General features: G+C 47.1%; 58 protein-coding genes, 1 other RNA gene and 1 other annotated feature. Of the genes, 53 read left to right on the top strand and 6 right to left on the bottom strand.

What is annotated here, in order from left to right:
• Positions 1 to 15: 15 nt before the first annotated feature.
• The 6 genes from ilvB to aroB all read left to right on the top strand — a co-directional run bounded on the left by ilvB (position 16) and on the right by aroB (position 7,166).
• On the top strand, positions 16 to 1,704 hold the full coding sequence (gene ilvB / locus B5E64_RS09255; RefSeq protein ID WP_087168239.1) for a biosynthetic-type acetolactate synthase large subunit: 1,689 nt from the start codon (positions 16 to 18) through the stop codon (positions 1,702 to 1,704).
• A gap of 55 nt (positions 1,705 to 1,759) precedes the next feature.
• Positions 1,760 to 2,842 (top strand): 3-phosphoserine/phosphohydroxythreonine transaminase, encoded by a 1,083-nt coding sequence (gene serC, locus B5E64_RS09250; RefSeq protein ID WP_087168238.1) that lies wholly within the window; start codon positions 1,760 to 1,762, stop codon positions 2,840 to 2,842.
• Complete coding sequence (locus B5E64_RS09245; protein WP_087168237.1) at positions 2,842 to 4,005, top strand: phosphoglycerate dehydrogenase; 1,164 nt, start codon at positions 2,842 to 2,844, stop codon at positions 4,003 to 4,005. The genes serC and B5E64_RS09245 overlap by 1 nt, the downstream gene beginning before the upstream one ends.
• Before the next feature lie 159 nt (positions 4,006 to 4,164).
• The gene (locus B5E64_RS09240; protein ID WP_140398853.1) at positions 4,165 to 4,644 is read left to right on the top strand and encodes a hypothetical protein; all 480 of its coding nucleotides are present in this window, start codon (positions 4,165 to 4,167) and stop codon (positions 4,642 to 4,644) included.
• A 57-nt stretch (positions 4,645 to 4,701) separates the two neighbouring features.
• Positions 4,702 to 4,949 (top strand) — a binding site (T-box leader).
• 125 nt (positions 4,950 to 5,074) lie between these two features.
• Positions 5,075 to 6,088, top strand: a complete 1,014-nt coding sequence (gene aroF, locus B5E64_RS09235) for a 3-deoxy-7-phosphoheptulonate synthase (protein ID WP_087168235.1) — start codon at positions 5,075 to 5,077, stop codon at positions 6,086 to 6,088.
• A 19-nt stretch (positions 6,089 to 6,107) separates the two neighbouring features.
• Complete coding sequence (gene aroB / locus B5E64_RS09230; RefSeq protein ID WP_087168234.1) at positions 6,108 to 7,166, top strand: 3-dehydroquinate synthase; 1,059 nt, start codon at positions 6,108 to 6,110, stop codon at positions 7,164 to 7,166.
• 68 nt (positions 7,167 to 7,234) lie between these two features.
• On the opposite strand, the gene B5E64_RS09225 is transcribed toward aroB, so the two are convergent.
• Positions 7,235 to 8,404, bottom strand: a complete 1,170-nt coding sequence (locus B5E64_RS09225; RefSeq protein WP_087168233.1) for a ribose-phosphate pyrophosphokinase — start codon at positions 8,402 to 8,404, stop codon at positions 7,235 to 7,237.
• A gap of 175 nt (positions 8,405 to 8,579) precedes the next feature.
• Here B5E64_RS09225 and B5E64_RS09220 point away from each other — a divergent pair, with 175 nt between their 5' ends.
• The 10 genes from B5E64_RS09220 (at position 8,580) to rnpB (ending at position 16,934) form a co-directional block, all read left to right on the top strand.
• Positions 8,580 to 9,917, top strand: a complete 1,338-nt coding sequence (locus tag B5E64_RS09220; RefSeq protein WP_087168232.1) for a DUF512 domain-containing protein — start codon at positions 8,580 to 8,582, stop codon at positions 9,915 to 9,917.
• Positions 9,910 to 11,238, top strand: a complete 1,329-nt coding sequence (der, locus tag B5E64_RS09215) for a ribosome biogenesis GTPase Der (RefSeq protein ID WP_087168231.1) — start codon at positions 9,910 to 9,912, stop codon at positions 11,236 to 11,238. Before B5E64_RS09220 ends, der begins: the two co-directional genes overlap by 8 nt.
• Positions 11,239 to 11,242: 4 nt before the next feature.
• The gene (gene plsY, locus B5E64_RS09210; RefSeq protein ID WP_087168230.1) at positions 11,243 to 11,887 is read left to right on the top strand and encodes a glycerol-3-phosphate 1-O-acyltransferase PlsY; all 645 of its coding nucleotides are present in this window, start codon (positions 11,243 to 11,245) and stop codon (positions 11,885 to 11,887) included.
• 10 nt (positions 11,888 to 11,897) lie between these two features.
• A complete protein-coding gene (locus B5E64_RS09205; protein ID WP_087168229.1) occupies positions 11,898 to 12,929 on the top strand; it encodes an NAD(P)H-dependent glycerol-3-phosphate dehydrogenase in 1,032 nt (343 codons plus the stop codon).
• 62 nt (positions 12,930 to 12,991) lie between these two features.
• Positions 12,992 to 14,464, top strand: coding sequence for a stage IV sporulation protein A (gene spoIVA, locus B5E64_RS09200; protein WP_087168228.1), 1,473 nt, complete (start codon positions 12,992 to 12,994; stop codon positions 14,462 to 14,464).
• Between the two features lie 101 nt (positions 14,465 to 14,565).
• Entirely contained in the window at positions 14,566 to 14,892 is a 327-nt protein-coding gene (locus tag B5E64_RS09195) for a bifunctional adenosylcobinamide kinase/adenosylcobinamide-phosphate guanylyltransferase (RefSeq protein ID WP_087168227.1), read from the top strand.
• On the top strand, positions 14,889 to 15,383 hold the full coding sequence (locus B5E64_RS09190; protein ID WP_162610170.1) for a bifunctional precorrin-2 dehydrogenase/sirohydrochlorin ferrochelatase: 495 nt from the start codon (positions 14,889 to 14,891) through the stop codon (positions 15,381 to 15,383). The genes B5E64_RS09195 and B5E64_RS09190 overlap by 4 nt, the downstream gene beginning before the upstream one ends.
• Complete coding sequence (locus B5E64_RS09185; protein ID WP_087168225.1) at positions 15,380 to 16,078, top strand: MBL fold metallo-hydrolase; 699 nt, start codon at positions 15,380 to 15,382, stop codon at positions 16,076 to 16,078. Before B5E64_RS09190 ends, B5E64_RS09185 begins: the two co-directional genes overlap by 4 nt.
• Positions 16,079 to 16,080: 2 nt before the next feature.
• Positions 16,081 to 16,572: a ribonuclease HI gene (gene rnhA, locus B5E64_RS09180; RefSeq protein ID WP_087168224.1), complete on the top strand. Its 492-nt coding sequence runs from the start codon at positions 16,081 to 16,083 to the stop codon at positions 16,570 to 16,572.
• A 16-nt stretch (positions 16,573 to 16,588) separates the two neighbouring features.
• An RNA gene (gene rnpB / locus B5E64_RS09175) (RNase P RNA component class A) lies at positions 16,589 to 16,934 on the top strand.
• Positions 16,935 to 17,030: 96 nt separating this feature from the next.
• Here the strand turns inward: rnpB and B5E64_RS09170 are convergent.
• From B5E64_RS09170 to pyrB, 3 genes are all read right to left on the bottom strand, one after another.
• Positions 17,031 to 17,369, bottom strand: a complete 339-nt coding sequence (locus B5E64_RS09170) for a sporulation initiation factor Spo0A C-terminal domain-containing protein (RefSeq protein ID WP_087168223.1) — start codon at positions 17,367 to 17,369, stop codon at positions 17,031 to 17,033.
• Positions 17,370 to 17,526: 157 nt separating this feature from the next.
• The gene (locus B5E64_RS09165) at positions 17,527 to 17,967 is read right to left on the bottom strand and encodes an aspartate carbamoyltransferase regulatory subunit (RefSeq protein ID WP_087168222.1); all 441 of its coding nucleotides are present in this window, start codon (positions 17,965 to 17,967) and stop codon (positions 17,527 to 17,529) included.
• Positions 17,968 to 17,993: 26 nt separating this feature from the next.
• Complete coding sequence (pyrB, locus tag B5E64_RS09160) at positions 17,994 to 18,914, bottom strand: aspartate carbamoyltransferase (protein WP_087168221.1); 921 nt, start codon at positions 18,912 to 18,914, stop codon at positions 17,994 to 17,996.
• Positions 18,915 to 19,058: 144 nt separating this feature from the next.
• On the opposite strand from pyrB, the gene pheA reads away from it, so the two are divergent.
• The 8 genes from pheA to thiI all read left to right on the top strand — a co-directional run bounded on the left by pheA (position 19,059) and on the right by thiI (position 27,687).
• The gene (gene pheA / locus B5E64_RS09155; RefSeq protein WP_087168220.1) at positions 19,059 to 20,189 is read left to right on the top strand and encodes a prephenate dehydratase; all 1,131 of its coding nucleotides are present in this window, start codon (positions 19,059 to 19,061) and stop codon (positions 20,187 to 20,189) included.
• Positions 20,190 to 20,213: 24 nt separating this feature from the next.
• Positions 20,214 to 21,506: an ATP-binding protein gene (locus B5E64_RS09150; RefSeq protein WP_087168219.1), complete on the top strand. Its 1,293-nt coding sequence runs from the start codon at positions 20,214 to 20,216 to the stop codon at positions 21,504 to 21,506.
• A gap of 26 nt (positions 21,507 to 21,532) precedes the next feature.
• Positions 21,533 to 22,819: an L-serine ammonia-lyase, iron-sulfur-dependent, subunit alpha gene (locus tag B5E64_RS09145; protein WP_087168218.1), complete on the top strand. Its 1,287-nt coding sequence runs from the start codon at positions 21,533 to 21,535 to the stop codon at positions 22,817 to 22,819.
• Positions 22,820 to 22,837: 18 nt separating this feature from the next.
• Complete coding sequence (locus B5E64_RS09140; protein WP_087168217.1) at positions 22,838 to 23,557, top strand: NUDIX hydrolase; 720 nt, start codon at positions 22,838 to 22,840, stop codon at positions 23,555 to 23,557.
• On the top strand, positions 23,554 to 24,525 hold the full coding sequence (prmA, locus tag B5E64_RS09135) for a 50S ribosomal protein L11 methyltransferase (RefSeq protein ID WP_087168216.1): 972 nt from the start codon (positions 23,554 to 23,556) through the stop codon (positions 24,523 to 24,525). Before B5E64_RS09140 ends, prmA begins: the two co-directional genes overlap by 4 nt.
• Positions 24,526 to 24,530: 5 nt before the next feature.
• The gene (locus B5E64_RS09130; protein WP_087168215.1) at positions 24,531 to 25,271 is read left to right on the top strand and encodes a 16S rRNA (uracil(1498)-N(3))-methyltransferase; all 741 of its coding nucleotides are present in this window, start codon (positions 24,531 to 24,533) and stop codon (positions 25,269 to 25,271) included.
• Between the two features lie 62 nt (positions 25,272 to 25,333).
• Positions 25,334 to 26,491: a cysteine desulfurase family protein gene (locus B5E64_RS09125; RefSeq protein WP_087168214.1), complete on the top strand. Its 1,158-nt coding sequence runs from the start codon at positions 25,334 to 25,336 to the stop codon at positions 26,489 to 26,491.
• 11 nt (positions 26,492 to 26,502) lie between these two features.
• Positions 26,503 to 27,687: a tRNA uracil 4-sulfurtransferase ThiI gene (gene thiI, locus B5E64_RS09120; RefSeq protein ID WP_087168213.1), complete on the top strand. Its 1,185-nt coding sequence runs from the start codon at positions 26,503 to 26,505 to the stop codon at positions 27,685 to 27,687.
• A gap of 97 nt (positions 27,688 to 27,784) precedes the next feature.
• Here the strand turns inward: thiI and B5E64_RS09115 are convergent, their stop codons facing one another.
• Positions 27,785 to 28,015, bottom strand: a complete 231-nt coding sequence (locus B5E64_RS09115; RefSeq protein ID WP_087168212.1) for an HPr family phosphocarrier protein — start codon at positions 28,013 to 28,015, stop codon at positions 27,785 to 27,787.
• Positions 28,016 to 28,152: 137 nt separating this feature from the next.
• On the opposite strand from B5E64_RS09115, the gene mtaB reads away from it, so the two are divergent.
• From mtaB to B5E64_RS09080, 7 genes are all read left to right on the top strand, one after another.
• Complete coding sequence (gene mtaB / locus B5E64_RS09110) at positions 28,153 to 29,484, top strand: tRNA (N(6)-L-threonylcarbamoyladenosine(37)-C(2))-methylthiotransferase MtaB (protein WP_087168211.1); 1,332 nt, start codon at positions 28,153 to 28,155, stop codon at positions 29,482 to 29,484.
• 52 nt (positions 29,485 to 29,536) lie between these two features.
• Positions 29,537 to 29,800, top strand: coding sequence for an IreB family regulatory phosphoprotein (locus tag B5E64_RS09105; RefSeq protein WP_087168210.1), 264 nt, complete (start codon positions 29,537 to 29,539; stop codon positions 29,798 to 29,800).
• Positions 29,801 to 29,802: 2 nt separating this feature from the next.
• Positions 29,803 to 30,234: a Holliday junction resolvase RuvX gene (gene ruvX / locus B5E64_RS09100; protein ID WP_087168209.1), complete on the top strand. Its 432-nt coding sequence runs from the start codon at positions 29,803 to 29,805 to the stop codon at positions 30,232 to 30,234.
• Between the two features lies 1 nt (position 30,235).
• On the top strand, positions 30,236 to 30,496 hold the full coding sequence (locus tag B5E64_RS09095; protein ID WP_087168208.1) for a DUF1292 domain-containing protein: 261 nt from the start codon (positions 30,236 to 30,238) through the stop codon (positions 30,494 to 30,496).
• 67 nt (positions 30,497 to 30,563) lie between these two features.
• Positions 30,564 to 32,234, top strand: coding sequence for a ribonuclease J (locus B5E64_RS09090; RefSeq protein ID WP_087168207.1), 1,671 nt, complete (start codon positions 30,564 to 30,566; stop codon positions 32,232 to 32,234).
• Between the two features lie 20 nt (positions 32,235 to 32,254).
• Positions 32,255 to 32,899: an O-methyltransferase gene (locus tag B5E64_RS09085; RefSeq protein ID WP_087168206.1), complete on the top strand. Its 645-nt coding sequence runs from the start codon at positions 32,255 to 32,257 to the stop codon at positions 32,897 to 32,899.
• A 6-nt stretch (positions 32,900 to 32,905) separates the two neighbouring features.
• Positions 32,906 to 34,129: a U32 family peptidase gene (locus B5E64_RS09080; protein ID WP_087168205.1), complete on the top strand. Its 1,224-nt coding sequence runs from the start codon at positions 32,906 to 32,908 to the stop codon at positions 34,127 to 34,129.
• A gap of 44 nt (positions 34,130 to 34,173) precedes the next feature.
• Here B5E64_RS09080 and sigK read toward each other — a convergent pair whose 3' ends face one another.
• Positions 34,174 to 34,797: an RNA polymerase sporulation sigma factor SigK gene (sigK, locus tag B5E64_RS09075; RefSeq protein ID WP_087168204.1), complete on the bottom strand. Its 624-nt coding sequence runs from the start codon at positions 34,795 to 34,797 to the stop codon at positions 34,174 to 34,176.
• A gap of 195 nt (positions 34,798 to 34,992) precedes the next feature.
• On the opposite strand from sigK, the gene B5E64_RS09070 reads away from it, so the two are divergent.
• The 22 genes from B5E64_RS09070 to B5E64_RS08965 all read left to right on the top strand — a co-directional run bounded on the left by B5E64_RS09070 (position 34,993) and on the right by B5E64_RS08965 (position 57,498).
• A complete protein-coding gene (locus B5E64_RS09070; RefSeq protein ID WP_087168203.1) occupies positions 34,993 to 36,531 on the top strand; it encodes a YifB family Mg chelatase-like AAA ATPase in 1,539 nt (512 codons plus the stop codon).
• Positions 36,528 to 37,655 (top strand): DNA-processing protein DprA, encoded by a 1,128-nt coding sequence (dprA, locus tag B5E64_RS09065; protein WP_242960136.1) that lies wholly within the window; start codon positions 36,528 to 36,530, stop codon positions 37,653 to 37,655. Before B5E64_RS09070 ends, dprA begins: the two co-directional genes overlap by 4 nt.
• Before the next feature lie 30 nt (positions 37,656 to 37,685).
• Complete coding sequence (topA, locus tag B5E64_RS09060) at positions 37,686 to 39,758, top strand: type I DNA topoisomerase (protein WP_087168201.1); 2,073 nt, start codon at positions 37,686 to 37,688, stop codon at positions 39,756 to 39,758.
• 121 nt (positions 39,759 to 39,879) lie between these two features.
• A complete protein-coding gene (gene codY / locus B5E64_RS09055) occupies positions 39,880 to 40,662 on the top strand; it encodes a GTP-sensing pleiotropic transcriptional regulator CodY (RefSeq protein WP_087168200.1) in 783 nt (260 codons plus the stop codon).
• Between the two features lie 81 nt (positions 40,663 to 40,743).
• Entirely contained in the window at positions 40,744 to 41,040 is a 297-nt protein-coding gene (locus tag B5E64_RS09050; protein WP_087168199.1) for a hypothetical protein, read from the top strand.
• 144 nt (positions 41,041 to 41,184) lie between these two features.
• On the top strand, positions 41,185 to 41,472 hold the full coding sequence (locus B5E64_RS09045; RefSeq protein ID WP_087168198.1) for a co-chaperone GroES: 288 nt from the start codon (positions 41,185 to 41,187) through the stop codon (positions 41,470 to 41,472).
• Between the two features lie 55 nt (positions 41,473 to 41,527).
• Positions 41,528 to 43,147, top strand: a complete 1,620-nt coding sequence (gene groL / locus B5E64_RS09040; protein ID WP_087168197.1) for a chaperonin GroEL — start codon at positions 41,528 to 41,530, stop codon at positions 43,145 to 43,147.
• Between the two features lie 94 nt (positions 43,148 to 43,241).
• Positions 43,242 to 43,730, top strand: coding sequence for a DUF6106 family protein (locus B5E64_RS09035; protein WP_087168196.1), 489 nt, complete (start codon positions 43,242 to 43,244; stop codon positions 43,728 to 43,730).
• An 88-nt stretch (positions 43,731 to 43,818) separates the two neighbouring features.
• Positions 43,819 to 45,273: an IMP dehydrogenase gene (guaB, locus tag B5E64_RS09030; protein ID WP_087168195.1), complete on the top strand. Its 1,455-nt coding sequence runs from the start codon at positions 43,819 to 43,821 to the stop codon at positions 45,271 to 45,273.
• A 378-nt stretch (positions 45,274 to 45,651) separates the two neighbouring features.
• Complete coding sequence (locus tag B5E64_RS09025) at positions 45,652 to 46,260, top strand: peptidoglycan recognition family protein (RefSeq protein ID WP_087168283.1); 609 nt, start codon at positions 45,652 to 45,654, stop codon at positions 46,258 to 46,260.
• A 61-nt stretch (positions 46,261 to 46,321) separates the two neighbouring features.
• On the top strand, positions 46,322 to 47,299 hold the full coding sequence (locus B5E64_RS09020) for a PfkB family carbohydrate kinase (RefSeq protein ID WP_087168194.1): 978 nt from the start codon (positions 46,322 to 46,324) through the stop codon (positions 47,297 to 47,299).
• Complete coding sequence (locus B5E64_RS09015) at positions 47,293 to 47,799, top strand: YqeG family HAD IIIA-type phosphatase (RefSeq protein ID WP_087168193.1); 507 nt, start codon at positions 47,293 to 47,295, stop codon at positions 47,797 to 47,799. Before B5E64_RS09020 ends, B5E64_RS09015 begins: the two co-directional genes overlap by 7 nt.
• 84 nt (positions 47,800 to 47,883) lie before the next feature.
• The gene (locus tag B5E64_RS09010; RefSeq protein WP_087168192.1) at positions 47,884 to 48,237 is read left to right on the top strand and encodes a hypothetical protein; all 354 of its coding nucleotides are present in this window, start codon (positions 47,884 to 47,886) and stop codon (positions 48,235 to 48,237) included.
• Between the two features lie 17 nt (positions 48,238 to 48,254).
• A complete protein-coding gene (aroD, locus tag B5E64_RS09005) occupies positions 48,255 to 49,007 on the top strand; it encodes a type I 3-dehydroquinate dehydratase (protein WP_087168191.1) in 753 nt (250 codons plus the stop codon).
• 147 nt (positions 49,008 to 49,154) lie between these two features.
• Positions 49,155 to 49,712, top strand: a complete 558-nt coding sequence (efp, locus tag B5E64_RS09000; protein WP_087168190.1) for an elongation factor P — start codon at positions 49,155 to 49,157, stop codon at positions 49,710 to 49,712.
• 209 nt (positions 49,713 to 49,921) lie between these two features.
• A complete protein-coding gene (locus B5E64_RS08995; protein WP_087168189.1) occupies positions 49,922 to 50,809 on the top strand; it encodes a DUF5688 family protein in 888 nt (295 codons plus the stop codon).
• Positions 50,810 to 50,889: 80 nt separating this feature from the next.
• Positions 50,890 to 51,636 carry an FAD binding domain-containing protein gene (locus B5E64_RS08990; protein WP_330677411.1) on the top strand — a complete coding sequence of 249 codons (747 nt, stop codon included), beginning with the start codon at positions 50,890 to 50,892 and terminating at the stop codon, positions 51,634 to 51,636.
• Entirely contained in the window at positions 51,637 to 52,104 is a 468-nt protein-coding gene (locus B5E64_RS08985) for a 2Fe-2S iron-sulfur cluster-binding protein (protein ID WP_087168187.1), read from the top strand.
• 4 nt (positions 52,105 to 52,108) lie between these two features.
• A complete protein-coding gene (locus B5E64_RS08980) occupies positions 52,109 to 54,388 on the top strand; it encodes a molybdopterin cofactor-binding domain-containing protein (protein ID WP_087168186.1) in 2,280 nt (759 codons plus the stop codon).
• Positions 54,385 to 55,752: a selenium-dependent molybdenum cofactor biosynthesis protein YqeB gene (yqeB, locus tag B5E64_RS18745; RefSeq protein WP_087168185.1), complete on the top strand. Its 1,368-nt coding sequence runs from the start codon at positions 54,385 to 54,387 to the stop codon at positions 55,750 to 55,752. The genes B5E64_RS08980 and yqeB overlap by 4 nt, the downstream gene beginning before the upstream one ends.
• On the top strand, positions 55,725 to 56,480 hold the full coding sequence (yqeC, locus tag B5E64_RS08970; protein ID WP_087168184.1) for a selenium cofactor biosynthesis protein YqeC: 756 nt from the start codon (positions 55,725 to 55,727) through the stop codon (positions 56,478 to 56,480). The genes yqeB and yqeC overlap by 28 nt, the downstream gene beginning before the upstream one ends.
• Positions 56,434 to 57,498 (top strand): XdhC/CoxI family protein, encoded by a 1,065-nt coding sequence (locus B5E64_RS08965; protein WP_087168183.1) that lies wholly within the window; start codon positions 56,434 to 56,436, stop codon positions 57,496 to 57,498. The genes yqeC and B5E64_RS08965 overlap by 47 nt, the downstream gene beginning before the upstream one ends.
• Positions 57,499 to 57,671 lie beyond the last annotated feature (173 nt).

Below are 57,671 nucleotides of genomic sequence, written 5' to 3'. Positions count from 1 at the left end.
AAAGGAAGAAGAGCAATGAAGCTTACAGGAGCAGAAATTGTAATAGAATGTTTAAAAGAGCAGGGTGTGGATACCGTATTCGGATATCCGGGCGGTGCGATTCTGAATGTATATGATGCGCTGTATAAGCACCAGAACGAGATCCGTCACATCCTGACTTCCCATGAGCAGGGGGCGGCGCATGCGGCGGACGGTTATGCCAGGGCAACGGGAAAAGTCGGTGTATGTCTGGCCACAAGCGGACCGGGGGCGACAAATCTTGTAACAGGTATTGCGACTGCCTATATGGATTCTATTCCTGTTGTGGCAATCACCTGCAACGTCGGAGTATCCCTTCTTGGAAAGGACAGTTTCCAGGAAATCGATATTGCGGGAGTCACCATGCCGATTACGAAACATAATTATATTGTAAAAGATGTCAATAAACTGGCTGATACGATCCGGAAAGCGTTCCGGATTGCACGTAAGGGCCGTCCGGGTCCCGTACTGATTGACATTCCAAAGGATGTAACGTCCAATCTTGCCGAATATGAGCCGAAAAAAATCACACCTCAAAAGAGAAACGAAGAGGTCAATGAAGAAGATCTTCAGACGGCAGTAGAGATGATCCAGAACTCGAAAAAGCCATATATTTTCGTGGGTGGAGGCGCAGTGCTCTCCGATGCGGACGAAGAACTGTTTGAATTTGTCAAAAAGGTGGATGCGCCGGTTGCGGACACTCTGATGGGAAAAGGTGCGTTTCCTGGAACAGATCCATATTACACAGGAATGCTTGGCATGCATGGAACAAAAACATCGAATCACGGAGTCAGTGAGTGCGACCTTCTTGTTGTAGTGGGGGCACGATTCAGTGACCGTGTCACGGGAAATGCGGAGAAATTTGCGCCAAAGGCGAAAATTCTGCAGATTGACATCGATCCGGCAGAAATGAATAAGAATGTAGTTATCACGCATGGAATTACCGGGGATGTCAAGGTGGTACTTTCAAAGCTGAATCAGATGCTGGAGCAGCAGAATCACAGTGAATGGATTCAGACGATCGAAGCATACAAGGCAAAATATCCGATGACCTATCATCCGGACGTGTTAAGCGGACCGTTTGTCGTAGAGGAAATTTACCGGCAGACGAAAGGAGATGCTGTTATTGTAACAGAGGTCGGACAGAATCAGATGTGGGCCGCACAGTATTATAAATATCCAAAGCCGAGAACACTTCTGACATCCGGCGGTCTCGGAACGATGGGATACGGACTTGGGGCGTCCATCGGTGCGAAATGTGCGAGACCGGAAAAATGTGTGGTTAATATTGCAGGTGACGGATGTTTCCGGATGAACATGAATGAGATTGCAACAGCAGCACGTTATCAGATTCCGATTATCGAAGTCATTCTGAATAACCACGTACTTGGAATGGTGAGGCAGTGGCAGGATCTGTTCTATGGAAAACGGTATTCTGCTACCATCCTCAATGACAATGTGGACTTTGTCAAACTTGCCGAGGCGATGGGAGCGAAAGCATACCGCGCCACAACAAGGGAAGAATTTGTCCGGATCTTTGAGGAGGCAAGAAACGCAGACGGACCGGTTCTGATTGACTGTCAGATAGACTGCGATGAGAAGGTATGGCCGATGGTTGCTCCGGGAGAAGCGATCGATCAGGTATTTGATGAGGGAGATCTGAAAGAAAAAGCAAAACAGAATTAAAAATCGACCTGCCGGGCGAAGGGGAATGTTTGGCCGGGAAACAGGGAGGAATCGTATGAGCAGAGTATATAATTTTTCGGCGGGACCGGCTGTTCTGCCAGAGGAAGTATTACAGGAAGCCGCAAAGGAGATGCTGGATTACAGGGGGACCGGAATGTCCGTTATGGAGATGAGCCACCGGTCTGCGGCGTTTGAAACGATCATACAGGATGCCGAGAAGGACATCCGGACACTTTTAAACATACCGGAAGACTATGAGGTACTGTTTCTGCAGGGAGGGGCATCGCTGCAGTTTGCAATGATTCCGATGAATCTCATGAAACACAAAAAGGCAGACTATATTCTGACCGGGCAGTGGGCAAAGAAAGCCTGGAAGGAAGCGCAGAAGTACGGAGAGGCAAAAGCAGCAGCCTCCTCTGAGGAGCAGAATTTTTCCTGCATCCCGGATCTGAGTGAGCTGTCTGCTTCCGGGGATGCGGATTATGTGTACATCTGTGAGAACAATACGATCTACGGAACGAAGTTTCATACCCTTCCGGATACGAAGGGCATCCCTCTTGTAGCGGATGTTTCCTCCTGCTTTCTGTCTGAGCCTGTGGACATTACAAAGTACGGCATCATGTACGGCGGTGTGCAGAAGAATATCGGACCGGCGGGTGTGACGATTGTGATTATACGGAAGGATCTGATCCGGGAAGAGGTGCTTCCGGGAACTCCGACCATGATGCAGTACCATGTCCACGCCAAGGCAGGTTCTCTTTACAATACGCCGCCTGCATACGGAATTTATATCTGCGGGAAAGTGTTCCGGTGGCTTCTGGATCAGGGAGGACTTCCGGGAATTCAGAAGAAGAACCAGAAAAAGGCGGCACTTTTGTACGAATATCTGGATGACAGCCGCCTGTTTTCCGGCACAGTAGCGAAGAAAGACCGTTCTTTGATGAATGTTCCATTTGTGACAGGCGACAAAGATCTGGATGCCAGATTTACGGCAGCGGCTGCAGAACATGGTCTGGTCAATCTGAAAGGACACCGGAGCGTTGGAGGCATGCGGGCCAGCCTCTATAATGCCATGCCATATGAAGGCGTGGAGGCACTTGTATCATTTATGGAAAAATTTGAAAAGGAGAATCGGTAATGTATCAGTATCAATGTTTGAACGCCATTTCGGAAGCAGGGCTTTCCCTCTTTTCGGAAGACTACCAGAGAACAGAAGAGATGGCCGGGGCGGATGCGGTTCTCCTGAGAAGTGCATCCTTGCATGAAACGGTTTTTCCAGAGAAATTAAAAGCAATCGCAAGGGCAGGAGCAGGAGTGAATAATATTCCGCTGGAAGACTGTGCGGAAAAAGGAATTGTAGTCTTTAATACGCCGGGAGCGAACGCAAACGGGGTGAAAGAGCTGGTGATTGCGGGGATGCTTCTGGCGTCCCGCGATATCATCGGAGGCATCGAGTGGGTGAAGGCCCATGCCGGAGAAGAGAATATCGCAAAGACAGCGGAGAAGCAGAAAAAGATGTTTGCCGGACAGGAGATTGAAGGAAAGAAGCTTGGCGTGATCGGTCTTGGAGCCATTGGCGTGCTGGTGGCGAATGCGGCGCTTCATCTTGGTATGGAAGTATATGGATACGATCCGTATATGTCGGTGGATTCCGCGTGGAATCTGTCGCGCCACATTCATCATGTGAAAAATCTGGAGACGATTTATCAGGAATGTGATTATATTACGCTTCATGTCCCGGCACTGGATGACACGAAAGGAATGATTGACCGGGAGGCTGCAGGGCAGATGAAAGACGGTGTAATTCTCCTGAACTTTGCAAGAGACCTTCTTGTTAAGGAAGAAGATCTGATCGAGGCACTGGAAACCGGGCACATACGGAAATATGTCACAGACTTTCCGACAGCGGGGCTGGCAGGAAGAGATCATGTCATCGTTATTCCCCATCTGGGTGCTTCCACGGAAGAGTCTGAGGACAACTGCGCCAGAATGGCTGTCCGGGAGATCCGGGAGTATCTGGAAAACGGAAATATCATGAATTCCGTAAACTTTCCGAACTGCGATATGGGAAAGAAAGGGAAAAATCCAAGAATTACCGTACTTCATCACAATGTGCCGAACATGATCGGCCAGTTTACGGCTCTTCTTGCAAAGAGAGGAATCAACATCGCGGATTTGACGAACAAAAGCCGCGGACGCTTTGCTTATACGATGATCGATATTGAAGATACGGATTCTTCCGGAATTGCGGAAGAACTTTCCAAAATCGAGAATGTCCTGAAAGTGCGTATCATTCTGTAAAAGAAAGAAAATATAAGGGAAATTTCATTCTTATTTAAGAACTCTTTCATTGTATCCGGGAAAGAAGTGCGCTATAATCGTAACGGATAACATAGGAATCGAGGTCAGATACGAATGAAGAGAAACATTCTTTCTGTTGGAAAAAAGACGAAAAAAAATTTGTTTCATACAAAAAGAATACGAAATAAATGGAACGTACCGGCCGCTTTTGCAGCCGGTGTCGTTTTTTGTCTGCTGATTTTCCTTTTGGTGAAAGTTATGCCGCAGTTCAACCGGAACGAAGAAACGCTGATTGTACTGACTGCACGGTCTGAAACAATTTACCAGGGAGAAAATCTGCCGGAATTATCAGCCGGAGCAGAGTTCGCAGACGGAACGGGAACGAAAGAAAAGGAAGCATGGCTGAGCAAAGAGGCGGGATACCGTGTTCAGGATCTGCTGGATGATCTGAACGAAGGCGGTGATTACGAGGTAGAATGCGATGCGGACGGCAGTGAGGCTGGAGAATTTCCGATCCGGATCAGACTTTCCGGAGAACTGGAAAGTTCCCTTGAGAGTGAATGGAAAGGAAAAGTCCGGATCGAGGTGAAGGACGGTACTCTGACGGTGAAGAAGGATTCTTCGGAGGCAGGAAAATAAGTATTGACAAACCTGCAGATGTGAAGTAATATGGAAACAACTTCATAGATCTGCTTTGAAAATACGAAGAAAAGAAGTAGTAAGTATCATGGAATGTTACAGAGAGTCCCGCGTGGTGGAATGGGATACAGAAAGTGTTACTGAATTCCTCTTGGAGTAGAGTGCTGAATGTACAGACTAGTAGGCATTTCCGGCAGCAGCCGTTATCTGCAAGGGTATATCTGGAGACAGCGTACCTGATGAGGCAGTCATCGTGAGATGGCTGTAAAGTGAGGTGGAACCACGATGACAGTATCGTCCTCTGAGTAAATCAGAGGACTTTTTTTATTCTATAGAAAAGATCTTTGGACTCCCTATAGAATCAGGACACTTCCTTTGCAAGGTGATTTTCAAAGTCAGGAAAAGTGTGAGAAAGCAGGAGGAGAAGCATATGATTATTGTACTGAAACCAAGAACAACAGAAGAAAATTTGAACCGGGTAATAAAAATGGTAGAGGCAAAAGGTCTGGAGGCTCATGTCGTCCGGGGAGAAGAGATGACGATTATCGGATGTATCGGTGATACCGTCAGAATTGATCCGCGCCTGTTTGAGGTGGATAAAAGTGTAGATAAAGTCATGCACGTGCAGGAGCCTTATAAACTTGCAAACCGTGCATTCCACCCGGAGGACACCATTGTGGATGTATCCGGTGTCCAGGTGGGAGGCGGAAACATGGCGATGATTGCCGGACCGTGTTCAGTGGAAAGCGAGGAACAGGTGATTGAAGTGGCAAAGGCAGTCAAAGCTGCAGGCGCCAATTTGTTAAGAGGCGGGGCATTCAAGCCGCGTACAAGCCCGTATTCCTTCCAGGGACTTGGACTGGAAGGACTGGAGATGCTCTGTAAGGCGAAGGAAGTAACGGGGCTTCCGATTGTGACAGAGCTGATGTCCGCAGAATACCTTGATATTTTCGATGAGAAGGTGGATCTGATTCAGATCGGGGCGAGAAACATGCAGAATTTTGACCTACTGAAACAGCTCGGGAAGACCAGACGTCCGATCCTTTTGAAACGCGGATTAAATGCTACCTATGAGGAATGGATTATGTCTGCGGAATATATTATGGCGTCCGGAAATGAAAATGTCATTCTCTGTGAACGGGGCGTCAGGACTTTTGAGACTTATACAAGAAACACACTGGATCTTCAGGCGATTCCGGTACTGAAAAAGATGACCCATCTTCCGGTTGTTGTGGATCCAAGCCATGCCGGGGGCAAATGGTGGCTGGTAGATACGATGGCAAAGGCGGCGGTAGCAGCAGGCACAGACGGGCTGATGATTGAAGTACATAATAATCCGGACTGCGCGCTGTGCGACGGAGGTCAGTCCTTAAAGCCGGAGAAGTATGCGGAACTTTTAAAACAGCTTCGAAAGATTGCACCGATTGTAGAAAAAACTTGGTAGAAGAAGGCAGGCGGAAGAAATGGAATTGAATGTTAATCTGGGAAAAGACAGTTACCGTATTTTGATTGAAAGAGGACTATTAAAAAGAGCGGCCAAAGAAATCCGGGAGATTTATCAGGGGAAGAAAATCGCGGTGATCTCTGACGACAGTGTTTACGCATTTTACGGAGAGAGCCTTCTGGAACAGCTGAAAGAATACTGGGAGTGCAGTGCAGTCATTCTTCCACATGGGGAGGCGTCCAAAAGTATTGATGTCCTTCCGGGAGTGTATGCACAACTGTTAGAAGCGGGAATTTCCAGAAGCGACCTGATCGTTGCCCTCGGAGGAGGTGTTGTCGGAGACCTGGCCGGATTTGCGGCGGCAACGTATCTGAGGGGAATTCCATTCGTACAGATTCCGACTTCCCTGCTGGCTCAGGTGGATTCCTCTGTCGGAGGAAAAGTAGCAGTTGACCTGAAAGAAGGCAAAAATCTTGTAGGGGCATTCTATCAGCCAAAGAAAGTCCTGATTGATCCGGATGTGCTGAAAACACTTCCGGAGCGTTACATCCATGACGGAATGGGAGAAGTCATCAAGTATGGCTGCATCAAGGATGCAGAGCTTTTTGCGCTGCTCAGGCGGGCCGGAAGTTTTGACGGACTTGCGGATTATCTGACGGAAGTAATTACAAGATGTGTGGATATCAAACGTCAGGTGGTGGAGGAAGACCAGTTTGATACCGGAGAGAGGATGCTGCTTAATTTCGGTCATACGCTGGCACATGCAGTAGAGCAGAGGTTCGCATATGAAAGAGAAAGTCATGGGGAAGCGGTTGCGATCGGCATGTATCAGATCACACGGATCTCGGAAGAACTGGGACTGACCCGGGAAGGAACGGCCGGGGAGATCCGAAAGATTCTGGAAAGCTACGGACTTCCGGTTTCCTGCGGCGTGCACCTCTCAGAACTGAAAGAAGCCATGAAGCGGGATAAGAAAAACTTTAAAAACAGTCTGAGGCTTATCCTTCTGAAAGAAATCGGAGAGAGCATCATTTATCCGTCGGATTTGTCATTTTTTGAAGATGAACGTATGGTATAAAAATACAGCAGGGAAGAAGTCTCTTTCCTGCTGTGTTTTTAAGAATTTTGTCTTTCGGTTCCGGAACCCTAAGCATTCCGGCCTGCGATCAGTGCATGAATCTTGTCTGTCGGATTCAGTACAGAACTGATGGCGATATCATGATTCATGGAATCGATGATGATTGCCAGGAATTTGCTCATGTCTGCTTCGATGAAGTATGGACGTTCATAGATCTCCGGCGGCAGATAGGTCAGATTCGTTGTAATCAGACGATCTATATAGCCTGTCCGGTAATAGTCGTCAAATTTCTCAAGCCCGTCGGTAAAGAGTCCGAATGTAGTGCAGACAAATACACGGGAAGCGCCCCGATCTTTGATCTGTTTTGCAACATCCAGCATACTTTCTCCGGAAGAGATCATGTCATCTACGATGATGGCAGTCTTGCCCTTTACGTCATCACCGAGAAATTCGTGGGCAACGATCGGATTTTTTCCATTTACGATTGTGGAGTAATCTCTTCTTTTATAGAACATTCCCATATCCACGCCAAGAACATTGGAAAAATACACTGCACGATGCATCGCACCCTCGTCCGGGCTGATGATCATGAGATGATCCTTGTCAAGCTTCAGGTCAGGCTCCGTTTTCAGAAGCGCTTTGATAAACTGATAAGGCGGATTGAAGTTGTCAAAGCCTTTCAGAGGAATCGCGTTCTGCACACGCGGGTCATGGGCATCAAAGGTGATAATGTTGGATACTCCCATGTCAACCAGTTCCTCCAGTGCCTGGGCACAGTCCAGAGATTCGCGTTTGGTACGTTTGTGCTGGCGGCTTTCGTAAAGAAACGGCATGATGACATTTAATCTGTGAGCTTTGCCGTTTGCTGCGGATATGATACGTTTCAGATCCTGATAATGATCGTCCGGCGACATGTGGTTCAGATGACCGTTCACTGTATAGGTCAGACTGTAGTTGCAGACATCGACCATGACAAAAAGATCTTTTCCGCGGACCGATTCGCCCAGAACGCCTTTTGCCTCACCAGAACCGAAACGCGGGCAACTGTGCTCTATGAGATAATTTTCGCATTTATAGGATGCGAAAAGTGCGGAATCTACATATTTTTTAAGGGATTCCTTGCGAAATCCGACAATATGGTCGTTGACCTTCTTCCCAAGAGTTTCGCAGCTCTTGAGCGCGGCGATTTTAAGCGGAGCTGTCGGAAGCACCTGCTCTAACATTTTTATATTTGTCATAAACCCTCCTATGTAAGAAAACATGGAATTAAGACGCGGCATCAGCCGTAATCTCAATCCATTTATAACATTTTTTTATAGGTATGGCAAGAAAGGAATAGAAAAAATTGCATTTTGGGAAGGAATTTAGTATTATGAAAAAGGCAGGAAAATGAAGAGGAAAAGGAGACGAGATATGGAAAAACAGCGGAAAAGACATGAACATCTGGTTTCGGCTGTAGAAGAGGGAAGTATTGCATGGGAGATGGGCATCGAACCGGGGGACAGGCTTCTTTTGATAAACGGTCAGGAAATCGAGGATGTTTTTGATTACCATTACTATGTCAATGATGAGAATCTTCTCGTTCTGATTGAGAAGCCGGACGGCGAGCAGTGGGAACTTGAGATAGAAAAAGAATATGAGGAGGATCTGGGTCTGACCTTTGAGCAGGGTCTGATGGATGAGTACCGGTCCTGCAGAAACAAGTGCGTTTTCTGTTTTATTGATCAGATGCCAAAGGGGATGCGTGAAACACTGTATTTCAAAGATGACGATTCAAGACTGTCTTTTCTGCAGGGAAATTATGTGACGCTGACAAATATGAGCGACCATGATATTGACCGGATCACCCGTTATCATCTGGAGCCGATCAATATTTCCTTCCATACGACAAATCCTGAACTTCGATGCAAAATGCTTCATAACCGGTTTGCGGGAGAAGCATTGAAGAAGGTGGACCGCCTTTATGAGGCGGGAATTACGATGAATGGACAGATTGTACTCTGTAAGGGATTAAATGACGGTCAGGAACTGGAACGGACAATACAGGATCTGACAGCATATCTTCCGAAGCTGCAGAGTGTATCGGTCGTGCCGGTAGGGCTGAGCAAGTACCGCGACGGACTTTACCCGCTGGAGCCGTTTACGAGAGAAGATGCAAGAAAAGTGCTGGATACGATCCACCGGTGGCAGGAAAAAGTATATCAGGAATACGGATATCATTTCATCCATGCCGGAGATGAATGGTACATCCTGGCAGGATACGAAATGCCGGAGGAGAGCAGGTACGATGGATATCTGCAGCTGGAAAACGGGGTCGGCATGATCCGGCTTCTTCAGAATGAATTTGAAGAAGGCTTTCAGAAAATCCGTCCGACAGACCGGAAGATGTCCCTGTCGATTGCAACCGGAGCGCTTGCCTATGATTATCTGAATGAGTTCATCGGGCGGATGAAAGAAAAATGTCCGAATCTGGATGTTCATCTATATAAGATCCGCAATGAGTTTTTCGGAGAAAGCATTACCGTGTCCGGCCTGATTACCGGACAGGATCTGATCAAACAGCTGAAAGGGCAGGAACTTGGGGACAGGCTTCTGCTTCCGTGCAATATGTTAAGAAGCGGAGAGGATGTTTTCCTGGACGATGTGACAGTTTCGGAGTTAGAAGAAACTTTACAAGTGAAGATAGATATTGTAAAATCAAGCGGACAGGATTTTATCGATGCAGTTTTAAAGGAGAGGTACGATGAGTAAACCAGTAGTTGCGATCGTAGGACGCCCGAATGTCGGGAAGTCTACGTTATTTAATGTTCTGGCCGGGGAGATGATCTCGATTGTCAAAGACACACCGGGAGTGACAAGAGACCGTATTTATGCGGATGTATCCTGGCTGGACAGAGACTTTACATTGATTGATACAGGAGGAATCGAGCCGGACAGCTCGGATATTATCCTTTCACAGATGCGGGAGCAGGCGCAGATTGCGATAGATACGGCAGATGTGATTATTTTTATTACAGATGTGAGACAGGGGCTTGTAGATGCAGACTCCAAGGTTGCAGATATGCTGCGCCGCGCGAAAAAGCCTGTGATTCTTGCAGTGAATAAGGTAGATAATTTTGACAAATTTATGCCGGACGTCTACGAATTTTATAATCTTGGAATCGGAGACCCGAATCCGGTATCTGCATCCTCCAGGCTTGGAATCGGAGACCTTCTGGACGCAGTTGTCGCGTATTTCCCGGAAAAAGACAAAGAAGAGGAGGAGGACGAAAGACCGCGGGTTGCCATTGTCGGAAAACCAAATGTCGGAAAATCCTCCATCATCAATAAACTTCTCGGGGAGAACCGTGTCATTGTATCGGATATTGCAGGGACAACACGGGATGCTATTGATACGGAGATTGTTCATAACGGAAAAGAGTATGTATTCATTGATACAGCAGGTCTTCGCAGAAAGAGCAAGATCAAGGAAGAGCTGGAACGGTACAGTATTATCCGGACCGTAACCGCGGTAGAAAGAGCAGATGTTGTTTTGATGGTGATTGACGCAGTGGAAGGTGTAACCGAGCAGGATGCCAAAATCGCCGGAATCGCGCATGAGCGCGGCAAGGGAATCATTATTGTAGTCAATAAATGGGACGCGATCGAGAAAAACGACCGGACCATGCGTGAATATGAAGGAAAGATCAGGAATGTACTGTCCTATATGCCGTATGCGGAGATCATGTATATTTCGGCAAAGACAGGGCAGAGGATTCAGAAGCTCTTTGATATGATTGATATGGTGATTGAAAATCAGTCCCTGCGGATTGCGACAGGCGTGCTGAATGAGATCATGACAGAGGCAGTTGCCATGCAGCAGCCGCCTTCTGATAAAGGAAAACGCCTGAAACTTTACTATATTACACAGGTATCTGTCAAACCGCCTACTTTTGTGATTTTTGTCAACGATAAGGAACTGATGCATTTTTCTTATACAAGATATCTGGAGAACAAGATCAGGGAGGCATTCGGTTTCCGGGGAACTTCACTGAAATTCTTTATCAGAGAAAGAAAGGAAAAGGAGAAGTAAGGTCATGGAACGGATCGTGTGTATTTTGATCGGGTATGTTTTCGGGCTTTTCCAGACAGGATATATTTACGGGAGACTGCAGCATGTGGATATCCGGAAAATGGGGAGCGGAAATGCCGGTTCTACAAATGCGCTGAGAACACTCGGGGTCAAAGCGGGAGCGTGTACGTTTTTGGGGGATTCCTTTAAGTGTATTTTTGCCGTTCTGGCAGTACGGCTGATTTTTGGAGAAACACATGGAGACATTCTTCCACTTCTTTCTATTTATGCCGGAATGGGAGCAGTGCTTGGACATAATTTCCCGTTCTATCTGAAATTCAAAGGAGGAAAAGGAATTGCGGCCATGGCAGGACTTCTGGCCGCCCTTACGAATGTCTGGATCTGCTTGATTGCGATCGTGGTATTTGTTACAATAGTAGCAGTAACAAAATATGTTTCCGTTGGTTCGATTGCGGTCGTTCTGATTTTCTTTGCAGGTGTCGTATTCCGCGGACAGACAGGAAGCTACGGGATGGCTGCGCCATATCTCCATGAGATGTATGTGGTGGCAGCATTTCTTGCAGTTCTTGCAATCTGGAAGCACAGAGCGAATATTCAGAGACTGTTAAGCGGCACAGAAAATAAAATCAGCATCGGAAAGAAAAAATAGGAGGCACAGTATGGCAAAAGTTGGAATTATGGGAGCCGGCAGCTGGGGAACGGCGATTTCATGGCTTCTGACAAACAATGGACATGAGGTGACTGTCTGGTCTATCGACGCGAAAGAGGTGGAGATGCTTGACAGAGAGCGGGAACACAAGTCCAAACTTCCGGGGGTGAAGCTTCAGGACGGTATCCGTTTCACAAATGAGATCCGGGAAGGCATTGAAGGAAAGGACTTTGTAGTGCTTGCCGTTCCGTCACCATTTACGAGATCGACGGCTCAGAGGATGTGTCCTTATGTGAAAGAGGGACAGATCCTTGTCAATGTGGCAAAGGGGATCGAGGAAAAGACGTTGATGACATTGAGCGAGCAGATTGAGGAAGAAGTGCCTCAGGCGGATGTGGCGGTTCTTTCGGGACCAAGCCATGCGGAAGAAGTAGGAAAGGGTCTGCCTACCACATGTGTAGTCGGTGCAAAAACAAGAGAGACGGCAGAGTACCTTCAGAAAGCATTTATGAGCGAAGTGTTCCGTGTGTATACAAGTCCGGATATCAAAGGCATCGAACTGGGAGGATCTTTGAAAAATGTCATTGCTCTTGCCGCCGGTATTGCGGATGGCCTTGGATACGGCGACAATACAAAAGCCGCTCTGATCACAAGGGGGATTGCTGAGATTGCACGTCTGGGAGTAAAGATGGGCGGAAAGATCGAAACCTTTACCGGGCTGACAGGAATCGGTGATCTGATTGTGACCTGTGCAAGTGTCCACAGCCGGAACCGGAAGGCAGGATATCTGATAGGACAGGGAAGGACGATGCAGGAAGCCATGGATGAGGTCAAAATGGTAGTTGAAGGCGTCTACTCTGCAAAAGCGGCAAAGCAGCTTGCCGGGCAGTACCGGATTTCCATGCCGATTGTAGAACAGGTCAATCAGGTGCTCTTTGAAGGAAAGAGTCCGGCCGAGGCGGTCAAAGAGCTGATGCTTCGTGACCGGAAAGAAGAACACAGTGCCCTTCCTTGGGGAGAAGAAGATACAGATACAAAATAAAACAGGTCTAAATACCTCCTTGCAGGCATACATTGGTATCAGCATTGCAAGGGGGTATTTTCATGGAGAATTTTCAGCTTTATCATGATATGCAGGTCAGAACAAACGGGGAAATCTATTTCGGGGTTGTAGGTCCGGTAAGGACCGGAAAGTCCACGTTTATCAAACGGTTTATGGATCTTCTGGTTCTCCCGCATATGAATGATGAAAATCAGCGGGCGAGGACAATGGATGAACTGCCACAGTCCTCTTCCGGAAAAACCATTATGACAACAGAACCTAAATTTATTCCAAAAGAGGCGGCGGAGATTACACTTTCAGATGATGTCCGGGTCCGGGTCCGGCTGATCGACTGTGTCGGATATATGACAGAAGGGGCAAGAGGGCATATCGAAGACGGGGAGGAACGCAAAGTTAAAACGCCGTGGTTTGACTATGAGATTCCGTTTACAAAAGCAGCCGGAATCGGAACAAGGAAGGTGATTCATGATCATGCCACTATCGGAATTGTAGTGACAACGGATGGAACGATCGGAGAGATCCCAAGAGAAGCGTACCGGGACCCGGAAGGAAAGACCATCCGGGAACTGAAAGATATCGGGAAACCCTTTCTCGTTCTGGTAAATTCAGCAAGGCCTTACGGGAAGGAAGCGTCAGAGACCGTAAAAGAGATCCAGGAGTCCTATCAGGTGGCGGCGATGCCGGTCAATTGTGAGCAGCTGAAAGAGGAGGATATCCATCGGATGATGGAGGAGATCCTGTTTGAATTCCCGGTTTCCGAAATGGAATTTTATATACCAAAATGGGTGGAAATGCTGCCGCGAAGCCATAGAATCAAGGAAGAAATGGTATCCTATATCAGAGACTTGATGGAGGAAAAGACGGAAATCCGGGATTTTATCGGAGGAATCGAACAGCCGGATGATACATATATCGAAAGTGTCCGTGTGGATCATATTGCGATGGATACCGGATGTATCCGGATGGAAATCCGTGTTTACGAGAAATACTATTATGAAATGCTCAGTGAGATGACAAACATGAAGATACAGAATGAGTACGAACTCCTTAGGGCCATGAAGGAAATGTCCGCCCTTCAGGAGGAGTATGCCAATGTCAAAGATGCTATGGACAGTGTCAGGGCAAAGGGGTATGGAGTGGTGAGTCCGAAGAAAGAGGAGATTTCCCTTACAGATCCGGAGATCATCAAGCAGGGCAGCAAGTACGGGGTGAAGATCCATTCGGAGGCACCGTCGATTCACATGATACGAGCCAATATTGAAACGGAGATCGCGCCGATTGTGGGCAACGAGCAGCAGGCTCAGGATATCCTGCGGTACATCAAAGATGCGAAAGAGCAGGAAGGAGGAGTCTGGGAAACCAACATTTTTGGAAAAACAATCGAGGAACTTGTGATGGACGGAATGCGGCATAAGATTACGATGATCAATGACGAATGTCAGGGAAAACTTCAGGATACGATGCAGAAAATTGTAAACGACAGCAATGGAGGGATTGTCTGTATCATTATCTAAACCGGATAAATGGGCCTGTACGCAAAAAGTTGAAAAACTTGATGAACGTACAGGCCTCTTTGTGGTATACTTGATCTGTTAGAGAAAGAAGGAGAGCGGATATGATAATGATTACGGGCGGAAGCTTTCAGGGAAAGACAGAGTATGCCAGAGCACAGTACCCGGACCGGGAGATCATCGTACATTTTGAAGAACAGATTTTACAGTGCATCCGGGAGAACAGGGATCCAGCAGCGTACACCGGGCAGTTTATTGAGAGTCATCCGGATGCAGTTGTTCTGATGGATGAAATCGGAAACGGGATTGTTCCGGTGGACCGGGAGGAGCGAGCATGGAGAGAGGCTGCAGGACGTGCCGGATGCCGGCTGGCAAAAGAGGCCGGGGAGGTCTACCGTGTCATGGCAGGGATCGGGATCAGGATCAAATGAGCAGGGAAAAATATCCGCGGTTTCCGCTCTTTTTGAGTCTGTGCGGCAGAGAGATCCTGATTGTCGGCGCCGGGAATATCGCGGTCCGGAGAGCCGGCATCCTTCTTCCTTTTGGCTGCAGCATCCGGATGTGCGCTCCGGAAAGAGAGGATGAGCTGAAAGAGCCTCTCAGAGGATGGATTCTGGACGGAAAGGTCCGGTACGAGAGCAGGCGGTTTGAAAAGGATGTGCTGACCGGCCGGGAGTTTCTTGTGTTTGCGGCGACGGATGAAAGCGAAACAAACGCAGAGATTGTTCAGATATGCAGGGGAAAAGGGATTCTGGTGAATAACGCATCGGACGCTTCCGTGTGTGATTTCTTCTTCCCGTCTGTACTGCGGGATGAGGAGATTGTAATCGGAATTGCAGGGGACGGAAGCGACCACAGAAAGGTAAAACAGATACGAAAAAAGATACAGGACATGCTGAAAGGAGAGAAAAGACCCAAATGAAAGTCACTTATCTGTATCACAGTGGATTTACAGTAGAAGATGAACGTGCAATGTATGTTTTTGATTACTATAAGGGGAAGCTGCCTGAGACAGAGGCCGATAAACAGATGTATGTTTTTGTGAGCCACCGCCACAGCGACCACTTCAATCCGGTAATTTTTGAGTGGGAGAAAGAGCATCCGAAGATCCAGTACATTCTGTCGGATGACGTGGAGGCGGATCCTGCTCCCAACCGGATTTTTCTGCCTCCGGATAAAAAAATAAAGATCGGAACGCTGAAAATAGAGACGCTTCGTTCTACGGATGAAGGCGTTGCTTTTCTCGTTGCCTTCCGTGACAAGAGAATTTATCATGCAGGTGATCTGAACTGGTGGCACTGGGAAGGCGAGAGTATTGACTATAACCGCAGTATGCGTAAAAATTACCAGAAGGAAATCAAAAAGCTTGCACGAAAGAAGATCGATCTGGCGTTTGTCGTTCTGGATCCAAGACAGGGCGGAGCGGCATTTTCCGGCATTGATTATTTCATGAGAAATGTGAGGGCAGAGCATGTCTTCCCGATGCACATGTGGAAGGATTATGGGCTGACAGACCGTCTGCTGACTTCGGAAATTTCCTCGGGCTACCGGAACCGGATTCACCGCGTATGGGAGGAAGGACAGACTGTGGAGATCAAGGAACGGAAGGGAGAATAACAATGCTTGTAAAAATCTATACGGACGGTGCGGCAAGAGGAAATCCGGACGGACCGGGAGGATATGGAACGATTCTCTCCTATACCGATCCGAAAGGACAGACCCATATACGGGAGCTTTCCCAGGGGTATGAAAAGACGACCAACAACCGGATGGAGCTGATGGCAGTCATTGCCGGACTGGAAGCGCTGAACAGGCCCTGCGAAGTGGAAATCTATTCGGATTCCAAATATGTAGTGGATGCGTTTAACCAGCACTGGATTGACAACTGGATCCGGAAGGGCTGGAAGCGCGGGAAAAATGAGCCGGTCAAAAACATCGATCTCTGGAAAAGGCTTTTGGAGGCGGCAAAGCCGCACAAGATGACATTGATCTGGGTAAAAGGGCATGACGGCCACCCGCAGAATGAACGATGTGACGAACTTGCGACAACGGCAGCGGACGGTGAGGACCGGATCGTTGATGAAGGGCTTGCAAGTGAAGGCCAAGTGTGATATTGTATTACAGGTGCAGGTAAGATAAACAGTCGCGGCTGCGAATCCCGAAAGGGTGCAGACGAGGAAAGTCCGGGCTTCACAGGGCAGGATGCCGGATAACGTCCGGTGGAGGCGACTCCAAGGATAGTGCAACAGAAATAAACCGCCGCTTATGCGGTAAGGGTGGAAAGGCAGTGTAAGAGACTACCGCTTTTCTGGTAACAGAAGAGGCACATGTAAACCCCATCCGAAGAAAGACCGAATGAAAACGATACGGCGGCCCGTCGTGTTTTAGGTGGGTTGATGGACTCCCGCGGCGACGCAGGAGCTAGATAGATGACTGTTCAAGACATAACCCGGCTTATCGTCTTGCCTGCCGCTTATACAGAAAGCAAAAAAGGGTGCGGTGCTTAAACCGCACCCTTTTTATAAGCTTTCCGGCAGAATGATAGATTCCGTTTATGCGACAGCAGTTTTTATTGATAGCGCAGATAATCAGCTGCCATTTCAATCAGTTCTTTTGGGTAAAGAGTACCGTGAGAAAGAAATCCGGGAAAGAAGGCCCGGAGCTGCGCTTCGTTGGCGGCCGCTATCTGGCAGACAGTGCGGATCGCCCTCGCGATACTTGGGACAGAGACGTGATACATTTCGGCAATCGGCCGGTAGATTTCCTTTTGGATGTTACACAGACAATGCTCGTCTTCCATTACAAGAAAGACGGCCTCCTTCAGATAGTAAAAGCCTTTGTATCTCCCTGAAATTCCGATGCTTTTCAGAAAGATACTTAATTTTTCTTCCATATTTGATGTTGTCATCTTTGTTTCCTCCTTGGTTGGCCGGAAGCTTACATAACCTTTATATAAAAAGGGAGGAAAAAAGAAAGTCAAGATATGCAACAAAACGTGGCATTTTAACACGCACACCTAAAATATGGATAAAAAGAACCGGGAGGGCATCAGCCCTCCCGGCAGTTTATTTTCTATGATACTTTTCTTCGCAGTATTTGCAGCGGTATTCTTCACGTTCCGGATCCGTCAGAATAAACACATGATCCAGCTCCTGCTCGATGGAAGTGATGCATCTCGGGTTTTTGCAGCGGATCACATTGGTGATTTTTTTTGGAAGTTTCAGAGACATTTTATCTACAATTTTTTCATTCTCAATGATGTTTACCGTAATATTGTGATCGATGAAACCAAGGATGTCCAGATCGATCATCTCCAGCGGACACTCAATCTTGATGATGTCCTTCTTCCCCATCTTGTTGCTTTTTGCGTTCTTGATAATCGCGACACAGCAGTCCAGCTTGTCGAGACGCAGATATTTGTAAATATCCATACTTTTTCCTGCCTGGATATGATCCAGTACAAAGCCTTCGGAGATTCTTCCGATATTCAATGTATTTTTAACCATAATTAGCTCCTTTCCAGATTTGCAGATCAGTCGACATGGATGTCGAGAAGAGTAAGAATCAGTGCCATCCGTACATAAACACCGTATTTGGCCTGCTTGAAATAAACGGCGCGTGGATCGTCATCCACTTCCACGGAGATTTCATTTACTCTCGGGAGCGGGTGGAGCACAAGCATATCCTTGCTGGCAAGTTCCATCTTTTTCTTGTCCAGAATGTAGAAGTCTTTCATACGGACATAGTCTTCCTCGTTGAAGAAACGTTCTTTCTGAACACGGGTCATGTAAAGGATGTCCAGATCCGGAAGTGCTTCTTCCATGCGGACAACCTCTTTGTATGGAACATTGTTGCGTCTCAGTACATCGTGGCGGATGTAGGTTGGAAGACGCAGCTCCTCAGGGGAGATCAGTACAAAGTTCAGATTGTCATAACGGACAAGTGCCTGAATCAGAGAATGGACAGTACGCCCGAACTTCAGATCTCCGCAAAGACCGATTGTCAGGTTGTTAAGACGCCCTTTTAAAGAACGGATCGTCAGAAGGTCCGTCAGCGTCTGGGTCGGATGCTGGTGTCCCCCGTCACCGGCATTGATAATCGGAATAGAAGAATGGGCAGCGGCTACCATCGGAGCGCCTTCCTTTGGATGACGCATCGCAACGATGTCAGCATAGCATGCCACAGTCCGAATCGTGTCCGATACACTTTCCCCCTTTGCAGCGGAACTCGAATCGGCAGAAGAAAAGCCAAGAACACTTCCGCCCAGGTTTAACATGGCAGCTTCATGACTTAAACGGGTACGGGTACTTGGCTCATAAAACAATGTTGCTAATTTTTTTCCTGCACAGGCATGTGCATATTTCGCTGGATTATTTTCAATATCATTGGCAAGATCTAAAAGCTTGTCCAGTTCTTCCACGGAAAAGTCCAGCGGACTCATTAAGTGTCTCATATAACATCCTCCTCTTGCTACCTAGCTCTCCTAATAATATATAATAAATTGATCTTGTTTTCAACAGCCAATTCAAATATGAACGTAGATTTTGCAGAAGAAATGTATTATAATATGGAAGAGTTTAAGCGAAGGAGGAAGCAGATGGCATCGTTAGAGGAACTGCGCGGTGAGCTGGATTGTCTTGATGAGCAGATCATCGCTTTATTTGAAAAACGGATGGAAGTCTGTTCTTTAGTTGCAGACTATAAGATTGAAAATGGAAGAAAAGTCTATGACCGGGCAAGGGAGCAGGAGAAGCTGCTAAAAGCAGCATCCCGGGTGGAGCATGCGTACAACAAGAAAGGAGTACAGGAGCTGTTTACCCTTCTGATGTCGGTCAGCAGGAAACTTCAATATCAGAAACTTTCCGCCTGCGGGACAACGGGGAGACTTCCGTTTATAGAAGTAAAAGAGCTGGATGTAAAGAATTCACGGATTGTATTCCAGGGAGTGGAGGGAGCCTACAGTGAGGCGGCGCTGAAGCAGTATTTCGGAGATGAAGTCAACAGTTATCATGTACGTACCTGGAAAGATGCGATGGACGCCATCGAGGACGGGGCGGCGGATTTTGCCGTGCTCCCGATTGAGAATTCTTCAGCAGGCGCAGTGAATGAGGTATACGATCTGCTTGTAGAATATGAAAATTATATCGTGGGAGAGACCGTGCTTCCGGTCAGCCATGTACTTGCGGGACTGAAGGGGAGCAAAGAGGATGAGATCACAAGAGTCTATTCCCATCCGCAGGGGCTGATGCAGTGTGAGAAATATCTGTATGACCATCCTGCAATGGAGAAGATCAGCGTACCGAATACTGCGGTTGCGGCACGCAAGATTGTGGAGGAGCAGGATGTGCACCATGCGGCAATCTGCAGCGCCTACGCGGCTTCTTTGTACGGACTGGAAATTCTGCGGGAGCAGGTCAACGACAACCGTCATAATTCCACCCGCTTTATTATTGTGACCAACCAGAAGATTTTTCTGGAGCATGCGGACAAGATCAGTATCTGTTTTGAACTTCCGCACGAGAGCGGCTCGCTTTATCAGATACTGTCCCACTTTATCTACAACGATCTCAATATGACAAAGATCGAATCACGGCCGATCGAGGACAGGCCTTGGGAATACCGCTTTTTCGTGGACTTTGAGGGGAATCTGGCAGACGGAGGCGTGAAAAACGCGATCCGGGGACTGCGTGAAGAGACGAAGAGCATGAAAATACTGGGGAACTACTAGAAAACAGAAAAGAAGGAAGAGAAGATGCATACAAACGAACTGATGATTTACAGAAATATGGAATATGGTCGGATTCTCCAGGATATGACTTTTCTGATGGAGCATGCGGGAAGTGATTATTATAATCCGGAGGATCTGAAAAATCTGTTCTTTGAATGTGTCAATAAGATCCTTGAGCTTTCGGAACAGCATGGTCTGGAGGGAAATCTGTGGCATACCTATCTGACATTTCTGCTCGTTAACGACGAAAATGCCTACAGCACAGCCTGCGAGATCCGGGGAGCGATTGAGGGAAGTGTCAATGACGTGGCGCTGCATGATTTCGCGATTATGAAGGAGCTGTTTGACTATGATGTAAAGGGGCTCGGTGAGAAACTAGGCACGAAAGCTCACAGGATTTTATTTGACTATCAGGGAACGAGGCAGGAAGGACATGTCTACAACCGTAGGGTAAGAGACCGGATCTGCACGTTGGCTGTCCACCTTGCAGGGACTTCTTCTCCGGAAGAATTTAAAACAGTCATGACCCAGTTTTACAAGGAGTTCGGGGTAGGGAAATTCGGGCTTCACAAGGCTTTTCGGGTCGAACATACTGAAGAGGGTGCCAGGATTGTTCCGATTACCAAGATTGCCCATGTCAGACTGGATGATCTGGTAGGATATGAGATCCCAAAGAAGAAGCTGATTGAAAATACAGAGGCTTTTGTACGGGGAAGAAAGGCGAATAACTGCCTGCTGTTTGGGGACGCGGGAACCGGAAAGTCCACTTCCATCAAGGCAATTCTGAATCAGTACTATGAAGAAGGACTGCGTATGATCGAAGTGTACAAGCACCAGTTCCAGGATCTCAATGATATCATTGCCCAGATCAAAAACAGGAATTACAAGTTTATCATTTACATGGATGATCTTTCTTTCGAAGAATTTGAGATTGAATATAAATATCTGAAAGCGGTGATTGAAGGCGGTCTGGAGCGTAAGCCGGATAACGTTCTGATCTATGCCACATCCAACAGAAGACATCTGGTACGGGAACAGTGGAGCGATAAAAATGACAGAAGAGATGATGATCTTCACACATCGGATACGGTACAGGAGAAGCTGTCCCTTGTGGCGAGATTTGGGGTATCGATCTTTTTTGTCGGTCCGGATAAAAAAGAGTTCCAGAATATCGTTCTCGAACTTGCAAAACGGAACGGCATTCAGATGGAGGAAAACGAACTTCTGCTGCAGGCAAATCAGTGGGAGATGACCCATGGCGGCAGATCCGGAAGAACAGCGCAGCAGTTTATTGACTACCTGCTGGGGAAAGCATAAAACATAAGAAAAGAGAGGATGAGACGATGAAAAAAGAGAATGTAAAGTATGGAGCGTATGTGCAGATTTTAAAGGAAGAGCTGGTACCGGCAATGGGATGTACGGAGCCGATCGCACTGGCTTATGCGGCAGCGAAGGCAAGAGAAGTCCTTGGGGAAAAACCGGATACAGTGAAGATCGGCGCAAGCGGAAGTATTATTAAAAATGTAAAATCGGTAATTGTACCGAATACGGATCATCTTAAAGGAATACCGGCGGCAGCGGCAGCCGGAATCATTGCAGGAAAACCGGAAAAAGAACTGGAAGTCATCGCAGAAGTATCACAAGAACAGATTGAGGAGATGAAGGACTTCCTTCAAAATGCAGATATTTCCGTAGAATACGTAGACAACGGCATCACTTTCGACATCATTGTAACAGAGACAAAAGGGGAATCCAGCGCGACAGTACGGATCGCGAACTATCATACAAACATTGTCCTGATCGAAAAGAACGGACAGGTGCTTTTTGAAGAAAAGGTAGAAGGAGAAAAAGAAGAGGGACTGACGGACCGTTCCCTTCTGAATATGAAAGACATCCTGGATTTTGCAGAAACCGTGGATATTGACGATGTCAGAGAAGTGATCGGACGCCAGATCCGGTATAATACGGCGATTGCAGAGGAAGGGTTAAAAGGAAACTATGGCGCAAATATCGGAAGCGTCCTCCTCGAAATGGAAGGAGACAATATCCGTGTCCGGGCAAAAGCGATGGCGGCAGCAGGATCCGATGCGAGAATGAATGGATGTGAGCTTCCTGTCATTATCAATTCCGGAAGCGGAAATCAGGGAATGACCTGCTCTCTTCCTGTGATTGAATATGCCAAAGAACTGAACTCCGGCGAAGAAAAGCTGTATCGGGCATTAACGTTGTCAAACCTTGTGGCAATCCACCAGAAAACCGGAATCGGAAGGCTGTCCGCATACTGCGGAGCGGTCTGTGCAGGTGCAGCGGCCGGAGCCGGAATCGCCTATCTGCATGGAGGCGGATATGAAGAAATTGCGCATACGGTAGTCAACGCACTTGCAATCGTATCCGGAATTGTCTGTGACGGAGCAAAGGCATCCTGCGCGGCAAAGATTGCTTCCTCCGTGGAGGCGGGAATTCTTGGATATAATATGTACAAATGCGGACAGCAGTTCTATGCAGGCGATGGTATCGTGACGAAAGGCGTTGATGAGACGATCAAGAATATCGGACGTCTTGGAAAAGAAGGCATGAGGGAGACCAATGTCGAAATTATCGATATCATGGTAGGAGAAGGATGTAAATAAACGAAAGTAGGTGAACAGATGCCGGCTTTTTTTGAAGACATCGAAGCATTCCGCGGAGATGGAAGCAGAAACGAAAAGGGAGAATCACTGGAAGCGTTTCTGGAAAAGTATGATCCTTACAAATACAAAAATCCATGCTGTACGGTGGACATGGCAGTATTCGGGTATTCCGGAACAGAACCGGATCGGGCAGAGGACCTGAAAGTCCTCCTGATCCGGAGAAAGAATCATCCGAGTATCGGAGACTGGGCACTGCCTGGCGGGTTTATAGATCTTTATGAAGATCTGGAAGAATCCGCAAAACGGGAACTTTATGAAGAGACACATATTGAAGGAGTCGAGACAGAGCAGATTCGGGCCTTCGGGGATGTCAGAAGAGATCCGAGAGCGAGAGTGATCACTACTGCATTTATGGCTCTTGTCCGGCTGGAAGATGTGAAAGCACAGGCAGGCGATGATGCAAAGGATGCGGCCTGGTTTACAATTGATGTCAGCGAAAAAGAGACAGAAGAAGGGAGCTTCTATGCGATGGAGCTTTCCAATCCGGAACGGAAGCTTCTGTTGAAACCTTTGGTCTGTCTTCGGGAAACCGGGGAATTGATCCGAAAAGAAGAGACTGTCATCCGGGACCGCGGCCATGTGGCATCTGATCATGCGGCCATTCTGCTTCTTGCCTGGCTGAAACTGAAACGCAGGATGGAAAACGCAAGAGCAAAAAAGGAGACAAAAATCAAATGAAATGGAATAAATTCAGACTACAGACGACAACTCAGGCGGAGGATGTTGTCAGCAGTATTCTTACGGACCTCGGAATCGAGGGCGTGGAGATCGAGGACAAGGTTCCGCTTACACAGAAAGAAAAGGAGCAGATGTTTGTCGACATTCTGCCGGAGACCGCACTGGATGACGGCGTGGCGTATTTAAGTTTTTATCTGGAAGAGAGCGAGGACAAAGAAGCAGTTCTTGAGAAAGTCAGAAAAGAACTGGACGAAATGAGAGAATTCATGGATCTGGGACCTTGCACGATCGAGGAATCCCAGACCGAGGATGTGGACTGGGTCAATAACTGGAAACAGTATTTCCATCAGTTTTACGTGGATGATATCCTGATTATTCCGTCCTGGGAAGACGTAAAGCCGGAAGATGAAGGAAAGATGATTATCCATATCGATCCGGGAACCGCGTTTGGAACCGGGATGCATGAGACAACACAGCTGTGCATCCGGCAGATTAAAAAGTATGTGACAGATACCACACGAATTCTGGATGTAGGATGCGGAAGCGGAATTCTCGGCATGCTGGCACTGAAATTTGGCGCAGACTATTCCGTAGGAACGGATCTGGATCCGTGCGCGATTGACGCCACCCACGAAAACATGAAAGAAAACGGGGTGTCAAAAGATCGCTATGAGGTCATGATCGGAAATATCATCGATGATAAAGAAATTCAGGACCGTGTCGGATATGAAAAATACGATATTGTTGCGGCAAATATTCTTGCGGATGTCCTTGTCGCCCTGACTCCGGTGATTGTAAACCAGCTGAAACCGGGCGGAATTTATATTACAAGCGGCATTATTGATGACAAGGAAGAAGTTGTAAAGCAGGCGGTAAGTGATGCGGGACTGGAACTTCTTGATGTAACCTGTCAAGGAGAATGGGTCTGCGTCACAGCGAGAAAACCGCTGGAAAAGGCGGGAGAGTAATCAACATGCAGCATTTTTTTGTGACACCGGAACAGGTGGAGGAAGAAGAGATTACGATTACCGGAAGCGATGTGAACCATATCCGGAATGTGCTGCGCATGAAGAAGGGCGAACAGCTTGAAATCAGCGACGGCAATAATAAAAAATATTTGTGTGAGATCCGGGAAATGACTGCGGATACCGTTCAGGCCGGGATCCTGGAGGTTTATCAGACAGATACGGAGCCGGCCTGCCGGACTGTCCTGTTTCAGGGGCTGCCAAAAAGCGACAAGATGGACTGGATTGTGCAGAAGGCTGTGGAGCTTGGTGTATCCGAGATTGTTCCGATGGCTACCCGCAGGGCGGTCGTAAAGCTTGACGCGAAGAAAGCAAAAAAGAAGACGGACCGCTGGCAGGCAATCGCCGAGAGCGCCGCAAAACAGGCGGGACGCGGAGTGATACCGGAGGTTCACGATGTAATGAGCTTTTCGGAGGCGCTTGCCTTTGGCAGGACACTGGATCATGTATTCATACCGTATGAGCTTGCCGAAGGAATGGAAGAGACGAGAAAACAGCTTCAGTCACTGAAAAAGGGAGAATCTGCAGGGATTTTTATCGGACCGGAAGGCGGATTTGAAGTGGAAGAAGTAGAAAAAGCCGCAGCGGAGGCCGGGGCGGCTCCGATTACACTTGGTAAACGGATCCTGCGTACCGAGACGGCGGGACTATTTGTACTTTCTGTTCTCTCGTATCTGATGGAAGAATAAAACCGGTGTCAAGATCCGGAAGAAATCATATGGTAATAAAAAAGGCGGAAAGGTAAGATCTGATGGAAGTATATTTGGACAATTCGGCAACAACAAAAGCATTTGACGAGGTCGGCGATCTGGTCCGGAAAGTGATGTGTGAGGACTATGGAAACCCGTCATCCCTGCACCGGAAAGGGATGGAAGCAGAGCAGTATGTCCGCAGCGCGAGGGAGACTTTCGCGAAAATCCTGAAAGTCCAGGAAAAGGAGATTTTCTTCACTTCTGGAGGGACAGAAAGCGATAATCTTGCGCTGATCGGGACGGCACGGGCATACAAAAGACGCGGTAACCACCTGATTACAACGGCGATTGAACACCCGGCCATTTTAAATACGATGCGGTATCTGGAAGACGAGGAAGGATTCCGGGTCACCTACCTGCCGGTGGACCAGTACGGCAGAGTGAAGCTCTCCGCGCTCCGGGAAGCACTCTGCAAGGAGACGATTCTTGTTTCCATCATGTATGTAAACAATGAGGTCGGATCTGTTCAGCCGGTCAAGGAGGCGGCCGGCATTGTGAAGGCATACAACAGGGAGATTATTTTCCACTCGGATGCCGTACAGGGATTTGGAAAGTACAGAATTTTTCCAAAAAGAGAAGGAATCGACCTCCTGACAGTCAGCAGCCACAAGATTCACGGACCGAAAGGAATGGGAGCGCTTTATATCAGCGACAAGGTGAAAATCCGTCCGATTGTGTTCGGAGGAGAACAGCAGAAAAATATCCGGTCCGGAACGGAAAATGTGCCGGGAATCGCGGGATTTGCTCTGGCTGCAAAAATGGTTTATTCGGATCTGGAAGAAAAGACGGCGCGGATGCGGAAACTGAAAGAGCGTTTCATAGAAGGAATCAGGCAGGTGGACCATGTGTCTGTACACGGACTGCCGGATGAAACAAGCGCTCCGCATATTGTCAGTGTCGGAATTGCCGGAATCCGGAGTGAAGTACTGCTTCATACACTGGAAGAAAAAGGAATCTATGTATCGTCAGGCTCGGCCTGTTCTTCAAATCATCCTGGTATCAGCGGGGTGTTAAAGGGAATCGGTGTGGAGCGTGAATATCTGGATGCGACACTGAGGTTCAGTCTTTCGGAATTTACAACAGAAGAAGAAATTGACTATACGCTGAAAACATTATATAATTGTATACCGATGCTCAGAAGATACAGACGGAGATAAAGGAGAAAGAAATGACATTTCAGACGTTTTTGATAAAATACGGAGAGATTGCGATCAAAGGGAAGAACCGTTACATGTTTGAAGACGCACTGGTGCGTCAGATCCGCTTTGCTCTTCGCAACACAGAAGGAACATTCCGTGTGCATAAATGTCAGGGGCGCATTTATGTGGACTGCGACGGATATTATGACTATGATGAGACCGTTGAGAGCCTGAAAAAGGTATTCGGGATTGTCGGCATCTGCCCGGTTGTCCGGACAGAGGTCAAAGAGTTTGAAGAATTGAAAAAAGATGTAGTGGCATACATGGACGAAGCATATCCGGACAAAAATCTGACATTTAAAGTGGAGTCGAGGCGCGCAAAGAAGACCTACCCGGTCAACTCCATGGAGATGAACTGTGATCTGGGAGAGGCGATCCTGGATGCGTTTCCGGAGATGCGGGTGGACGTTCACAATCCGGATGTGCTCCTGAACGTGGAGGTACGGGAAGAGGTTTATATTTATTCCCACATCATACCGGGGCCTGGCGGAATGCCGATCGGAACAAACGGCAGTGCCATGCTGCTCCTCTCGGGAGGAATTGACAGCCCGGTTGCAGGTTATATGGTAGCAAAAAGAGGCGTCGGTCTTGAGGCGGTTTATTTCCATGCACCTCCGTACACAAGCGAGCGGGCAAAACAGAAGGTAGTGGATCTTGCAAAGAAGGTGGCGGCTTACACCGGACCGATCCGGCTCCATGTTGTCAACTTTACAGATATTCAGCTTTACATCTATGATAAATGTCCTCATGATGAGCTGACGATCATTATGAGAAGATATATGATGCGGATTGCCGAGACGATTGCAAAGGAAAATGGCTGTCTGGGACTGATCACAGGGGAAAGTATCGGACAGGTTGCAAGTCAGACGATGCAAAGTCTTCTTGTGACAAATGAAGTATGTACCCTTCCGGTATACCGCCCATTGATCGGATTTGACAAGCAGGAAATCGTAGAGATTTCAGAAAAGATTGATACTTATGAGACTTCGATTCTTCCGTACGAAGACTGCTGTACGATCTTTGTCGCAAAGCATCCGGTGACCAGGCCGAAATTGGATGTGATCAAGCGTTCTGAGACAAGGCTGTCGGAAGATATTGACCGTCTCGTACAGGAAGCGCTTGACACAACAGAAGTCATCGATGTGGAAGCATAGGAGAATTGGAAAAGTTTCCAGAGTGAATGAGGGTCCTTTTGACTCTCTTATGGAATAAAAAAATCCCCCGCGCTCAACGTGGGGGATTCGATTTCATCTAAACAAGATAAGGTTTTAAAACTTCTAAAACTTCATCAACGCCAGCATCAGCGTGAATGTTTAAATCAATCGGTTTAGATAAATCCAGGCTGAAGATACCCATAATGGACTTTGCGTCGATTACGTATCTGCCGGATACTAAATCGAAATCGTAATCAAATTTTGTAATGTCGTTTACAAATGATTTTACTTTGTCAATCGAGTTTAATGAAATCTTTACTGTTTTCATTGGAAACACACTCCTCTCTCTTTGTTTATATCAATATCTTATGATAGTACAATTAAAAAGTCAAGAAACAACTTGCCAAAGAAATGGAAGAAATTTCGTCATATTTTATAAAATTTTAGAAAAGGACTGAGGAAAAAATGAAAAAAGCGGCACTTCATAATCTCGGATGCAAAGTAAACGGATATGAGACAGAGGCCATGCAGAAACTTCTTGAAGAAGATGGATATGAGATTGTCCCTTTTCATGAGAAGGCGGATGTTTATGTAATCAATACCTGCACAGTGACAAATATTGCTGACAGAAAATCCAGACAGATGCTCCACCGTGCAAGAAAGCTGAATCCGGAGGCGGTGATAGTGGCGGCAGGATGCTACGTCCAGGCACAGGAAGAAGCGGGACAGGCGATTGAGGGAATCGACATTCTGATCGGGAACAATCAGAAAAAGAATCTGATCAGCCTTCTACATGCACATGAACAGCATGAGGATATAAAGGCGGTGATTGATATCAATCATACCGGCGAGTTTGAAGAACTCTACGTGGATTCAGCCGGAGACCATACGAGAGCCTACATCAAGATTCAGGACGGATGCAACCAGTTCTGCACGTACTGTATTATCCCGTATGTGCGGGGCAGGATCCGCAGCAGACAACCGGAGGAAATCGTAAAAGAAGTGGAACGGCTTGCGGATGCCGGCTATCAGGAAGTAGTTCTGACCGGAATTCATGCAAGTTCCTACGGGGTGGATTTTGTGAATCCGAAGATGGATCTGGATTCCTGGGTGACTATGGAGGGAGAAAAAAAAGATCTTCTCTACCTGATTCAGCAGATCCATAAAGTAGAAGGAATCAGGAGAATACGCTTAAGCTCGATCGAGCCGAGAATTATTACAGAAAAATTCGCAAAAGAACTTGCAAAGCTTCCAAAGGTCTGCCCGCATTTTCATCTGTCCATGCAGAGCGGCTGCGATGCAACGCTGAAGAGAATGAACAGACACTATACGAGCAGAGAATACTATGAAAAATGCGGTATTTTAAGAACGTATTTTGAGCATCCGGCGATTACAACGGATGTTATTGTAGGCTTCCCGGGAGAGACGCAGGAGGAGTTCGAGACGACCAGGGCGTTTATTGAAAAAGTCGGATTTTATGAGACTCATGTGTTTAAGTACTCCAGAAGAAACGGTACAAAGGCGGCGTCCATGCCGGACCAGGTGCCGGAACAGAAAAAGGCGGAAAGAAGCCAGATCCTGCTTGATCTCTGTAAAAAGAAAAAGAAAGAGTTTGAAGATCAGATGATCGGAAAGCAGGTAGAAGTCCTTCTGGAGGAAACCTTTGAAAAAGACGGGGTCCTTTACCGGACGGGCCTTACAAAAGAATATGTAAAAGTTGCGGTAAAGGCTGATAATACGAGGGAAAATCAGATTCTGGAAATGACCATTGAGAATCATTCTCAAATTATGGATTGAATTTTAGATGGGATTATATTAGAATAGAGTAGTAGTATTGGAGGTCGCAACGATGAAAGATTTATCAAACACACAGTTTTTCCAGGTGGGCCAGGGCCCGCAGATTCAGGCAAAGGATATTCTTGAGATCGTTTATAAGGCTTTGCGTGAGAAAGGATACAATCCGGTCAACCAGATGGTTGGTTATATCATGTCCGGAGACCCGACTTATATCACAAGCCATAACGGTGCAAGAAGTCTTGTCATGAAGATGGAACGAGATGAACTGGTCGAAGAGATGCTCAAAGCATATATTGAGCACAATGGCTGGGAGTAACGATGAGAGTAATGGGATTGGACTTTGGCGCGAAGACCGTAGGAGTCGCTGTGAGCGATCCTTTAGGTCTGACTGCCCAGGGGGTCGAAACAATTACTAGGACGCAGGAGAACAAGCTGAGAAAGACACTGGCGAGGATCGAGACACTTGCCGGAGATTTTAAGGTGGAAAAAATTGTGCTTGGATTCCCGAAACACATGAATAATGATATCGGAGAGCGTGCCGAGAAGACACTCGCGTTTAAGGAAATGCTTGAGAGACGGACCGGGCTTGAGGTGGAATTATGGGATGAGAGGCTCACGACAGTCTCTGCTGAGAAAGTACTGATGGAAAGCGGCGTGCGCCGGGAAAACAGGAAACTCTATATAGATAAAATTGCAGCAGTTTTCATACTGCAGGGATATCTGGATTCCGTTGGTATGAGAGGAGTTTAGAATGGAGAAAATTATGTTTATGCCGGAAGGTTCGGATCAGCCGGCAGCATTCTATGTTTTGGAACAGACAAAAATCAGGGGAATTTCCTATATTCTTGTGACGGATAAAGAAGAGGGAGATGCGGAATGTCTGATTTTAAAAGATAAAAGCAATAGCGAAGGGGAGGACTCCCTGTATGAGATCGTAGAAGACGAAGTGGAACTTCAGGCAGTATCGAAAGTGTTTGAAGAACTTCTGGAAGATGTGGGGATCGAACTGTAGCTTTTTGCGGATCTTATTACCAGTCAGAGAATGAATGGACGGAAAATAAAATCATGGAGGTGTAGATTTGAAAAAAACGAACAATTCAAAATTGCGTATCATTCCGATAGGCGGACTGGAGCAGATCGGAATGAACATTACTGCCTTCGAATATGAAGACAGTATTATTGTGGTAGACTGCGGTCTTGCATTCCCGGAGGACGACATGCTGGGAATTGATCTTGTGATACCGGATGTCACCTATTTAAGAGATAATATTTCAAAAGTGAAAGGGTTTGTGATTACCCACGGACATGAAGACCATATCGGAGCGCTGCCGTATGTATTGAAAGAACTTAATCTTCCAATTTACACGACAAAACTTACGATGGGCATTATCGAAAACAAGTTAAAAGAACACAATCTGATGAGGAGTACGAAGCGGAAAGTCGTACGCCACGGCCAGTCTATTAATCTCGGGAAATTCCGAATTGAATTTATCAAAACAAACCACAGCATTCAGGATGCGTCTGCGCTTGCCATTTACTCACCGGCGGGGATTGTTGTTCATACGGGAGACTTTAAGGTGGATTACACGCCGGTATTCGGTGACGCGATTGATCTGCAGCGCTTTGCCGAGATTGGAAAGAAAGGCGTACTGGCGCTGATGTCGGACAGCACCAATGCGGAGCGGCCGGGATTTACCCAGTCTGAACGTACGGTCGGACGGACATTTGACCATATTTTTGCGGAGCACACTAATACGAGAATTATTATCGCGACGTTTGCATCGAACGTGGACCGTGTGCAGCAGATTATCAACTCTGCTTACAAATATGGCAGAAAAGTTGTCGTGGAAGGACGGAGCATGGTCAATATCATCTCTACCGCCGCGGAACTGGGATATCTGGACATTCCAAAGAATACACTGATCGAGATTGACAAGCTGAAAAACTATCCTCCGGAGAAGACGGTTCTGATTACGACAGGAAGCCAGGGAGAGTCCATGGCGGCACTTTCCCGCATGGCAGCGGATATTCATAAAAAAGTGACCATTATGCCGGGAGATACGGTTATTTTCAGTTCCAACCCGATCCCGGGAAATGAGAAGTCTGTATCGAGAGTGATCAATGAGCTCTCTTCAAAAGGGGCAAATGTGATCTTCCAGGATGCCCATGTATCCGGACATGCCTGCCAGGAAGAACTGAAACTGATCTATTCTCTTGTGAAGCCGAAATATGCGATTCCGGTACATGGAGAGTACCGCCATATGAAAGCAAATGCGGGGATTGCGGAGCAGCTTGGAATTCCGAAGGAAAACATTTTCATTCTCCATGCCGGAGACGTGCTGGAGCTGGATGACAAGGGTGCAAAGATTGCTGACCATGTGCAGACGGGAGCGATCCTTGTCGATGGACTTGGCGTCGGCGATGTGGGAAATATTGTGTTAAGAGACCGCCAGCATCTGGCAGAGGACGGAATCCTGATCGTTGTTCTGACCCTTGCAAAAGGAACAAACCAGCTGCTGGCCGGACCGGATATTGTGTCCCGCGGATTTGTCTATGTACGGGAATCCGAAGGGCTGATGGAAGAGGCGAAAGAGGTGCTTGGTGTCGCTCTGGAGGGATGCTTAAGCAGCCGTAACGCAGACTGGAGCAAAATCAAACTTGTAATCCGTGATACCATGAATGAGTTTATCTGGAAGAGAACAAAGAGAAGACCGATGATTCTTCCGATCATTATGGACGTCAATGTATAGGCGGGAAAGGGACAAAACGGATGATAGTGGATGAGAGGATCGTAGATTACATCCGTTCACTGGAAACACGAAACAGCGAAATACTGGAAATGATTGAGCAGGAAGCACTTAAAGAGCGGGTTCCGATTATCAGAAAGGAAATGCAGAGCTTTTTAAAAGTGCTTCTGCTTTTGAAAAGGCCAGAACGGATTCTGGAGATCGGTGCCGCGGTCGGGTTTTCGGCACTGCTCATGAGCGAGTATGCTGGAAACGGATGCAGAATCGATACGATCGAAAATTATGAAAAGCGGATTCAGAAAGCTGAAGAAAATATCAAAAGAGCCGGAAAAGAAGAGCAGATTCATCTTCTGAAAGGGGATGCGATGGAGATCTTAAAGACACTGGAAGAACCGTATGACATGATCTTTGTCGACGCAGCGAAGGCACAGTATATTGCCTATTTTCCGGAAGTGATGCGGCTTTTAAACAAGGACGGGATGCTGATCTCGGACAATGTCCTTCAGGACGGCGGAATTATGGAATCCCGGTTTGCTGTGGAGCGGCGTGACCGGACGATCCACAGTAGAATGAGAGAGTATCTCTATCTTTTAAAACATGACGAAAGACTGGAGACAGCTGTCGTGCCAATCGGGGACGGGGCGTCTGTCAGTGTAAAGAAGGAGTGAACAAAAATGCGTCATCCGGAATTATTAGTGCCGGCGAGCAGCCTGGAAGTGCTGAAAACCGCAGTGATTTTCGGGGCAGATGCCGTATATATCGGTGGAGAGGCCTTTGGCCTTCGTGCGAAAGCGAAAAATTTTTCCATGGAAGACATGAAAGAAGGAATTGCCTTTGCGCATGAACATCAGGTGAAAGTCTATGTGACAGCCAATATTCTTGCGCACAATGCAGACCTTGAGGGCGTACGGGCATATTTTCAGGAATTAAAGGAAATTGGACCGGATGCACTGATCATTGCAGATCCGGGAGTGTTTGAGATCGCAAAGGAGGTCTGTCCTGAGATTCCGCGCCATATCAGTACACAGGCGAACAATACAAACTATGGTACCTACCTCTTCTGGCATCACCAGGGAGCGGAGAGGGTTGTGACGGCAAGAGAGTTGTCTTTGGATGAAATCCGGGAGATCCGTGAGCACATTCCGGATGACCTTGAGATCGAAACATTTATTCACGGGGCAATGTGTATTTCCTATTCCGGCCGCTGCCTTCTGAGCAATTATTTTACCGGCCGGGACGCGAATCAGGGGGCATGCACCCATCCGTGCAGATGGAAATATTCCATCATGGAAGAGACAAGACCGGGCGAATACATGCCGGTTTATGAAAATGAACGTGGAACCTACATTTTTAATTCCAAGGATCTGTGCATGATTGAGCACATTCCGGAATTGATGGAAGCCGGGATCGACAGTTTCAAAATCGAGGGAAGAATGAAGACGGCTCTCTATGTAGCCACTGTGGCACGGACCTACCGGAAAGCGATCGATGACTATCAGGAGAGCCCGGAGCTTTACGAGGAACATATGGACTGGTACAAAGAGCAGATCGCAAACTGTACCTACCGCAAATTTACAACAGGCTTCTTCTTCGGAAAGCCGAATGAAGAGGCGCAGATTTACGATAACAATACCTATCTGAAAAATTATACGTATCTTGGTATTGTAGACGAGATAAAGGACGGTCTCATCCGGCTGGAACAGAAAAATAAATTCTCTGTAGGTGAGGAGATTGAGATCATGAAGCCGGATGGAAGCGATGTGAAGACGAAAGTCCTTGCAATCTATGACAGCGAAATGCAAAGTCAGGAATCTGCCCCGCACGCCAGACAGCTTTTGTGGGTGAAGCTTGACAGGGAAGCATCCAGATACGACCTTCTGAGGAAAAAAGAAGAATAAAGAAGACATAGTATGTAAAACACGGCAGAAAACGCCGTGTTTTTTTAATCCTCAAAGAAGAGACGGAGTTTTTCAATAGCGCTCTTTTCAATCCGGGAGACGTAGGATCTGGAGATGCCAAGCCTTTTCGCGATTTCACGCTGTGTCAGGATTTCCTCGTTGTAGAGACCGTAACGAAGTTTCAGCACCAGACGTTCTCTCTGAGAAAGTTCGGATTCTACTTTTTGATATAGTTTTCCAATATCATCCTGGAGTGTGATCTGCTCATCCACTTCCCGTGCCTCGGATTCCATAATGTCAAAAAGACGGATTTCGTTTCCCTCCTTGTCAGTTCCGATGGGTTCGTAGAGGGAAACCTCCCCGGATACTTTTTTCCGGGAGCGCATCAGCATCAAAAGTTCATTTTCAATACAGCGGGCGGCATAGGTGGCAAGACGTACGCCTTTGTCCGGATTGAATGTCATGACAGCTTTGATCAGTCCGATGGTTCCGATGGAGATCAGGTCCTCGGTATCTTCGGAAAGATGCTGGTATTTTTTGACCACATGTGCTACAAGGCGCAGATTATGTTCAATCAGGATGTATTTTGCTTCCAGATCTCCCTCTGTATACTTCTGCATATAATACTGTTCTTCGTCGGCAGTGAGGGGCTGTGGAAATGATTTCAAGGGAATACGCACCTCTTAACATGTTTGCTATCAGTTTATGAGAATGTAGGATTTTTTGTGCTTTTCCAAAATAAGAATTGACATTTAGGGACGAAGGGACTACCATGAAAGCAAAGATCTGAAAATTCACATGCCGGTTCCGGCAGAAACAGGGATTCACCTGGGTATTTCAACGGGAAAATCAGAAAAAGAAATATGGGATTTGCAATGGTAAAATCAGCAGTGATGGATGGACTGACGGTGAGAGAAGTCTGCGTGGAGGCTGATACAGGGAGCGGCCTTCCGGTTTTTCACATGGTAGGGTATCTTTCGTCCGAAGTAAAAGAGGCTGGAGAACGTGTCCGGACAGCGATCCGCCATACAAGGGCGCGTCTGCAGCCCCAGAGGATGGTGGTCAACCTGTCGCCGGCAGACATTCGAAAGACAGGTGCCTCATTTGATCTTCCGATTGCGGTGGCCCTTGCTTTGTCGGCGGGGAGTATTATGGACCGGTGTGAAAAGAGGGTCCTTTTCATTGGCGAACTGAGCCTGGATGCCAGAATACGGAAGGTAAGAGGTATCCTGCCGATTGTTTCTTATGCCAGAGAAAATGGATACGAGATCTGTGTCGTACCGTGGGAAAATGAGACAGAAGGGAAGCTGGTTTCGGGAATCGAGGTGGTTGGAGCCGCCACGCTTTCCGAAGTATGGAATTTTCTTGAAACAGGGGAACGGCCGGTCAGAAAGCAGCAGGCGGCAAAAGTGCGTGACAGAGACAAAAGTGAGCTTGACTTTGCGGATATAAAGGGTCAAAGTGGTCTGAAACGAGCTTCGGAAGTGGCTGCCGCAGGAGGTCATAACATTTTATATCTTGGCCCGCCGGGTTCGGGAAAAACCATGGCGGCACAGCGGCTTCAGACCATTTTGCCGGATCTGGACGCCAGGACCGGGATGGAGGTAACGACGATCTACAGTGCAGCAGGACTTTTAGATGAAGCGCAGCCGCTGCTTATCCGGCCGCCGTACCGGGAAGTCCACCATACGGTAACAAAAGCAGCACTTCTTGGAGGCGGCAGATATCCGACACCGGGAGAATTAAGCCTTGCCCATGGGGGAATTCTTTTTCTGGATGAGCTTTCCGAGTATCAGAGAACGGTGCTGGATGCGCTGAGAGAGCCTCTGGAGACAAAGCAGGTACGGATAACAAGAAAAAAAGGCACTTACATCTTTCCGGCGGATGTACTGGTTGCTGCAGCTATGAACCCGTGTCCGTGCGGAAACTATCCGGATCTGGAGCGCTGCCGCTGTACACCCGGCGAGATTCACCGGTATCTTGGCAAGGTCAGTCAGCCGTTTTTGGACAGGATGGATATTTGTATCGAGACGCCGAAAATTTCCTACGGGGAGCTGACATGCGAAAAGCAGGAAGAATCTTCCGGAACAATCCGGGAAAGAGTGCTTCGGGCCAGGAAAATCCAGAAGAAAAGGTATCGGGAAAGGGAGATGTTGACAAACAGCAGAATGGGACGGAAGGAAATCGAGGAATTCTGCTGTTTAGAAGAAAAAGAGAAGCAGATGATTGAACGCGCGTTTGAACGCCTGAATCTGACAGCCCGCACCTACTACAAGACACTGAAAGTAGCGCGGACCATTGCGGATCTGGAAGGAAGCGGACAGATCCGTACGAATCATCTTGCGGAAGCAATCAGTTACCGGATGGTAGACCAGACAATATGGGGGAATCAGAAAAGATGAGTAAAGAAGAGGAGTTTGTATTCTGGCTGGCATGTATCCAGGGAATTTCATCTTCCAAAAAAAGACTCCTGCAGGAGACATTCGGCTGTGCGAAAGCAGTCTATTATATAGAAGAAACAGGACGGAAATCATGCTGGTTTTTAACGGAAAAGGAGAAAGCAGCTCTCAAAGAGCATCAGAAGGAGGCAGTTCTGGATGAACGGAAAAGAGTCTGGGAAAAGGCCAGGAAAAAGGGGATCAAGCTTACATACTGGACAGACAGTGCCTATCCGGAAAAGCTTTCCCGGATCGCGCAGCCACCCTATGCACTGTTCGGAGCCGGGAAGGAATGTTTTGCCTTTGAGGGTGTGACTGCGGCGATTGTAGGAGCAAGAGAGGCAAGCGCATACGGCAGGCAGATGACATATGAGTATGGGAGAGAACTGGCAAAAGCCGGAATGAACATCATCAGCGGCATGGCAAGAGGAATCGATGCTGCAGGACTGGAAGGAGCGCTGCTGGAAGGGAAAGGGCATTGTGCAGTGCTTGGTTCCGGAGTGGATGTCTGTTACCCGAAAGACAATCAAAGGCTTTATCAGAGACTTTGGGAAGACGGAAGGATCCTCTCGGAATATCCGCCTGGAACACCGCCGCTTGCCCGTAATTTTCCTCCAAGGAACAGGATCATCAGCGGGCTTGCCGATGTGGTTCTTGTAATGGAGGCAAGAAAAAGGAGCGGCTCTTTAATCACGGCTGACTTTGCGCTGGAACAGGGAAAAGACGTATATGCCCTTCCGGGGCCTGTGACCAGTGACTTGAGCCGGGGGTGCCACCAGCTGATCCGGCAGGGCGCTGGTATTTTGGTTTCACCGGAGGAATTCCTTTGTGATTTGCCGTATAAATTGCAGAAATCACTCATAGAATTCTGTAAAAATCCGGTTAAAAATTCAAACGAAAATGAAATAATGCTTGAAAGTCCTGAAAAATTGTTGTATAGTGTTCTGAGTTTGGAGCCTAAAAATATACAGGAAATCGAGGATCAGTTATCGCTTCCGAGAGGTGAAATCATGGAAGCGCTGTTAAATCTGGAGATGAATGGATGGATCCAGGAAGTTTCAAAAAATGATTATATCCGATTGAAGTAAGATTTGAAGTTGGATGGAGGAATAGGTATTATGGCACGTTATCTGGTGATTGTGGAGTCACCTGCGAAAGTAAAAACGATCAAAAAATTTCTGGGAAGCAATTATGTGGTGATGGCATCCCAGGGACATGTGCGCGATCTGCCGAAAAGCCAGCTCGGTATTGATGTAGAGCACGATTTTGAACCAAAGTATATTACTATTCGCGGAAAAGGAGAGATCCTTGCGCAGCTTCGCAAAGAGGTCAAAAAGGCGGACAAGATTTATCTTGCGACTGACCCTGACCGTGAAGGAGAAGCAATTTCATGGCATCTGACCAAGGCGCTGAAACTGGAAGGGAAAAAGGTTTACCGTATCAGTTTTAACGAGATCACAAAGAACGCAGTCAAGGAGTCCATCAAGAACGCCCGGGAAATCGATATGAATCTGGTTGACGCACAGCAGGCGAGAAGGGCGCTTGACAGGATTGTAGGATATAAAATCAGCCCTTTGCTCTGGAAGAAGGTAAAACGCGGCTTAAGTGCAGGCCGGGTACAGTCTGTGGCGCTTCGGATTATTGCGGATAGAGAGGCGGAGATTGATGCGTTTATACCGGAAGAGTACTGGACGCTGGACGCGGTTTTAAAGGTACAGGGAGAGAAAAAGCCTCTGCGTGCCAAATTCTATGGGACGAAAACAGAAAAAATGGTGATTCGTTCTGCCGAAGAAGAACAGAAGATAGAAAAAGAACTTGAGAATGCCGATTTTCATGTTGCAGAGGTCAGAAAAGGAGAGCGCACCCAGAAGTCTCCGCTTCCGTTTACTACCAGTACCCTGCAGCAGGAAGCATCCAAGGTACTGAATTTTGCGACACAGAAGACAATGCGGATTGCCCAGCAGCTATATGAAGGAATTGATATCAAGGGTCAGGGAACGGTTGGTATCATTACCTATCTCCGTACGGATTCCACCCGTGTTTCCGAGGAAGCGGAGCGTCTTGCGAGAGAATATATCTCCTCTGTTTACGGTGCAGAATATGTAGCGGACACAGAAAAGAAAAAGGACGGGGGAAAAAATATTCAGGACGCCCACGAGGCAATCCGTCCTACGGATATTTCCAGAACACCGGCTTCTCTCAAAGAGTCTCTTTCGAGAGACCAGTTCCGCCTGTATCAGCTGATCTGGAAACGCTTTGCGGCGAGCCAGATGCAGCCGGCGAGATTTGAGACGACTTCCGTCAAGATTGACGCGGGCAATTACCGGTTTACCGTTGCAGCATCCAAAATCGCATTTGACGGATTCCGTTCCGTTTATGTACAGCCGGATGAAGAAAAGGCAGAGAACAATGTCCTGCTCAAAGGACTGGATGAACAGTCCGTCCTGACAAAAGAGGATTTTGAAAAGAAGCAGCACTTTACGCAGCCGCCGGCACACTACACAGAGGCGTCTCTTGTAAAGGCACTGGAGGAACTGGGAATCGGACGGCCTAGTACGTATGCTCCGACAATTTCCACGATTATTGCAAGACGTTACGTTGCAAAGGAAAATAAAAATCTTTATCTGACCGAGCTGGGCGAAGTAGTCAACAATATGATGCTGAAATCTTTCCCAAGTATTGTGGATGTGAATTTTACAGCCAATATGGAAGGACTTCTGGACCGGGTTGCCGAAGGCAAAGTGCAGTGGAAATCGGTAATCAGCAATTTCTATCCGGATCTGGAGGAAGCAGTGGAAATAGCGGAAAAAGAGCTTGAGGAAGTCAAAATCGAAGATGAGGTGACCGATGTTATCTGTGAAGAATGCGGACGGAATATGGTCATCAAATACGGACCTCACGGGAAATTTCTGGCATGTCCGGGATTTCCGGAATGCCGCAATACGAAGCCGTATCTGGAAAAGGCGGGTGTATCCTGCCCGAAATGCGGAAAGGATGTGGTAATCCGGAAGACCAAAAAAGGAAGACGCTACTACGGATGCGAAAATAATCCGGAATGCGATTTTATGTCCTGGCAGAAGCCGTCTGACAGGAAATGCCCGAAATGCGGCAGTTATATGGTGGAAAAAGGGAACAAACTTGTATGCTCTGATACCTCCTGCGGGTATGTTGAAAAAAAAGAAAAAAAATAATTTCCGAAATTTATTGATAACATGGAAATTGTATGATAATATTAAAATATGAGCCGCATATTCTATAATTTGTTCGTACAATTACATGGAACAACGTCATGAATTTGAATGGAGGAAAATTATGAGTGTACAATTATTGGATAAGACGAGGAAAATAAACAAATTGCTTCACAATAATAATTCCAGTAAAGTTGTTTTCAATGATATATGTGAAGTGCTTACGGAAATTCTGAATTCAAATATCCTTGTGGTAAGTAGGAAAGGGAAAGTTCTGGGAATCAGTAAAAAAGAGGAGATCCGCCCGCTGACAGAACTGATTAATGGAGAAGTTGGCGGACATATTGATTCCATGCTGAACGAACGTCTGTTGAGCGTTCTATCAACGAAGGAAAATGTCAACCTCCAGACACTGGGATTCGATGCCGAAACAGCGAAAGGCTACCAGGCGATTGTATCTCCGATTGAGATCGCGGGAGAACGGCTTGGAACTCTGTTTATTTATAAACAGGATGAAGAATATGAAATTGACGATATTATTCTCAGCGAGTATGGTACAACAGTAGTCGGACTTGAGATGCTCCGTTCTGTCAATGAAGAGAATGCAGAGGAGACGAGAAAAGAACATATTGTTCAGTCGGCGATCAGCACGCTTTCGTTTTCAGAGCTGGAAGCGATTATCCATATTTTTGACGAGCTTGACGGTATGGAGGGAATTCTTGTCGCAAGCAAGATCGCGGACAGAGTAGGAATCACAAGATCTGTCATTGTAAATGCGCTTCGTAAATTCGAAAGCGCAGGCGTGATTGAGTCCAGATCCTCCGGAATGAAAGGAACCTATATTAAGGTGGTGAACGACTACGTATTCACGGAGCTGGAAAAGATAAAAAAAGAAAAGCAAAAATAGAAAGGCATTGAACAGTAGGATATGCAAATAGAAGGGAGCGTCAGTATTCTGAGGCTCCCTTTTAGGAAAGGAGAAATAAAAATGTACGAGGACGGAGCTGCTGTTTTACAAATGAAAAAGGTATTTTTGAAAGATGAGAAATATAACCGGAAAAAATATATGACACGCATAAAAAACTATGATCCGCAGCAAGAAGAGATGACGCTTTACACAAGCCGGGGCGATGTGGACGAGTTTTCCCTGGATGCTGTATATGAATGTATTTTTGAAGTGAAAGAAGGCCGGTTCGGATGCGAAGGAGTCATTCGGAAACGTTTCCGCAGCCAGGAGAAGGATCAGGTTGTATTCCGGATTCAGAACGGGTTTTATAAAGTTTAAACGGACAGAATTATAAACGAATTATAAAGAATGAGAATGGATGTTGACAAATAAAATAGAGAGTGCTATTTTATTACTAGAGTGTTTTAGCACTCTAGTTCAATGAGTGCTGATAAACTGATAGGCAATGAAGGAGGAACAATCATGAAATTAGTACCATTAAGTGACAGAGTTGTATTAAAACAGATGGAAGCAGAAGAAACAACCAAATCCGGGATCGTGCTTCCGGGACAGAATAAAGAAAAGCCGCAGCAGGCAGAAGTCATCGCGGTAGGACCGGGAGGACTGGTCGATGGGAAAGAAGTGGAAATGAAAGTTTCTGTTGGAGATAAAGTCATTTATTCAAAATATGCAGGTACAGAAGTAGAGCTTGACGATGTAGAATATATCATCGTAAGACAGAGCGATATCCTCGCAGTGATCGAAGCTTAAATTCAGAGTGACAGATAATAATATTTAAAATAAACAGATTATGGAGGGATTTGAAATGGCTAAGGAAATCAAATATGGAGCAGAAGCCAGAAAAGCGCTTGAAGCAGGCGTAAATAAACTTGCTGACACAGTCAGAGTTACACTTGGACCAAAAGGAAGAAACGTCGTACTTGACAAATCATTCGGCGCACCGCTGATCACAAACGATGGTGTGACAATCGCAAAAGAGATCGAGCTGGAAGACGCATTTGAAAATATGGGAGCTCAGCTGATTCGTGAAGTTGCGTCCAAGACAAACGATGTAGCTGGAGATGGTACAACAACCGCAACCGTACTTGCCCAGGCAATGGTTCATGAAGGTATGAGAAACCTTGCAGCAGGCGCAAATCCGATTGTTCTTAGAAAAGGTATGAAAAAGGCAACTGACCTCGCAGTGGAAGAGATCGCAAAAATGAGCAGCAAAGTAAAAGACAAGGCTCAGATCGCAAGAGTTGCCGCTGTATCTTCCAGTGATGATGAAGTAGGAAACATGGTTGCGGACGCAATGGAAAAAGTTTCCAACGATGGTGTTATCACAATCGAAGAATCCAAGACAATGAAGACAGAGCTTGACCTGGTAGAAGGTATGCAGTTTGACCGTGGATATATTTCCGCATACATGGCAACGGACATGGATAAGATGGAAGCAAATCTGGAAGATCCGTATATTCTGATTACAGATAAGAAGATCTCCAATATTCAGGAGCTGCTTCCTCTTCTGGAACAGGTTGTTCAGGCGGGTGCAAGACTTCTTATCATTGCAGAAGATGTAGAAGGAGAAGCACTGACGACTCTGATCGTAAACAAACTGCGTGGTACTTTCAATGTTGTTGCTGTGAAAGCTCCGGGATACGGCGACAGAAGAAAAGAAATGCTTCGCGATATCGCAATTTTGACAGGCGGAGAAGTAATCTCTGAAGAACTGGGACTGGATCTGAAAGAGACAACTCTGGATCAGCTTGGCCGTGCAAAATCTGTAAAAGTTCAGAAAGAAAATACAACTATCGTTGACGGTATGGGAGAGAAATCTGAAATTGAAGCACGGATCGCGCAGATCAAGGCTCAGATTGAAGAGACAACATCTGATTTCGATAAAGAGAAACTTCAGGAAAGACTTGCAAAACTTGCAGGCGGTGTAGCAGTCATCCGGGTTGGAGCAGCTACAGAGACAGAGATGAAAGAAGCAAAACTTCGTATGGAAGATGCTCTTGCTGCAACAAGAGCAGCTGTAGAAGAAGGAATTATCGCCGGAGGCGGATCTGCATATGTACATGCGACAAAAGCTCTGGAAAAACTTGTTTCCGAAATGGAAGGGGATGAAAAAACCGGTGCTCAGATTATCATGAAAGCACTGGAAGCTCCTCTTTACAGAATTGCGGCAAACGCCGGACTGGAAGGTTCCGTAATTATCAACAAAGTGAAAGAATCAGAGCCGGGCATTGGATTTGACGCATACAAAGAAGAGTATGTAGACATGGTTGCAGAAGGAATTCTTGACCCTGCAAAGGTTACAAGAAGTGCCCTTCAGAATGCGACGAGTGTTGCCTCCACACTTCTGACAACAGAGTCTGTCGTTGCCAACATCAAAGAAGAAACACCGGCAGCAGCAGGAAATCCGGGCATGGGTATGATGTAAATATAAAAAATTCGAAAACTCCTCGCAAGAGGAGTTTTCTTTTTGTATCAGAAATGATATACTGATTAGGAATAAACAGATGGAGGAAACGTGTATGAGCGATTATTACACAGAACAATTAGTCAAAAAGAAACCGGAAGGGAAAGACATTATCATTAAGATTCTGCTGGTGTTTTGTACGGTCCTTTCCTTTTTCTTTGTTTTGTTGTTGCCGTTTTTGCTGATTCTTCCGGTGCTGATGATTGTACTGGACTACTTTATGTTCCGGAGACTGGATCTGGAATATGAGTATTTGTATGTGAACGGAGATCTGGATATCGACAAGATCATGGGAAAACAGAAGAGAAAAAGAGTATTTTCCATGAATGTCAATGACATGGATCTGCTTGCGCCGCTTGGAGCAGGAGAGCTCAACCAGTACAGAACCGGCAAGGTACTCGACTTCAGCTCCCATATGCCGAATGTGAGATGTTATGTAATGGTGATTACCAAAGACGGACATCAGACAAAAGTGATTTTTGAACCGGAGCAGGTTATTCTTGACGGAATGAGGATGCTGGCACCAAGAAAAGTCAATTTATAGAGAAAAAGAAAGAGTTGACAGCAGATATTTTTTTCGGTATTATATCATTTAATACAAAAACAGTCAGAGAAAGAGAGGAAAAGAAGTCATGGGTAAGATTATTGGAGAAGGTATTACGTTTGATGATGTATTACTGGTACCGGCTTATTCGGAGGTTGTTCCGAATCAGGTCGATCTGTCTACACACTTGACAAAGAAGATTCAGTTAAATATTCCGATGATGAGTGCCGGGATGGATACGGTAACGGAACATCGTATGGCCATTGCTATGGCACGCCAGGGTGGTATCGGAATCATCCATAAGAATATGTCGATTGAGGCTCAGGCTGAAGAGGTGGACAAGGTAAAACGTTCTGAGAACGGTGTTATTACAGATCCATTTTATCTGTCGCCGGAGCACACACTGGAAGACGCCAACAATCTGATGGCAAAATTCAGAATTTCCGGTGTGCCGATCACAGAAAACGGAAAACTGGTTGGTATTATCACGAACCGGGATCTGAAATTTGAGACAGATTTTTCAAAGAAGATCAAAGAGTCCATGACTTCAGAAGGACTGATCACGGCTCAGGAGGGCATCACTCTGGAGGAGGCAAAGAATATCCTTGCCAAAGCCAGAAAGGAAAAACTCCCGATTGTAGATAAGGATTTTAATCTCAAAGGACTGATTACAATAAAGGATATCGAAAAGCAGATCAAATATCCGCTTTCCGCAAAGGACGAGCAGGGACGTCTTCTCTGCGGTGCAGCAGTCGGCATCACAGCCAACTGTCTGGAGAGAGTAGAGGCACTGGTCAATGCAAAAGTTGACGTGATCGTTCTCGACTCCGCGCACGGACACTCGGCAAACGTGCTCCGCTGTGTACGCATGATCAAGGAGAAATTCCCGGATCTGCAGGTAATTGCAGGAAACGTTGCAACAGCGGAAGCGACAAAAGCGCTGATCGAGGCCGGAGCAGACGCTGTCAAAGTCGGAATCGGACCTGGATCCATCTGTACGACACGTGTCGTTGCAGGAATCGGTGTTCCTCAGGTGACAGCAGTCATGAACTGCTATGAAGCGGCAAAAGAGTACGGTATCCCGATTATCGCAGACGGCGGTATCAAGTACTCCGGAGATATGACGAAAGCGATTGCTGCCGGAGCCAATGTATGTATGATGGGAAGTATCTTTGCAGGATGTGACGAGAGTCCGGGAACATTTGAACTGTTCCAGGGAAGAAAATACAAGGTTTACCGTGGAATGGGCTCGATCGCTGCGATGGAAAACGGAAGCAAGGACCGTTATTTCCAGACGGATGCCAAGAAACTGGTACCGGAAGGTGTGGAAGGACGTGTTGCATATAAAGGTACCGTGGAGGATACGGTATTCCAGCTTATGGGCGGACTTCGTTCCGGTATGGGATATTGTGGAACAAAGACAGTGGAAGAGCTGAAAGAAAACGGAAGATTTGTTAAGATTACAGCTGCTTCCTTGAAAGAAAGCCATCCGCATGATATCCATATTACAAAAGAAGCACCGAACTACAGTGTTGATGAGTAAAGGCATGCGATAAATTAAATAACAGACCTCCTGACTTCCTTTCTATGGGAAGCGGGAGGTTTTTTGATTTAACAGGAAACTTCGTTCCCTGCTAAACAAAAACGCTCTGCGGGATCGCGCGCGCAAAGCAGAAATTTGTCGTTAAAGCGACTGTGCCCGGCGCGAGAGTTCCTCGAGAGGAATCCTTTGCTTTTTTCGGTATGAGAACAAGATAAGAAAAGCTTAAGAAATTCGAATCAAAATTTTTAAAAACGCCGGAACCTTTTTGTTTATAATAGAAAGAGGGAAAAAGAAAAGGGGAATAGTATCGTGCGAAAGAGAAGACAAAGAAGAAAAAGAAAAAGCAGAGGGTCGGACAGACTGCTGAAGGCAGGTCTTATGATTTTAATCCTCCTGGCGGTTGTGCTGGGGGGAATGAAACTTACCGGGGCAGGACCGATTTTTAATGGATACAGAGAGCTGGAAGGAGAGGCTGTGGATGCCTATCGTCCGGATATGGAGGTGGAGCTTCTGACACCGAATCCGTATTCCAGACCGGAGACCGGAACATCGAGAATCCGGAATATTGTCATTCATTATACTGCCAATCCGGGAGCTACGGCGCAGCAGAACCGGGATTATTTTGAGGGTCTCAAAGACACACATCTGACACAGGCAAGCAGCCATTTTATTGTAGGGCTGGAAGGTGAGATCGTCCAGTGCATCCCGACCTGGGAGGTGGCGTATGCGTCCAACAGCAGAAACGGAGATACCGTTTCCATCGAGTGCTGTCATCCGGATGAAACGGGAGCATTTAATCAGGCGACATATGACTCCATGGTAGAACTTTCTGCATGGCTCTGTCTGAAGTTCGGACTTACAGAAAATGATCTGATCCGCCACTATGATATTACCGGAAAGATATGTCCGAAGTATTTTGTAGACTATCCTGAAAAATGGGATGAGTTTTGCGGCGATGTCGGGAAAATGCTTGAAAAAATGCAGTAAACTGGTTATGATAGAAAAAGCGAAAAGGGAACAAAAGAAGTGGATGGAGGTAGCTTGATTTATGGAAAAAGAATTTGATGTAATCGCGCTGGGTGAACTGTTAATTGATTTTACAATGAACGGAATGAGCAGCCAGGGGAACCAGATGTTTGAGGCATGTCCGGGAGGCGCGCCGTGTAATGTGCTTGCCATGCTGAACAAGCTTGGAAAAAGAACAGCTTTTATCGGAAAAGTAGGAAAGGACCAGTTTGGTTTACGGCTGAAAGAGACACTGGAACAGGCCGGCATCAATACGGAGCATCTGTATATGGATTCCGAAGTGCATACAACGCTGGCGCTGGTTCACACACTGGAAAACGGAGACAGAGATTTTTCCTTTTACCGGAATCCGGGAGCGGATATGATGCTGACGGAAGATGAAGTGGATACCGAATTTTTGAAGAAAGGAAAAGTGTTCCATTTCGGGACTCTTTCCATGACACACGAAGGAGTACGCAAGGCGACAAAAAAGGCTCTGAAAGCGGCGAAGGAGGCAGGAATGCTGATCTCCTTTGATCCGAATTTAAGACCGCCTCTCTGGGACAGCATGGAAAATGCAAAGGAGCAGATCCGGTACGGCCTTGGATTCTGCGACATTCTGAAAATTTCGGATAATGAGATTCAGTTTATTACCGGTAAAGAAGATTATGATGAGGGCGTGCGTCAGCTGACAGAGGAGTACCACATTCCGCTTGTACTTCTGACCATGGGAGCCGATGGAAGCCGGGCTTATTATCGGGGAATGAGGGTGGAATGCCCGGGATTTTCCTGTGATACGATCGAGACAACCGGAGCAGGAGATACTTTCTGCGGAAGTGCACTGAATTATCTTGTAGATCATGGACTTGAAGAGCTTACCGAAAGTGATCTGAAAGAAATGCTGACATTTGCCAACGCGGCAGCGGCTATTATTACAACGAGAAAAGGGGCGATCCGTTCCATGCCGGAACGCGGGGAAGTGGAAGCGTTGATCCACAGTATGGAGGAGAGAGAATGTTAGAACGGTTTTTCCCGGATGAATATATGGCATCTACCTATGTCATTCCTTTTGAAAAACTGTATAAAGAAGGATACAGGGGAATTATTTTTGATATCGATAATACGCTCGTTCCCCACGGGGCGCCTGCGGACGAGAGGTCCAAAAAGCTGTTCCATGAGCTGAAGAGCATGGGATATTCCTGCTGTCTGCTCTCGAACAATCAGGAGCCTCGGGTAAAGATGTTCAACGAAGAGATCGGTGTCCATTATATCTGCAACGCCCATAAGCCGGCGGTGAAAAACTACCGGAAAGCCATGAGTCTGATGGGAACAAACCGTGAGACCACACTGTTTGTAGGAGACCAGCTGTTTACAGATGTATGGGGAGCGAAAAGGACTGGAATCCGAAATATTCTCGTGCGTCCGATTCATCCAAAGGAAGAAATCCAGATCGTGTTGAAACGTTATCTGGAAAAAATCGTACTTCATTTTTATATAAAAGAAAAGAAGAAACACGTGTAAAATTGACCTGCCCGGGCCAGCTTATCTGAAAACTTTCCCTTCTGAAAAGACTTGACGAAAATTTTTCGGGGGGGGGGGAGTATAATGGAAAGAGAATTTACAAAAGAGGGCAGAATGATGAGTATACTGGAGTTTATAAAAAAGCAGTTAAAATACAGGTATGAGATTACAGAGATTCAGTGTCTGGATGAGATTCATGGAGAACCGGAACTGGTAGTCGTACCGTTCGACAGGCATTGCTCCATGGACAAGGTAATCGGAAAGATCCGGAAAAGCGGAGGGCATTACAGTTCGGTTATCCTTTTGGAAGAGGACCAGAAACAGATGGACCTTGTTGTCGGAAATTTCCAGAAGAACGGACTGGATCTGATTTACATACGGGAAGATACATGCGGTACGCAGTCTTTTACAAGGCTGGATTTTGAAAGACTCTGGTAAAAGAAATGGAGAATGCGATGAAAACGGTCACAATCAGAAATCTTGTAATTGGCGGGGGAAAGCCGAAAGTATGTGTTCCGATGATGGGTGACGAGGAGGCTGTGCTCCGGACAGCGGAGGGTATAAAGAAAAGCCGTGCAGATCTGGCGGAATGGCGCATCGATACAGATCCGGACTGGAATAATGAAAGCCATATTCTTCAGACAGCGGAAAAACTGCGGAGTGTTCTGGGGGATATGCCGTTGCTTTTTACATTCCGGACAAGGGAAGAGGGAGGTAGTGCGGCGATTTCTGAAGAGCGCTACCGGGAACTGAATAGAACAATGATCCGGTACGGCCTGATTGACCTGGTGGATGTCGAGTTTTTCAAGACGGAAGAGACTGTAAAGAGCCTGATCCGGGAGGCAGAAGCACATGGAGTCAGGACGGTGCTTTCCAACCACGATTTTGAGAAAACTCCACAGGAAGAAGAAATTGTCCGAAGACTGTGCGCCATGCAGGAAGCAGGTGCTGATCTGGCAAAAATTGCAGTTATGCCGAAGGAAGAGCAGGATGTTATCGAACTGTTGAACGCGACATGGACTATGAAAAAATTCCATCCGGATACTCCGGTGATTACAATGTCCATGGGGCAAAGAGGAATGATCAGCCGGCTCTGCGGGGAGCTTTACGGTTCGGCTGTGACATTTGCAGCCTATGAAAAAGCATCCGCGCCGGGGCAGATGCAGGTGGAAGAGGTACGTGAAATTATTGAAAAACTGCATGTCTGATACGGGAAAACGAGAGAAATTTGTAAGATGACGGTATTTTTCGTAACTTTCAGTTGAAAAAAGGACAGGAATCATATAAAATAAGACTTAATGAAAGTTTAGAATTAGAAAAGAATACGTTCGTATTCGTTTAAGGAGGATTTAAAGATGATTTCAGCAGGCGAATTTAGAAACGGTTTAACCGTCGAAATTGACGGAAACGTATACCAGATTCTGGAATTCCAGCATGTAAAACCAGGAAAAGGAGCAGCGTTTGTCAGAACCAAATTAAAAAATGTTATAAGTGGTGGTGTGGTTGAAAAGACTTTCAGACCAACTGAAAAATTCCCGAAAGCTCACATCGAGAGAAAAACCATGCAGTATCTGTACTCAGATGGTGATCTCTACCACTTCATGGACGGCGAGACTTATGACCAGATCGCACTGAATGAGGAGACCATCGGAGATGCTCTGAAATTTGTAAAAGAGAATGAAGAAGTGAAGATCTGCTCCTATCAGGGAGAAGTATTCGCGGTAGAACCGCCGTTATTTGCAGAACTTGCAGTAACAGAAACTGAGCCGGGTGTAAAAGGTGACACTGCAACAGGTGCTACAAAGCCGGCTACAGTAGAGACAGGAGCTACCGTTATGGTACCGCTGTTCGTAAACGAAGGCGATGTGCTTAAGATCGATACACGTACAGGGGAATATTTATCACGTGTATAGGAAAAGTTTACAGATAATCAAGAGTTCCGCATTGTGCGGGACTCTTTTTCTTGAATTAACAGGAAACCTCAGTGTAAAAAACAGTTGCATTCTGCATTTTAAGCACGTATAATAGATTCAATACCAAATAAACACTCAATTCATAAACTCATTTTTATCAGATCAGAATCAGATCAATTCAGACTTCAGCGGGCCCGAAAGGAGCTTAGATGGAGTATCAGTTATTTTTATCAAATGTAAAAGAAAGACTAATAGAGGAGCTGCCGGCGGATGTCCATGTAGAAGATTACCGGACAACGAAGAATAACGGCGAAGTGCGTCAGGGTTTTTTATTCCGGAAATGTGAAGAGGGGATCTCGCCTATTGTCTATATGGAAGATTACTATGAACGGTATCTCAGAGGCATGGAAATGAAAGGAGTAACGGAAGGTCTTCTGGAGTGGTACAGTCAGAGCCAGAAGGTCCCGGAACCATTGATGGAAGCGGAGTATCTGGACAACTATGAGCGGATGAAGGACAAGATTGTATACAGGCTGATTAACGGGGAGAGAAACAGGCAACTGCTAAAAGAGGTTCCGCATCTTTCCTATCTGGACCTGGATATTGTGTTCTGCGTATTGTTTTCGGTAGAAAAGTACAGTGCCATTTCCATGATGATTACAAATGAACATCTGAAAATGTGGGGGATCACCCGGGAAGAGATCAGGCAGGCGGCCGGACAAAATACGCCCCGCCTTCTCCCGGCAGAGCTTCAGGATATTCAGAATGTAGTCATGGAACTGATTCCGGACTGCCGTGGAGAAAGCTGCTTTGCCGGCTATATGTATGTCCTTACCAATATGCAGAGAAGCCATGGTGCGGCCGCAATTCTGTACCCGGGGCTTCTGGAAATGATCGGGGAGGAGTGGAAGGAAAATTTTTATATTCTTCCAAGCAGTATTCATGAAGTTCTTCTTGTGCCGGAGAGTAAAAGTCCGGGTATCTGTGAATTAAAAGATGCGGTCTACAGCATCAACCGTTCCGAGGTTTCGGGGGAAGAATACCTTTCGGACACAGTATATTATTATAATTACAGGAAAAAGCGGCTTTGCATGTAGATATTAAAGAAAGGTTATGCTAAAATAAAAAGAACTATGGATAATTTCAGAGAAACGGGAGGAGAGACATTTTGATAACAGTGAAAAACTATGTAAAGCCCGGCACACTCGAGGAGGCATATGAGATGAATCAGAAACGGGCCAACCGGATCATTGGAGGGATGATGTGGATCCGAATGGGCAGAGGAAATGTTAATACAGTCATTGATCTGTCCGGGCTTGGGTTTGATCAGATCACAGAGACCGAAACAGAATTTCGCATCGGCTGTATGAGTACTCTTCGTCAGCTCGAGACACACAGTGGGCTGAAAGAGACATTTGGAGACTTTTTTAAAGAGTGTACCAGACATATTGTCGGAGTGCAGTTTAGGAACGGGGCGACAGTAGGGGGAAGCATTTTCGGAAGATATGGATTTTCAGATATTCTGACGGCATTTCTTGTACTGGATACGAAAGTAAAGCTTTATAAAAAAGGAATCGTTCCTCTTTCTGAATTTATCAGAATGGATCGTGACAGAGATATTCTGGAAGAACTGATTGTGGCCAAGGACGGCAGAAAGGCAGTTTATCTCTCGGAGAGAAGAAGTCAGACTGATTTCCCGGTGCTGACCTGTGCGGCATCTGAAAAAGACGGAACAGTTCTACTTTCCATCGGCGCAAGACCAATGAAGGCGGATGTGACAGAGACTACAATAGACGAGATGGAACAGGCGGCTGATACCTTCACCTATGGAAGCAATATGCGTGGAAGCGGAGAGTACCGGAAGCATCTGGGACGAGTCCTTGCCGGTCGGGCGAAAAAAGCGTTGGAAGAGGGGAATGTGTAGATGGAAGTACAGTTTGAATTAAATGGGAAACCAGTCCATACAGAGATTGAAGCAGGTGCAGTGCTTCTGGATGTATTAAGAGATCTTGGATGCTACAGTGTAAAGTGCGGATGCGAGACAACCAACTGTGGACTGTGCACCGTCTGGGTTGACGGAACACCACGGCTTTCCTGCTCGATTCTGGCAGCAGGAATTTCAGGAAGAAAGATTACGACACTGGAGGGGCTTCAGGAAGAAGCGGCCCGGTTCGGAGCATATCTGGCGGCAGAAGGGGCAGAGCAGTGCGGATACTGTTCTCCTGGATTTATCATGAATGTCCTTGCCATGGAAAGAGAGCTCTGTGTATCCGGACATTGTCCGGACGCGGAAGAAATCCGGGAATATCTGGCCGGAAACCTGTGCCGCTGCACAGGATATGCAGGACAGCTGCGCGCTGTGGAAAAATATCTGAGAGAAAGCAGGGGGTAGATCCATGAAGAAAGTAAATCAGGCGATACCAAAGATCGACGCCAAAGCGCTGGTGACAGGAAAGCCGGTCTATACAGATGATCTGGCACCGAAGGACTGTCTCGTCGTGAAAGTACTGAGAAGTCCGCATGCCCATGCGCTGATTAAGAACATTGACTCTGCCAGAGCGATGAAAGTGCCGGGTATGGTGGCAGTATTTACCTATGAGGACTGCCCGAATGAGCGGTTTACAATGGCTGGACAGACCTATCCGGAGCCAAGTCCGTATGACCGTCTGATCCTCGATCAGAGAGTCCGTTTCGTAGGGGACGCGGTGGCGATCGTTGCGGGAGAGACAAAAGAAGCAGTAGACAGAGCCATGAAGATGATCAAGGTGGAGTATGAAGTACTGACTCCGCTTCTGGACTTCAGAAAGGCAAAAGATAATGATATCCTGGTACATCCGGAGGAAAACTGGAGAAGTCTCTGCAATGTCGGAGCAGACAATCAGAGAAATCTGTGCGCCAGCGGTAAGGATGAAGCCGGGGATGTAGATCAGGTCCTTTCAGAATGTAAGTATGTGGTAGAGCAGACCTACCATACCCAGGCAAACCAGCAGGCGATGATGGAAACATTCCGCACTTACTGCTACATGGATGTCTATGGAAGGCTGAATGTGGTGTCATCCACCCAGGTTACCTTCCATGCAAGAAGAATTCTTTCCAATGCCCTTGGAATACCGAAATCAAAGATCCGTGTGATCAAACCGAGAATCGGAGGCGGTTTTGGAGCAAAACAGACCGTTGTGTCCGAAGTATATCCGGCATTTGTTACATGGAAGACAGGACGTCCGTCAAAGATCATTTACACAAGAGAAGAATCCCAGATCGCATCATCCCCACGGCATGAGATGGAAGTGCATGTGCGGGCAGGAGCCGATGAGGCCGGAATTATCCGGGCGATTGACGTCTATACCTTATCCAATACGGGAGCATTCGGAGAGCACGGGCCGACAACGGTTGGACTTTCCGGACACAAATCCATTCCTCTTTATGGAAAAACAGATGCGTTCCGGTTCCGGTATGATGTCGTTTATACGAATGTCATGTCAGCGGGCGCATACCGTGGATATGGAGCCACACAGGGAATTTTTGCGGTAGAATCCGCGGTCAACGAGCTGGCGGAACAGATGCATATGGATCCGGTGAAACTCCGTGAGCTCAATATGGTAAAAGAAGGACAGGTTATGCCTGCGTACTATGGCGAGACTGCACAGAGCTGTGCGTTGGACCGCTGTATGGCAAGAGCAAAAGAGATGATCGGCTGGGATGAAAAATATCCGGCAAGAGATATGGGTAATGGAAAGGTGAGAGGAGTCGGCGTTGCCATGGCAATGCAGGGATCCGGAATTTCCAACGTGGATACCGCTTCCGTTGCAATGAAAGTCAATGACGACGGATTCTACAGCCTGATGGTCGGAGCTTCTGACATGGGAACAGGATGTGATACCATTCTGGCACAGATGGCGGCCGACTGTATGGACTGTGAGATGGAAGATATTATTGTATCCGGCGTGGATACGGATTCTTCTCCGTACGATACCGGATCTTACGCGTCCAGTACGACTTATGTGACTGGAATGGCAGTGATCAAGACCTGTGAGAAACTCAAAGAGAAGATCTGCCTGAAAGGAGCCGAATATCTGGGCTGCGAAAAGGAAGAGGTAGAGTTTGACGGTAAGCGTGTATGGTGTCCGAAGGACGGAAAAGAGATCACCTTAAAAGAAATCGGAAACCGTATCATGTGCGCAAACGAAGAAGCGCTGATGGCTTCAGAGGCTCATTACTCACCAACGTCTCCACCGCCGTTCATGGTTGGTATGGCAGAAGTGGAAGTGGATCTGGAAACTGGAAAAGTGACACCGATTGATTACGTTGCCGTAGTAGACTGTGGTACTGTTGTCAACCCGAGTCTTGCAAGGGTACAGACAGAAGGCGGACTGGTACAGGGAATCGGAATGGCCCTTTATGAGGATGTTGTATACAATCCAAAAGGACAGAATTTCAGCAATTCCTTTATGCAGTACAAGATTCCGACGAGACAGGATACCGGAGAAATCCGCGTGGAATTTGAAAGCAGCTATGAGCCGACCGGACCGTTTGGAGCAAAATCCATCGGAGAGATTGTAATCAACACTCCTTCTCCGGCACTGGCAGCCGCAGTTGCCAATGCAACAGGCGTTCATATCCGGGAGCTTCCGATTACGGCGGAGAAAGTATATATGGGAATGAAACATTCATCATGATGAAAATACACTTTGCGCTTCTTGCGGCAGGAAGAAGCCTTCGTTACGGAAAAGAAGATAAACTGATGGAGCAGATCGGAGGAAGAGAAATTCTCTTCCTCCTGCTTGATAAGACGAGAAAGATTCACGCTTCCTGGAAAGGAAGTACAGTTCTTGTTGTTTCAGGTGAAAAAGAAAAGAGACTCGATATTCCGGAAATCTGTGTAGTCAACAAACATCCGGAGAGGGGGATTTCTTCTTCCATCGCCCTTGCCCTGGAAATGATCCGGCATCAGCCTGAGTGGCAGAGCGGCGACGCGGTATGCTTTTGCGTCTGTGACCAGCCGTTTCTAAAGAGAGAAACACTGGAAGCGATGCTGGAAGGTTTTCAAAGAAGCCGGAAGGGAATCGGCTGTATCGACTGGAATGGCCCGAAAAATCCCTGCGTGTTTCAGGAACGGTATTTTCCGGAACTTTTGAACCTTTCCGGTGATGAAGGCGGGAAGAAAGTTTTGAAACGACATCTGGACGATCTGTACCGTCTGGAGGCAAAAAAAGAGGAAGTCTGGGATATGGATGAGAAGAAGACCGTAGTTGTGCGGGGCGGAGGGGATCTGGCGACAGGAACTGCTTATCTGCTTGCCCAAAAAGGATACCGGGTGCTCGTACTGGAAACCGGATGTCCCGCATGTATCAGACGGCAGGTTGCCTTCTGTGAAGCGGTGTATGAAGGAAGCTGCACCGTGGAAGGAATGACGGCAAGGAAAGTGCTGTCCCGGGAGGAGACAGAAGAGGCCTGGGAATGCGGGGAAGTTCCGGTTTTGATTGACCCGGAATGCAGCTGCCTGTCCTGGCTCCATCCGATTGCTCTGGTGGACGGGATTCTTGCGAAAAAGAATCTGGGGACCACCATCGATATGGCACCGCTGACGATCGGACTTGGGCCGGGATTTACAGCGGGAGTGGATACGGACCTGGTCATTGAAACCATGAGAGGAGAGACTCTTGGGAAAATCTACCGAAGCGGAACAGCCATTCCAAATACCGGAGTGCCAGGTATGATTGCGGGATATGCCAAAGAGCGGGTGATCCATGCACCTTGCAGCGGTGCGATTCGGTATCTGAAACAGGTGGGCGATCTCGTTGAAGAGGGAGAAGTTCTGGCAGTGATCGGGGAAATGGATGTCCGTGCGACGCTCACCGGATACCTGCGCGGTGCAATCAAGGAAGGATACCCGGTCACAAAAGGGTTAAAAATCATGGATATCGATCCAAGAACAGACGGCAATGAGAGATGCTTTGTGATTTCGGATAAAGCGCTTGCCATCGGGGGAAGTGTCTGCCGTGCGCTGGACGAATGGGAGAAAACATGCTTGGAGAATTAGGTCTGGAAAACAAAAGATGCATCGCATTTACGGGTGCCGGCGGAAAGACGACGGCCGTCTATACCTGTGTGCGGGAAATGCGGGAAGAAGGTCTGCCGGCAGCGGCTGTGACAACAACAAAGATGTGGAAGCCGCAGGAAGGATTTCTTCTGTGGCGTGATGACCTCTCCGCAGAGGAAGTCAAAGAATGGATTAGATTACACGGGATGAGGCCGGTGACCATCGGCCGGGAACTTCCGGATGGAAAGATCGGATCCATACCCTTAAATACCCTAAAGACTCTGGTGGATCAGGGAGTCCGTCTGTGTGTGGAAGCAGACGGGGCAAAGGGCAAATGGATCAAAATTCCAAATGACCGGGAGCCTGTGGTGCCGGACTTTTGTGATGCGGTGATAGGGATTCTTAATCAGAAAGCGCTGGGAAAGTCCTTTCTGGAAGTGGCACACCGGTCGGAAATCTGTGCGGAAAGGCTTGGAAAAAGACCGGAGGATCTGGTAGAGATGAAGGACCTTTGCAGACTATGGCTTGACAAAGATGGAATTTTCCAGAATTGCAGACAGATAAAAAGGGCGGTCCTAAGCGGGCTGGAACCGGGGATGGGAGAAGCCCTCTTCAAAGAATACCGTGAGGTTTTTCGATGGATGAGACAACAGGAGATGCCTGTTTATATATGGGAGCGAAATGATGACAGACAGAGAGTTTTTAGAACGGATCAAGAGCCTTTATGAGAAAGACGGAGGGATGATCGTCCGTCTGGCAGAGAAAGGTGGAAAAGTCCGGACATGGATTTTGAAGAACCAGGAAGAACTGAAGAAAGAAAAGACGGAACTGATTCCGGAGAAATGGAAGGAGCGGATCCGGAAATTGTATCAAAAGGCGTCCCTCTCGGGGACTGCCATGGATTGGGATGAAGACGGCGGATTTTTGTTTCTGGAGAATGCAGAAAAAGAAGACCGGATTGTAATCTGCGGAGCAGGGTACGTCGGACATGCACTGGCGAAGCTTTCTGTCTTTGCCGGAATCCGGACTATTGTTCTGGAGGACCGGGAATATTTCGCGGAGCTTGCCAAAAAGAGCGGTGCCCATGAGGTGATCTGCCTTCCATTTGATGAAGCGGTGCGAAGTCTGAACGATGAAAAAAATACCGCCTATGTTGTCATGACAAGAGGGCATGCCTATGATCAGAAATGTCTGATGGAGATTGCCAAAAAAGAATCCTACTATACCGGGATGATGGGAAGCAGAACGAGGGCCGCCATGATGCGGGAAGAACTGGAAAAAGCCGGAATTGACCGGGAATGGACTAAGAGGCTGCATGCACCGATCGGTCTGAAAATCGGCGCGCAGACGCCGGAAGAGATTGCGGTGTCTGTCATGGCAGAGATTCTTCAGGAGAGGAGCAAGGCCGGATGCTCCATGAAGACCGGTTACGAAGTATTTCGTCATGCCCTCGAGAACATGCAGGAGGGAGAACGCTTTGTACTTTCCACGATTCTGGAAAGAAGAGGTTCCGCCCCAAGAAAAGAAGGAACGCATTTTATTGTGTCGGAATCCGGGAACTGTTTTGGAACCATCGGCGGAGGAAAGCTGGAGGCAGATATCGTCCGCGCATCGCAGGAAATGATGAAACAGGGAGAGGACTGGAGAATCGAAGAGTCTGACCTGAATAACCGGGATGCGGCCGATGAAGGGCTCGTATGCGGAGGACATGTGAAAGTCCTGATGGAAACGGGAAAAAACAGATAGAAAGAAAAAACGAGGACTGTGCCGGGATGGCACAGTCCTCGCTGGTTGTGCGCCCGGCGGGCACACGTTCTAAGGGGTGAAAGTCCCTGACCCGCCCGGCAGTGGGAAGGGTGCAGCCAAAGGCAAGGGCGTCACCGTGAGGTGGGGTCTGAAGGAAGCCGGAGGCAAACCAC

This window comes from Drancourtella sp. An12, assembly GCF_002160935.1.
Taxonomy (GTDB): domain Bacteria; phylum Bacillota; class Clostridia; order Lachnospirales; family Lachnospiraceae; genus Sellimonas; species Sellimonas catena.
This window is presented reverse-complemented; position numbering and strand designations above follow the sequence as displayed.

Bases quoted from the DNA above. Each gene is read 5' to 3' on its own strand.
- ilvB (WP_087168239.1), top strand. From the start codon at position 16: ATGAAGCTTACAGGAGCAGAAATTGTAATAGAATGTTTAAAAGAGCAG.
- serC (WP_087168238.1), top strand. From the start codon at position 1,760: ATGAGCAGAGTATATAATTTTTCGGCGGGACCGGCTGTTCTGCCAGAG.
- B5E64_RS09245 (WP_087168237.1), top strand. From the start codon at position 2,842: ATGTATCAGTATCAATGTTTGAACGCCATTTCGGAAGCAGGGCTTTCC.
- aroF (WP_087168235.1), top strand. From the start codon at position 5,075: ATGATTATTGTACTGAAACCAAGAACAACAGAAGAAAATTTGAACCGG.
- aroB (WP_087168234.1), top strand. From the start codon at position 6,108: ATGGAATTGAATGTTAATCTGGGAAAAGACAGTTACCGTATTTTGATT.
- B5E64_RS09225 (WP_087168233.1), bottom strand. From the start codon at position 8,404: ATGACAAATATAAAAATGTTAGAGCAGGTGCTTCCGACAGCTCCGCTT.
- B5E64_RS09220 (WP_087168232.1), top strand. From the start codon at position 8,580: ATGGAAAAACAGCGGAAAAGACATGAACATCTGGTTTCGGCTGTAGAA.
- der (WP_087168231.1), top strand. From the start codon at position 9,910: ATGAGTAAACCAGTAGTTGCGATCGTAGGACGCCCGAATGTCGGGAAG.
- plsY (WP_087168230.1), top strand. From the start codon at position 11,243: ATGGAACGGATCGTGTGTATTTTGATCGGGTATGTTTTCGGGCTTTTC.
- B5E64_RS09205 (WP_087168229.1), top strand. From the start codon at position 11,898: ATGGCAAAAGTTGGAATTATGGGAGCCGGCAGCTGGGGAACGGCGATT.
- spoIVA (WP_087168228.1), top strand. From the start codon at position 12,992: ATGGAGAATTTTCAGCTTTATCATGATATGCAGGTCAGAACAAACGGG.
- B5E64_RS09195 (WP_087168227.1), top strand. From the start codon at position 14,566: ATGATAATGATTACGGGCGGAAGCTTTCAGGGAAAGACAGAGTATGCC.
- B5E64_RS09190 (WP_162610170.1), top strand. From the start codon at position 14,889: ATGAGCAGGGAAAAATATCCGCGGTTTCCGCTCTTTTTGAGTCTGTGC.
- B5E64_RS09185 (WP_087168225.1), top strand. From the start codon at position 15,380: ATGAAAGTCACTTATCTGTATCACAGTGGATTTACAGTAGAAGATGAA.
- rnhA (WP_087168224.1), top strand. From the start codon at position 16,081: ATGCTTGTAAAAATCTATACGGACGGTGCGGCAAGAGGAAATCCGGAC.
- B5E64_RS09170 (WP_087168223.1), bottom strand. From the start codon at position 17,369: ATGACAACATCAAATATGGAAGAAAAATTAAGTATCTTTCTGAAAAGC.
- B5E64_RS09165 (WP_087168222.1), bottom strand. From the start codon at position 17,967: ATGGTTAAAAATACATTGAATATCGGAAGAATCTCCGAAGGCTTTGTA.
- pyrB (WP_087168221.1), bottom strand. From the start codon at position 18,914: ATGAGACACTTAATGAGTCCGCTGGACTTTTCCGTGGAAGAACTGGAC.
- pheA (WP_087168220.1), top strand. From the start codon at position 19,059: ATGGCATCGTTAGAGGAACTGCGCGGTGAGCTGGATTGTCTTGATGAG.
- B5E64_RS09150 (WP_087168219.1), top strand. From the start codon at position 20,214: ATGCATACAAACGAACTGATGATTTACAGAAATATGGAATATGGTCGG.
- B5E64_RS09145 (WP_087168218.1), top strand. From the start codon at position 21,533: ATGAAAAAAGAGAATGTAAAGTATGGAGCGTATGTGCAGATTTTAAAG.
- B5E64_RS09140 (WP_087168217.1), top strand. From the start codon at position 22,838: ATGCCGGCTTTTTTTGAAGACATCGAAGCATTCCGCGGAGATGGAAGC.
- prmA (WP_087168216.1), top strand. From the start codon at position 23,554: ATGAAATGGAATAAATTCAGACTACAGACGACAACTCAGGCGGAGGAT.
- B5E64_RS09130 (WP_087168215.1), top strand. From the start codon at position 24,531: ATGCAGCATTTTTTTGTGACACCGGAACAGGTGGAGGAAGAAGAGATT.
- B5E64_RS09125 (WP_087168214.1), top strand. From the start codon at position 25,334: ATGGAAGTATATTTGGACAATTCGGCAACAACAAAAGCATTTGACGAG.
- thiI (WP_087168213.1), top strand. From the start codon at position 26,503: ATGACATTTCAGACGTTTTTGATAAAATACGGAGAGATTGCGATCAAA.
- B5E64_RS09115 (WP_087168212.1), bottom strand. From the start codon at position 28,015: ATGAAAACAGTAAAGATTTCATTAAACTCGATTGACAAAGTAAAATCA.
- mtaB (WP_087168211.1), top strand. From the start codon at position 28,153: ATGAAAAAAGCGGCACTTCATAATCTCGGATGCAAAGTAAACGGATAT.
- B5E64_RS09105 (WP_087168210.1), top strand. From the start codon at position 29,537: ATGAAAGATTTATCAAACACACAGTTTTTCCAGGTGGGCCAGGGCCCG.
- ruvX (WP_087168209.1), top strand. From the start codon at position 29,803: ATGAGAGTAATGGGATTGGACTTTGGCGCGAAGACCGTAGGAGTCGCT.
- B5E64_RS09095 (WP_087168208.1), top strand. From the start codon at position 30,236: ATGGAGAAAATTATGTTTATGCCGGAAGGTTCGGATCAGCCGGCAGCA.
- B5E64_RS09085 (WP_087168206.1), top strand. From the start codon at position 32,255: ATGATAGTGGATGAGAGGATCGTAGATTACATCCGTTCACTGGAAACA.
- B5E64_RS09080 (WP_087168205.1), top strand. From the start codon at position 32,906: ATGCGTCATCCGGAATTATTAGTGCCGGCGAGCAGCCTGGAAGTGCTG.
- B5E64_RS09070 (WP_087168203.1), top strand. From the start codon at position 34,993: ATGGGATTTGCAATGGTAAAATCAGCAGTGATGGATGGACTGACGGTG.
- dprA (WP_242960136.1), top strand. From the start codon at position 36,528: ATGAGTAAAGAAGAGGAGTTTGTATTCTGGCTGGCATGTATCCAGGGA.
- topA (WP_087168201.1), top strand. From the start codon at position 37,686: ATGGCACGTTATCTGGTGATTGTGGAGTCACCTGCGAAAGTAAAAACG.
- codY (WP_087168200.1), top strand. From the start codon at position 39,880: ATGAGTGTACAATTATTGGATAAGACGAGGAAAATAAACAAATTGCTT.
- B5E64_RS09050 (WP_087168199.1), top strand. From the start codon at position 40,744: ATGTACGAGGACGGAGCTGCTGTTTTACAAATGAAAAAGGTATTTTTG.
- B5E64_RS09045 (WP_087168198.1), top strand. From the start codon at position 41,185: ATGAAATTAGTACCATTAAGTGACAGAGTTGTATTAAAACAGATGGAA.
- groL (WP_087168197.1), top strand. From the start codon at position 41,528: ATGGCTAAGGAAATCAAATATGGAGCAGAAGCCAGAAAAGCGCTTGAA.
- B5E64_RS09035 (WP_087168196.1), top strand. From the start codon at position 43,242: ATGAGCGATTATTACACAGAACAATTAGTCAAAAAGAAACCGGAAGGG.
- guaB (WP_087168195.1), top strand. From the start codon at position 43,819: ATGGGTAAGATTATTGGAGAAGGTATTACGTTTGATGATGTATTACTG.
- B5E64_RS09025 (WP_087168283.1), top strand. From the start codon at position 45,652: ATGATTTTAATCCTCCTGGCGGTTGTGCTGGGGGGAATGAAACTTACC.
- B5E64_RS09020 (WP_087168194.1), top strand. From the start codon at position 46,322: ATGGAAAAAGAATTTGATGTAATCGCGCTGGGTGAACTGTTAATTGAT.
- B5E64_RS09015 (WP_087168193.1), top strand. From the start codon at position 47,293: ATGTTAGAACGGTTTTTCCCGGATGAATATATGGCATCTACCTATGTC.
- B5E64_RS09010 (WP_087168192.1), top strand. From the start codon at position 47,884: ATGGAAAGAGAATTTACAAAAGAGGGCAGAATGATGAGTATACTGGAG.
- aroD (WP_087168191.1), top strand. From the start codon at position 48,255: ATGAAAACGGTCACAATCAGAAATCTTGTAATTGGCGGGGGAAAGCCG.
- efp (WP_087168190.1), top strand. From the start codon at position 49,155: ATGATTTCAGCAGGCGAATTTAGAAACGGTTTAACCGTCGAAATTGAC.
- B5E64_RS08995 (WP_087168189.1), top strand. From the start codon at position 49,922: ATGGAGTATCAGTTATTTTTATCAAATGTAAAAGAAAGACTAATAGAG.
- B5E64_RS08985 (WP_087168187.1), top strand. From the start codon at position 51,637: ATGGAAGTACAGTTTGAATTAAATGGGAAACCAGTCCATACAGAGATT.
- B5E64_RS08980 (WP_087168186.1), top strand. From the start codon at position 52,109: ATGAAGAAAGTAAATCAGGCGATACCAAAGATCGACGCCAAAGCGCTG.
- yqeB (WP_087168185.1), top strand. From the start codon at position 54,385: ATGATGAAAATACACTTTGCGCTTCTTGCGGCAGGAAGAAGCCTTCGT.
- yqeC (WP_087168184.1), top strand. From the start codon at position 55,725: ATGGGAGAAAACATGCTTGGAGAATTAGGTCTGGAAAACAAAAGATGC.
- B5E64_RS08965 (WP_087168183.1), top strand. From the start codon at position 56,434: ATGATGACAGACAGAGAGTTTTTAGAACGGATCAAGAGCCTTTATGAG.